Here is a 57,671-nt window from a genome sequence, read left to right as displayed (position 1 = left end):
GCTTCAATGCCCGCAACTTTGCAATCATCGGCGCATCGGACGATTCGCTTGATGTCGACACCGGCGCCATCGTCAACCTCGACACCGTGATCGCAGTGCAGCGTTCGACCACCGGCGACCGTGCCATCGAACTCGATTCGCCCAACGTTGCTGACCGGACGCCTTCCAACGCGATTCCGCAGACCCGCTTCCAGGTGAACAACTTCACCTTCGTGATGCGCGACGGTGCGCCGCAGGTTGTCCAAGCCCGCGGTGGTGCGGCACTCGGCCTCACCAATGGTGTGATCAACGCCGGAACGAACCACTGCTTCCAGATCGATGAGCCAACCACGCTTGCAGCAATCATCGGTGTGGATTCGGTTGTTGGCGATTGTCCCGCAGTTGATCCGATCCGCGGCGGCGGCGGCAATTCGAACGCTGACGTGGCAGCCCGCATCAATGCCGGCACAAACAACAACCTGGCCTTCACCATCACGCTGACCAACAATGTGGTCAACGGCGCTGGCGAAACCGGCCGGACCGCGTTCAATGCCAACACCCGTTCGACCTTCTTCCCGACCCGCACTTACATCGGTGCGATCGAGAGCAGCGCGGCGCTGACCACCATCTTCGGCAACTGGACCTGCAACTCGTCGATCCAGAACTTCGGCAGCACCACCGGTGCCTGCACGTCGCTGCCGGTCTACCCGGTCTAAGCGGCGCTACGGATACCGAGGGGGCAAGGCCGCATTCCGGTGCTGCCCTGCCCCCTCTTTCACTTACTGGCAGGCTGCGCGGCAGCCTGCGACCAACAAGACAGGCCTATTCATGAGGGGGTCCTCACCTATGTCGACCGGCACGCGCCTGGCAGGGCTGCTGCTTCTGACCACGTCGCTCACTTTGCCTTCCGCCCTGTACGCACAGGACGCCGAGCAGGGCGAGGAATTGGCGCAAGATGCGCTGACCCAAGAGGTAGAGGGTGATCCCTCGGCCGAACAGCTTGAGGAAACCGATATTTCGGTGCCGGGTGGCGATATTATTGTCACCGGTCGCCGCAACCGCGACCCGGCCCGCAATTCGGGGCAGGTACTTAGTATTCTGAGCGAAGCCGACATCGCGCGCACCGGCGAAGGCGACATTGCCGGTGCCTTGTCCCGTGTCAGCGGTCTTTCGCTGGTCGGAAGCGGCCGCGTGTTTGTACGCGGCCTTGGTGATCGTTACTCGCTCGCGCTGCTCAATGGTCTGCCGCTGCCCAGCCCCGAACCGCTCAGCCGTGTGGTGCCGCTTGATATTTTCCCCACCAGTGTGATTTCGTCATCCCTGGTACAGAAGACCTATTCGGCCAACTTCCCCGGCGAATTTGGCGGCGGCGTAATCAACCTGACCACCAAAGCGATCCCGACCGAGGATTTCCTGACCATCGGCGGATCTTTCAGTGGTGATACTGAAACAACCTTCCAGAACGGTCTGACCTATTTCGGCAGTCGCTGGGATACCTTCGGTTTCGATAACGGCAGCCGTGATTTTCCCACAGCCTTGCAGGGCCTGATCGCTAGCGGAACCCGCATCAACGACGCGCCGGTTGACGTTCAGCGTCAACTTGCCGGGCAGATCATGCCGCTCAACCTTGTCACCTTGCAAAAGAATGACGAGCTTCCTGCCAACTTCAGCGCCAACATCACTGGCGGCGCTTCGTTTGAAGTGGGTGACGGTAACTATCTTGGCTTGATCGCCACAGCAGGGATCACGAATACCTGGCGCAATCGCAACGTGACAAGTCAGCAGTTTGGCGATGCGGAGAGCGGCCAGATCCTGTTCGATTCGCAGAACTTCATTACCGACAACAAGGTGCTGGTGAACGGTTTGATCGGCCTCGGCCTCGACATTGGCGAGCACACCATCCGTTGGACCAATCTGTATATCCGTGACACACTCAAGACTGCGCGTCTTGCAACGGGTACGGACAGCTTCACCGATGTCGCGCGGCCGTTTGATTTTCAGACGCAGCAGACCGGCTGGTTTGAACGTCAGCTGATGGATTCGCAGATCGTAGCCGAATTCGATTTCGATGCTTTCGATCTTGATCTGCGCGGCGGCTATGCCCGCACCGATCGCGAAGCACCATACAATGCCATCGTACCCTACATCCGCACTAACATCCCGGGCGATCCGTTCGGCGATCGGTTTGTGGTCGACGTGGGCGCCCAGATTGGCGGTACCGAGCGTATCCAAGTCGGATTTGAAGACCTGACCGAAGAATTGTGGTTTGGCGGCGCAGACGTTACCTTTGATGTGACCGACAGCCTCTCCTTGACCGCAGGGTATGCCTATTCGGATACCACCCGCCGCTCGTTGTCCTTCATCATCCGTCCGTTGCTCGGATCCTCTTCGGAACTCAACACCGCGCTCCGTGCTCTGGGTCTGCGGCTTCCGGGCGATATCATCAATGGCGCGGTGCTGGCGACGGATGCCAACGGGCTTACAGTGTTCGATGTCACGGTTTCCGACCCGACACCGTTCCCGGTCTTTGATGCGGCGCTGACGGTTCATGCCGGCTATGGCCTTGCCCGTTTCCGGCCGACCGATCGCCTCAGCTTCGAGGCCGGCGTTCGGTATGAAGATGGGCTCCAGGTGGCCGCACCCGACCTGACCTTCGGAGGCGGCAATCTTGCCAACCCGACACGGATCGCGAACGATTACTTCCTGCCGTCCGCAACTGTGACATGGGAAGTGATCGACGATCTGCAGCTGCGTTTTGCGGCATCGCAGACCATCGCCCGCCCCCAGTTCCGCGAACTGGTCGAGCAGACCTATTTCGATCCGGAAAGCAACCGCCGTTTCCGCGGGAACCCGTTCCTTCAGGACAGCGAACTGATCAACGTCGAAGCGCGCGCCGAATATTATCTCGGGGGCCCGAAAAAGGTCAGCTTGGCCGGCTTCTTCAAGAAGATCGACAATCCAATCGAAAACTTCCTGATCACTGCGCCCGGTATCATCGAAACCAGCTACGCCAACGCGCCATCAGCCGAACTGTACGGGGCAGAACTTGATTTGTCCTACGGTATCGATCTTGCCGATTGGGGCGGGTTCTTTGAAACCAAGCAGTTCCTCGTGATTGCCAACTACACCTACACCCAGTCGAATATCGCAGTGGGAGCAGACGATCTTGCTCCCATTCCGGGCGCGCAGGGTCAGTTAGCCAGCCAGCTGTTTGACGATGGGTCGCCGCTGGTGGGTCAGTCCGATCACGTTGCTAACCTTTCGTTGGGCATAGAGGATCTCGACAAGGTACAGCAGTTTACTGTGCTGCTGAATTACGCCAGCGAACGAGTCACCTTGCGCGGCGGGGCGCTGCCTGATGTGGTCGAAGATCCGGGTCTGACGGTCGACGTCGTCGCTCGATCCGAAGTCAAGCTTGGCAATCTGCCGCTGGAATTGAGCCTTGAAGCCCGCAACATTTTCGGGCGAGACAATTTCGAGTTTCAGGAAATCAACGGCAACCGTGCAGAAATCAATACGTTCGATGTTGGCACCAGCTTCTCGATCGGATTGAAAGCAGAATTCTAAGCGTCTTACGCTTTGGAAAGAAAAGGCCGCCCCTCAACGGGCGGCCTTTTTTGTGCTTTAGCGGCGATGGTATCGGCCAAAAGCGCGATGGGCGCGCTCTTCATCCCAGATCGAAGACATAGCCCAGCGACCTTACCGTGCGCAGCGGATTGCCGCCGCCGGCGGTCTTGATCGCGCGCCGCAACCGTCCGATCCACACGTCTACCGTGCGCTCATCAATGGGACGTTCGCGCTTGCCCAGACCATTGATGAGATCTTCCCGAGTCAGCACCCTGTTGGGATTTTCAGCCAGAAACCTCAGCAATCGGTATTCATTCGGGCGCAGCACGATCGGTTCGCCTGCCCAACGCGCTTGCAATGCCGCCATGTCGATTGTCAAAGCGCCAAGTTCAAACCGCTGCGTGGCATGACGTTCCACACCGCGCGATTGCAGCGCCAGCACACGGTCAAGCACGGCATTGCGTGTCAACGGGCCGATCACGTAATCATCCGCCCCTGCCCTCAAGGCGCGACGCCGATCTTCGGCGTCATCTTCTTCGAGAACCATGGTGACGTGCGCTTCGGTGGTACGAGGATCGGCGCGCAGGCGGCGGCACAGTTCGAGCCCCGCAAGATCCGGCATCACCCAATCGATAAAAGCCCACATCGGGCCCTCTACCAGGCGCCGCGGGCCTTCTGCACCCAGCTTGTCGAAGGTGAAACGGCGCTGATCATGGACAAAATCATCCAGGCTTTCGCCCAGTTCGCCAGTCAGAAAGATATTGACGACATCCATGTTGAGCCTGCCCCAGTTTCGCGCCGGATTGGAGCAGGCTTGTGACGCGATTGTGACGGAATTGCAGTGCCATGTAACAAAGGCTGCAATGGGTCAGGCCAACGTCAACCCCCCGTCCACCACCAGTGTGTGGCCGGTGATGTAAGCGCTCAGCGGCGACGCCAAAAACAGTGCCGGCCCCGCCATATCGGCCGGCGTTCCAACGCGCCGCAGCGGGATCGCCTTGATCGTCGATTCAAGACGTTCAGGGTGGCCGGTGGTGATGATGGTCATTTTGGTCGGCACCAGTCCCGGCGCAATGCCGTTGACCCTGATGCCGTCGCGCGCCCAGGCTTCGCCCAGCGTCTTGGTAAGGCTGGCAGCGCCAGCTTTCGATGCCGCATAAGCCGGCGTGCCAATGGTCGATTTGAAGGCAGCAACGCTGGATACAATGATAATGGCACCTTTGGCTGCGGCCAGCGCAGGATGAAACGCACGGCTGACGTCCATCACCGAATTGAGGTTGATGTCGATGACCGCGTCCCATCCTTCGCGAGCGAACTCCTGACGGCTGTAGCGCACAGCACCTTGCGACAGGACGAGCACGTTAACCAGACCAAAGTTTTCAGCGAGGCGCGCAGCCGCTTCCCTGTCCGTAAGGTCGAGTTGGTGATATTCGATCCCGGTAAAGTCAGCGTCTTCCGCTTCGAGATAGTCACCTAAGTCAGGCCGCGTGCCAGTGACCGAGACGCTTGCCCCGCGCGCGCGAAATCCGTGCGCGATGCCGTTTCCGATCCCGCCAGACCCGCCAATGACAAGAACGCGCTTGCCCACGAAATCGAGCGGATCGTCGAAGCTGGCGGTCATCTTCAAATGCTCCGCGAGATCACTTCCTTCATGATCTCGTTCGTGCCCCCGAAGATGCGGGTGACGCGCGCGTCGCGCCACAGCCGCGCGATAGCGTATTCGTTCATGTAGCCCGCTCCGCCGTGGAGTTGCAGCGCGGTGTCGCAGCATTCCCATTGCAGGTCGGTATGCCACAGCTTGGCTGCGCTCGCTTCATCGGTGGTGAGGTCGCCTGCGAGGTGCTTTTTGATCGCCCAGTCGAGATGCGCCCACCCGACTTGCAGCTTGGCTTTAAGGTCAGCGAGCGTGAATTTGGTGTTCTGAAACTCGAAAACCGTCTTGCCGAAGGCCTTACGGTCCTTGGTGAAGGCCACCGCCTCGTCGAACGCGCGCTGCGCTGCCGCCTGCGCGCCCACCGCGATGCTCAGGCGCTCTTGTGGCAGTTCTTCCATCAGGTGCACAAAGCCCATGCCTTCTGCGCCGAGGATATTGGTCATCGGCACGCGGCAATCGTTGAAGAACAGCTCCGATGTGTCGGCCGAATGCTGGCCGATCTTGTCGAGGTTGCGCCCGCGGGCAAATCCGGGGGTGTCGGCATCGACCAAGACAAGGCTGATCCCCTTGGCCCCCAGTTCGGGATCGGTCTTGGCGACCACGATCACGCAATCGGCGTTCTGGCCGTTGGTGATGTAGGTTTTCGATCCATTGATGACGAGGTGGTTGCCGTCCTTCTTGGCGGTGGTGCGGATGCCCTGAAGATCGCTGCCTGCCCCCGGTTCGGTCATCGCGATCGCAGTGATAATGTCGCCGCTGACCATGCCGGGCAAGTATTTCGCGCGCTGTTCAGGGGTGCCGAGGCGCTCGAAATAGCTGGCGGTGATGTCGTTCTGGAGCGTGAAGCCGGCGGAGGAACCGAGGTAGGACAGTTCCTCGGTCAGCACGCAATTGAAGCCGAAATCGAGGCCGAGGCCGCCGTTTTCCTCCTTCACCGTCATGCACAGCATTCCGGCATCGCCTACCGATTTCCACACTTCGCGTGGGACAATGCCGTCCAACTCATGCGCGTCCATGTGCGGGGTCAGGGCTTCCGCAAACACCTTCCGCACGGTATCGCGGAAGGCCTCGTGGTCTTCGTTATAGGCGGTGCGATAGGATGATGCGAGCATGACGAGTTCTCTCCGCGACAAAACAGTTTTGTTTTGCCACGATTGAACAGCGCCTGTGCGCAGCGGTCAAGCGTCAAAAATGCAAGCTGAAGCGGCGCGTCAACCCACAAACGCGCGCTCGATGACGAATTGCCCCGGCTTGTTGTTCGCGCCCTCTTCAAAACCGCGGCGTTCCAGATCGGCTGCGTGATCCTTGATCATCGCCATCGAGCCGCACAGCATCACGCGGTCTTCGTCCGGCACGAAGCGCTGCGGACCCTTTGATTGCTCAAACAGCCGCCCATCGTCGATCAGCGCCTGAATGCGACCCTGCGTCCGGAACGGTTCGCGGGTTACTGTGGGGACGTAAATCATCTTGGCGCGATCCTCGTCATCGAGCAGCGGGTCGCCTTCGAGCTTGCTTTCCAGCAAGTCGTGATAGGCCAGTTCGCCGACACTGCGCACAGAGTGAACCACGATCACTTCTTCGAACATCTGATAGACATCAGGGTCGCGCACAAGGCTCATGAACGGCGCCAACCCTGTGCCGGTTGAAAGCATGAACAACCGCTTGCCCGGCAGCAGAGCGTCAGTGACCAGCGTTCCGGTCGGCTTCTTGCCCAGATAGATCGGATCACCCGGCAACACATGCTGCAACCGCGACGTCAGCGGGCCATCCTGCACCTTGATTGACAGGAACTCGAGCTCTTCGTCGTAGGAAGGCGAAGCGACCGAATAGGCGCGCAGCAGCGGCTTGCCGTTGTCGCCGGGCAGTCCGATCATAACGAACTCCCCCGACCGGAAACGGAAGGACGCCGGACGCGTCATCTTCAACGTAAACAGACCATCGGTCCAGTGGTGGACGTAGGTGACGGTTTCGACAGAGAGCGCCGCGCTTTCAGTGAACTGGTCGCGGTCGGTGATGGGCTGGTTCAAAACGGGCCTCGAATTCGAAGGTCAGGGCTGTCATGCTGGCAGCCGGAATGGGCGGCAAATGGACTAACGGCGCGACCCCTTCAAGACAGTTTCGCGTTAAGGCCTGAAAGCGTGCCTTGATCCGGCAACCGTTGCTGCGATTGGCGTGCGATGCATCAGTTCCAGCGCGCGGCGTTGAAAAGTTCGACCGCCCTTGCCTGATTGCGTCCGATTTCAGCCGCACGCAGCGGGTCCGGCCGGAAGCGTCCCAGCGCCTGAACCGCCGACGTTGGCGCAACCCCGTTGGCCGCTGGATATTCGTTGTTCCCATTGGCAAGGAACCCCTGTGCCTTGTCCGATGTCAGGTATTCGAGAAACCGCACCGCATTCTCCCTGTTCGGAGCATTCGCCACAACGCCCGCGCCGCTCAGATTGACATGCGTGCCCGTGGTGCCCTGATTGGGGAAAATGACGCCGATCTTGTCCAGAATTGCGCGCTTTTCAGGCGTATCGAACCTTGCAAGGTAGTAGGTATTGACCAGCGAGACATCACATTCGCCTGCCGCAACAGCTTCGATGTTCGACATGTCGTTACCCTGCGGCGCACGGGCGAAATTGGCGGTGACGCCTTTCGCCCAAGCGGCCGCCATATCCGACCCTTCATGTGCAATGATGCTGGCAAGCAAGGCCACATTGTAAACACTGGATGACGACCGCATGCAGACCCGGCCCCTAAGCGCAGGGTCCGCCAGATCGGCGTAGGTATCCAGCCCTTCCGGTGCGCCTTTTGCCTTGTTGTAGATAATGATGCGGGCACGCGTGGTCAGTCCGAACCAGCGATTTTCGGGATCGCGCAGGTTGGCGGGGATACGTTCTGCAAGCACCTGCGAATCGACCGGCGCGAGTATCCCCGCCTCCTCGGCGCGCCACAGGCGGCCAGCATCGACCGTGATGAACAGGTCCGCCGGACTGAATTCACCCTCTGCCGCGATCCGTTCGATCAAGGCATCCGCATCGGCTTCGATGCGATTGACCTTGATCCCGGTTTCCCGCGTGAAATCCTCATAAAGTGCCAGATCAGTGTCATAGTGACGTGAGGTATAGATGTTGACTTCGCCAGTGGCTGGCGCTGCGGGGTTCGCGCTTTCCTCAGCGCAAGCGGACAGGGTGCCTGCACCGACGAGTGCGAGGGCAGAAAGAGCGAAATTCTTCATGCGGTATATGACTTTCCATGACTATTTGCGAATGATTTGCAATATAATCATGCTACACGCAAGGATTAACTGCGCGCAAAGGCTCTGACGCTTCCGGCGTCGGGAACGACGCTGTAGGTTTTATCGGAATCGATCGGGATGGCAGTCTCCACGGTTATCGTTGCGCCATTTTCCCCTTCCAGCAAGACGCGGCTGCGCGGGCCCATGGGATGCACATCGCGCACTGTGCATCCGCGCAGATCGGCAACCGGCACCAGCCTGTCCGCTTGCACAAGTAGGTCGAATGCCGATGCGACCGGTAATTCACCGATAAGGCTTGCAGATGGCCAAAGTCCGAAAGGCGTATCCAATCCCCCCGCCCCGTTGGCCCCTGCAATCACTTGCGCGCCGCTGAAAATTGCGCCGACCGAAGCGGTGGCCGGCGCATGGTGCAGGTCCTGCGGCGTACCGAACTGGATAATCCGCCCATATTCCATCACCGCAATCCGGTCCCCGATATCAATAGCCTCTGCCGGATCGTGTGTCACCAGCACCACGGTCGCTCCTGCTTCGCGCAGAAGGATGCGACATTCACGCCGAAGTTTGCGGCGCAGAACGATGTCCACACTGGCAAAGGGTTCATCCATCAGCAGAACCCGAGGCCGCGGCGCCATCGCCCGCGCCAAAGCCGCGCGCTGTTGTTGCCCACCCGAAAGTTCATGCGGATAGCGCGCGCCCATCCCTTCAAGCCCAACCTTCGCAAGCCAATTATCGGCCTCTCCGCGGCGGGCTCTGGGCAGACCGAACGCGACATTCTTCCGCAAGGTCATGTGGGGAAACAACGCGCCATCCTGAAACACAAGGCCCACGGGGCGCGCTTCGGGCGGCGGACTTGACCTTGCATCGGCCAATGGCTGACCGCCCAGCGCAATCGCGCCCTGCTGCACCCTCAGCAGTCCTGCCGCAAGGCCAAGCAGTGTTGACTTCCCGCAACCCGACGCGCCAAGCAGGCAGGTGATCTCTCCCGCAGGCGCGGTAAAGCTGATATCCTCCAGCGCCCGCACCTCACCGTATGCATGGGCAATATGACGAAATTCGAGGCTCAATCCTTGATCCTGCGCTTGGGCTTCGGGGTTTCCCGATGAGCCGCCTTTGGCAATTTGCTGCCCTGCGTGCAAGCGATGCTGCAATTACGAGCCAGCGCGTAAAACCGTATCGGCTTGGCCGATGGACCGTTGCGGCATTGGTGCTGGCTGCGCTTGCGAGCCTTCCGATCGTAGCGATCGTGTGGTCGTCGCTTGCCAGCTGGGGGCATGGGGCGAATGGCAGTGGAAGCGCGGCAATGGGAGATCTGGCACGCACTGTGCTGCCGACCTATGCGGCGAACACCGCTCTTTTGATGGCTTTGGCCGGCGGGATAGCGGGCGTGATCGGAACGGGTTGTGCATGGCTGATTGCAGCAACCCGCTTTCCCGGACAGCATGTATTGGGTTGGGCGCTGATACTGCCACTGGCATTGCCGGCCTACCTGGCTGCCTACATCTACGCTGACATGCTGGATTTCGCCGGGCCTGTGCAAAGCGCGATGCGCGCCGCCATGGGTTGGCAAGCGGGTGACTATCTATTTCCAGATATCCGCTCTTTGGGCGGGGGTGCCATCGTGCTTGGCCTTGTGCTCTACCCCTATGTCTATCTGCTGGCGCGCACGGCGTTTGCTACCCAAAGCCATAGTCAGTTTCGTGCCGCCCGCAGTCTTGGCGCCTCGCCAGGCCGCGCCTTCTGGCGTGTCGCTTTGCCCGCTGCGCGCCCATCACTTGCAGGCGGTCTGGCGTTGGTCGCGATGGAAGTGCTAGCCGATTTCGGGGTGGCGGAATATTTCGCAATTCCCACCTTTTCAACCGGGGTCTTCCGCAGCTGGCTGGCCATGGGAGACAAACCCACTGCTCTCAAACTGGCAGCGTTCATGCTGCTTTTCGTAATCGCATTGGTCGCATGGGAAGCGCAAAGCCGTCGCGGTCGCACTGACAGCCGCGATGGCCTTGCACAACGAGCGGACCAGGAACCGCTGGTGGTTCTTACGCCAGCAGGCAAGGCGATGGCTCTGGCAGCTTGCCTGGCGCCTGTGTTGGCCGGGTTTGTTGTACCTGCCCTTTATCTAGCCAATATGGGGATGAGTGACGCTGCGCAGGCCGCTGCAGGAGATCTTGCAACCTATATCGAGGGCAGCCTTTGGCTCGGAATTGGGGCAGCAACGCTGTGCCTTGCCGCGGCACTGGTTCTGGTGTTTGCGCGAACGCGTTCCGATTCACGCACCACGGCTATCGCGATCCGGTTGGCAACATTGGGCTATGCTCTGCCGGGCGCATTGCTTGCGGTAGGTCTGCTCGCACCGCTCGGAACTTTCGATCAGGGTCTGACGCGATTTGCGCGCGACAGTTTAGGCTGGACTGGGGGATTGCTTCTGACAGGTACAAGCGCGGTGCTGGTTTATGCCTTGTCGGTGCGTTTTCTTACCGTCTCGTACAACAGCGTTAGTGGAGGTGTGGCGCGAATTCCCCCTCGGCTCGACGCCGCAGCGCGCAGTCTTGGTGCCGGGCCCTCGCGCGTGCTTCTACGCATCTATACCCCGCTTCTGGCGCCCAGCCTTGCAGGCGCGGCGGCTCTGGTCTTTATCGATACCTTGCGTGAGCTGCCTGCCACGCTGATCCTTCGGCCGTTCAACCTCGAAACGCTTGCTACTCGCACCTATCGCCTGGCGAGCGATGAGCGGTTGGTGGAAGCGTCGATTCCGGGATTGATATTGTTGGCAGCCGGTCTGGTACCGGTGCTGGTGCTAAGCCGTTTGGGGAAACGCTGAAAGAAAGTGTCCAGCCGCCTTGTCACATGACTTGTCCAATCTGTCCGGACAGTTCAAAAGGATAATCACATGGCACGCTTTCCCTTCTCCGCAATCGTCGGTCAGGACGAAATGAAACTGGCGCTGTTGATTGCAGCGGTCGATCCCAGCATTGGCGGGGTTATGGTCTTTGGCGATCGTGGCACTGGCAAATCCACCGCCGCGCGTGCTTTGGCCGGATTGCTGCCGCCGATCATGGCGGCGGAAGGCTGCGCGTATGGCTGCTCCAAGGGCGATCAGGCGCGCTACCCTGATATTTGCGGCACCGGCAAGATGATCAAACGCGCAGTGCCCTTTGTGGATATGCCGCTGGGGGCGACGGAAGATCGGGTGATCGGCAGCCTTGATCTGGAAAAAGCACTGCGTTCGGGCGAAAAGGCTTTCGAACCCGGCCTGCTGGCAAAGGCGCATCGCGGGTTTCTCTATATCGACGAGATCAACCTGCTTGAAGATCATCTGGTCGATTTGCTGCTCGATGTGGCCGCGTCAGGCGAAAACGTGGTTGAGCGCGAAGGTCTATCGGTGCGCCACCCGGCCAAGTTTGTGCTGATCGGCAGTGGCAACCCTGAAGAGGGCGAATTGCGGCCGCAGCTGCTCGACCGTTTCGGGCTGTCTGTGGAGGTGCGCAGCCCCAAAGATATCGAAGTGCGCATTGCGATTATGCGCCTCGTCGCGGAAAACGAACGCGATCCGGAAAGTTTCGCGGCGAGCTGGGCAAATGAGGACGAGAAAATCCTCAAACGCATTGCCAAAGGGAAGAACCGCCTGCCAAAGCTGGCAACGGGCGATGATGTACTGCGTGACGCCGCTGAGCTGTGCCTAGCAGTGGGCGCTGATGGTTTGCGCGGAGAGCTGACGCTGATGCGCGCCGCCCGCGCGTTGGCAGCGCTCGAAGGCGCGAAAGGCGTGACCCGCAAGCATCTGATTGCGATGGCGCCCCTCGCTTTGCGGCATCGGCTGCGGCGCGATGTGCTCGATGAAACTGGTTCGACCGTGCGGATAACACGCGCGATCGGCGAGCTGTTCGGGTGACCCACCTTGCCGCCGATCCGCTGGATGATGCGGTGCTGGCGGCCCGTCTTTTCGCTTTGGCTCCCGCGACCTTCAAGGGCATGGTTTTGCGCGGCGCAAGCCCTGCGCGTGAAGTGCTGGTTGCAGCACTGGGCGGGTCTGTGGCGCTCAGGCGGATGCCCGGCCATATTGATGACGAGCGGTTGTTGGGTGGGATCGATCTTGCCGCCAGCCTTTCGGCAGGCCGTCCGATCCGCCAGACGGGGCTGATCGAGGAAGCGCGCGGGGGTGCGTTGCTTGCCGGAATGGCCGACCGCCTTGATGCCAGCATCGCCGGACGTCTTGCACAGGCGCTCGACGAAGGCACAAGCGCGCTGGTGCTGCTGGACGATGCATCCGACCCCGATGAATCCCCGCCAGCCAGCCTGACCGAACGGCTTGCCTTTGTCTGTGACCTTTCCGCCTCGCGGGGCTGGCACGGGGTGGAGTTACACCCCGCGGTTGGCCGGTTTGGCGAAGTCGCTGCACTTGGTGACGACGCCCTGCGCGCACTTGCCATCACGGCTGAAGCATTGGGGGTGGATAGCCTAAGGGCGCTGTTCTTCACTGGCGAGACCGCGCGCGGGCTCGCCGCGTTGGAGGGGCGCACCGAGGCGGAGCAGGTCGATCTGGTGGGTGCCGTGCGCCTGATTCTTGCCCCGCGCGCTACCCGTCTGCCGCCGCGGGAAGAGGAGGCGCGGTCGCTCGATGACGTCCCGCCCCCACCACCTGACGGACAGAGCGACTTTCCCGACGATACCGACCGCGAACGGCAGGAACCTGATCTGACCGAAATGCTGGTTGAAGCCGCCAAGGCTGCGATCCCGGTTAATCTGCTGGCTAATCTTGCCCAAGGCAAGGCGCCACGCCGTTCGTCGTCGAGCGGCACCGGGCAGAAACGCAAAGCGGCGACCAGAGGTAAGCCCTTGGGCGCACGTCCCGGGATGCCGCGCGGCGGGGCAAAGCTGGCACTGATCGACAGCTTGCGCGCTGCTGTTCCGTGGCAGGCGGTACGACGGCGTGAAGCGGGCATAGATGGTCACTCCGCAATCCTCATGCGCAAGGAAGATTTGCGTATCCGCCGGTTCGAGGAACGCAGCGCCCGCGTCACAATCTTCGCGGTTGACGCGTCCGGCTCGGCCGCGGCGGCGCGGTTAGCCGAAGCAAAGGGCGCGGTCGAACTGATGCTGGGGCAAGCCTACGTCACCCGCTCGGAGGTAGCGCTTGTCGCCTTTCGTGGCACTTCGGCCGAACTGATCCTGCCGCCCACCCGTTCGCTTACGCGCGCCCGGCGCACCCTGGCCGAACTGCCCGGCGGCGGGGGCACGCCGCTGGCGCTGGGTCTCGACGTGGCGCGCGAAGTCGCCGAAACCGTCATCGCACGCGGGCGCAGCGCGGCGCTAGTGATCCTGACTGATGGGCGCGCCAACATTACTGCCGATGGCACACCCGGACGCGCACAGGCGAAAACTGATGCCGAGGCGGCCGCCAAGGTTATTCATGCCCGCGGGATCGATGCGCTGGTGGTCGACATCTCTGCCCGACCGGGCCCCGAAGGCGCCGCATTGGCGCAGGCGCTGGGGGGCCGTTTCCTCGCCTTACCCCGCGCCGATGCACGTATGATCCAGTCCGCTATCAATGCGGTTCAACCGATCGGCAAAGCGGCATGAGCGCGCTCGACTGGGATCGCGAAGGTTTGATCTGGCCGCACCGCGAAGCGAGCAGTTTTGTTACTGTTGGGCGCGCCCGCTGGCATGTGCAGCGTATGGGCTCTGGTCCGCCGTTGTTGCTCCTCCATGGGACGGGCGCATCGGTTCACTCATGGCGCGGGCTAATGCCCCTGCTCGCCCAGAATCATACCGTGATTGCTCCGGATCTTCCGCGACATGCTTTCACCACTGGCCATGATGCCTACGCGATGAGCCTGCCTGCGATGGGGCGAGAGATCGCAGGTCTTCTTTCGGAACTCTGTATTCAGCCCAAGGCGATCATCGGCCATTCGGCAGGCGCAGCAATTGCGTTGCAAATGGCGCTGGACCACGGATTTGCTGGTCCCGTCATCGGGCTCAATTCCGCGCTGCGCCCCTTCCCAGGTCCCTTTGCCCAGATCTTTCCTGCGGTGGCCAAGGCGCTGTTTATCAACCCGCTGGTGCCGCGTATCTTCACCGGAAGCATCGACCTTGTCGGCGGAACAGAGCGATTCCTGTGGCGTTCAACCCATTCTCGGATCGATGCTGAGGGGCTTGCTTGTTACCGCACTTTGCTCAAGCATCCCGGTCATGCGGGCGGCGCACTTGCCATGATGGCAAACTGGGATCTGCCTGGCCTTCGTTCGCGGATGGGCACGGTGCGTAACCCCGTATTGCTGGTCCATGGTACGAAGGATCCTGCCATACCATTGGAATGGGCAAAGGATGCGGCGCGCTGGCTGGCGGATGCGCGATTGGACGAACTGGCAGGTCTTGGCCATCTGGCACACGAAGAAGCGCCGGAAAAGGTTGCCCGATTGATTGCCGACTATCTCGCTGAACACAAATAGGAGCCCAGCTATGAGCGGCGCTACCTTTGGATGGATCGAACTGGTGTTTTTTTATGGCATCGCGATCGGCGTGGGCGTGTGGCAGTGGGTCAAGATGGACCGAATGCTTAAGAAATCGCGAGCCGAAAAAGCAGCAAAGGAAGCCGCAGAACGAGATGCAATCGTATCCGGCATCACGTCAGAACCACAGGATCCACGTTAACGTTCGCTTTTCTGCTTTCGCCTAAAGCGGTCGCTCTGGGGCGCAAACGGGAGTCCCGCTTTCTGTGACTGGCCATACCAAATCCACGCCATATACCCACGCACCGGATCGTGTGGTAAGGTTTCATTGGTTGACGCCAAAAAGCTGGGCGTTTTCGGACGATCCCGATGTACTGATCGGCCAATATGCCGATCTGAAACGTCAGGTCCCGCTGCTCTATCTGCTGTTGATCATTATCGCGCTGGCCAGTCTGTATTTGATGATAGACAGCGTACCGCTGATGCTTGTCGGCGGGGTTTCGGCGACTTTGGCCATCATCGGCACCATTCGCATGATTTGGTGGGTGTGGTTCCTACCCGATCCTGATCGCATCAGTGTGGATGAGGCACGCAATCTGCTGCGACGCACGACATTGGCGGTTTTGCCTATCTGCCTGTCCTTTCTTGCGTACTCTTTCCTGCTCGATGCGTTCGGCGACCCGGCACAGCGAGCAGGCGTAGCGATCTGTCTGGTCATGACAGCGATCGGCTGCATCTTCTGTTTGATGCATCTTCCGCAGGCCGCGGTTTTGGTGAATCTGACCACCATGGTGCCCTATGCGCTGTATCAGCTCGTGATCGGTAACCAGACTTTTCTTTTGGTCGCGCTCATCGCAGGGATGGTGACCACATTGATGATCCGCGTATCGCTTAATGCTCACGGCGCTTTCGTTGAGCTTATCACATCGCGGGCCGAACTCGTGGCGCGCCGTCACGAGGCTGAGCGACTTGCGCAGGAGAACGCAAGCCTGGCCATGACAGATGCGCTCACTGGTTTGCCCAACCGGCGACTGTTTTTCGCTCAACTGGAAGAACAGGTGCAACGGTCTGCCGTGTCCGGCAATACGTTCATCGTCGGTGTCATCGATCTGGATCGCTTTAAACCCGTCAATGACATTCACGGTCATGCAATGGGGGATCAGTTGCTGGCAGAAGTCGGTAAACGTCTGCAATCAGTTAGCGATGGCATTGTCTTAGTCGCACGGCTTGGCGGCGACGAATTCGGATTGTTGGTTGATGGTGACGATGCAGCCGCGCAAGCCGTGGGGGAGGCAGTGATCGCGGTTCTCCATCAGCCATTCCAGATCGACGGACACCGCCTATCATTGGGGTGCTCGATCGGCTTTGCCGCCTACCCCTACGCCGGCACGACAGCAATTTCGGTCTTCGATCGCGCCGATTATGCGCTGTACGATGCAAAAGCTGATCGCCGCGGGACATACGCCTTTTTCACGTCCGAACTGGAAGTTCGCCTGCGCCGCGAAAGCGAACTGGAAGCTGCGTTGTTGTCCTCCGATCTTGCCAGCGAACTTGAGGTTGTCTTGCAGCCTATCATTTGTCTCGTCACTGGCAGGATGTACAGTGTCGAGGCTCTGGCACGCTGGAACAGCGCGCAAATCGGCGAAATTGAGCCAGCCCGGTTTATTGATGCGGCCGAAAGGCTGAACCTGATGGGCAGCATCACAACAACGCTGTTTGCAAAAACACTGGCCAGCATGGCGGTTCTGCCAGAGAGCATTGGTTTGTCGTTCAACCTTTCAACCTGCGATATTGTGACGTCGAGTACGATCGACATGTTGATCGAAACCATCGAAGAATGCCGTATCGAGCCGGCCCGCGTGACGTTTGAAATCACGGAAACGGCGCTGATGAAGGATTATGACAGGGCGATCACGCAAATATCGCGTCTTCGCGACATGGGAGTTTCGATTGCTCTGGACGACTTTGGAACCGGATTTTCCAGTCTGAGCTATTTGAGCCGCTTGCCGATCGACACGATCAAGATCGACCGCAGTTTCGTATCCAGTCTGGCAGAACTTGGGGTCCGCAAAATCGTGACCGCGATTCTGAGCATGTGCGAGACACTTCGCGTGGGCTGTATCGCAGAGGGCGTGGAAACTATAGAAGACTGCCTCATCCTCAGAAGCATGGGTTGCAACATGGCGCAGGGCCATGTCTTTGCAAAACCGATGGCGCTAGCAACGCTGCAGACCTGGCTGGAAGTGGAAAGCCTGCGACCTGGCGCTGCGCACCTTCAGACAGGCCTATTAAGTCTTCCAGCCTTCGCAGAATTGCAAAAGCGCTTCCCCAAGCACGCCAATGCCCGCTGAATGCACGATGATGCCATTCATGCCGGCGTAACCGGAATGCAGCTGCGACTACGCTATCGGGAACGAGAGATTGGCACGCAAACCACCTTCGCTGCGATTGGACAGCGAGAGTTTGCCGCCATGCGCACGGACTATGGCACCGACGATTGCCAAGCCAAGTCCGTATCCGCCGGTAACACGATTACGCGAAGTTTCGATCCGGACAAATGCCTCTGTCGCTGCGGTCAATAAAGCGTCGGGAATCCCCGGCCCATCATCCTCGACAACGATCGTTGCAATTTCGCCATGCTTCTCCAAGCGGATACGCGCAGCTCCGCCATAACGGACAGCATTGTCGATCAGATTGGCCATCGCTCGCCGGATTGCAGCCGCATCAACCGATGCGATCAGCGCCGGTCCCGGTCGGACTTCGGCCTTCTCGCCTTTAGCCTTGAAATCGGCCACCAAAGCTTGCGCAATAGCAGTGAGATCGCTTGGCGCTCGTTCGATAATCGTCGAACTCCGCGCCAGCGACAATATATTCTCCAAGTCGTCAGAAAGGCGGTCAATTTCCTCGATCATGCCGATGCGCTGATCGTCGTCGTTGATCAATTCGACCTGGATCCTTAGCGAGGTCAAAGGCGTGCGCAGATCGTGCCCGATCGCCCCCAGCATGACGTCCTTTTCGCGTAGCATCTGCGTGATTCGCGCTTTCATGTCATCGACTGCGGTAATCAGATCGCGCACGTCACGCGGCCCTGATTTCCTGTTTGTTCGCACCGGCTCGTCCGTGTTCCAACCTTCCGCGACCCAGTTTTCCGCATCATGCGTAAGCGAAGCAAGTGGGCGCGTGACGCTTCGCACCAGTAGCAATAGTGGCACAAGAATCGCGGCAAGAATGACCAACGTCTGCACCGCCAACATCGCAATCGCTGGCCCGATCGGGGCTGGGCCGCGTGAACGTGCCGTCAACCATTGCCCAGAATCTAGTTGCACGGAGACGACCACATTCCGGTTACCACGCGGGCCCGGCATCATGGCGGCGCGCACATCGCGCACCATTCGTCTTGTTCCGGGCATCATGCGAGCGACCACCCGCTCTTCGACGTTCTCCAGGCGTATAGCATCCGGCCCAATCGGACTGTTCGCACTTACCCGCACGCGTGTACGCCGGAATTTGCGCGGATCGATCGGCGCGCCCCAATCAACAGCTTCCAGATTGTCGATGAGCCGCGAGATGGCGGGCACTGCGGCATTTTCGAGCCTGAACGCCTGCCGTTCCCGTAGTAATAGGCCAAAGTTCAACGCTTGGGCGAGGATCAGTCCAGCTGCGACAATCAGCATCACCTGCTGGGCAAGCGAAAAACGTGACAGCGCTTTCATAGCTGCTTGACGGTCGCTGCAAGCACGTAGCCGGCCGAATGCACCGTTTTGATGTATTCTGGCGATTTCGGATCAGGTTCGATCTTTCGGCGCAGACGGCTGACCGCATTGTCGATCGCGCGGTCGAACGGAACAGCTTCGCGTCCTTTTGTAAGATCAAGCAACTGATCACGTGAAAGTGGGACATTGGGCCGTTGAACCAGTGCTTCAAGCAACAGGAACTCGCCTGTGGTCAGCGGCACCTCCTCCCCGTCGTCACGGATTAAACGGCGTTGGGTAGCGTGCAATATCCACGGCCCGAACTGATAGGCGTGCTGAGCGTCGTCCGACGCGATGTGGCGCTGGCTGCGCCGCAAAATAGCGTTGATGCGCGCAGTGAGTTCGCGAGGGTTGAACGGTTTGGCAAGGTAATCGTCCGCGCCCATCTCCAGACCGATGATGCGATCAATCTCCTCAGCTCGCGCGGTTAGCAATATGATGGGAAGATCACCATTGGCGCGGATAAAACGTGCCAAGCTGAGCCCATCTTCGCCGGGCATCATGATATCGAGGATCGCCAGATCGAACGATGCGACTTGCAACTGCGCACGTGCCTCGCTGGCATTGGCAGCAGTGGTCACACGATACCCTGCATTACCAAGCACTGTCGCAAGCGGTTTGCGGATCGATGTTTCATCGTCCACCAAGAGCAGATGCGGTCGATCGGCTGTCATCTCAGAGTTTTCCGTAGCCTGGGTGCCATGCTCATGACTTAGCACACCTGCGGCAAATGCGCGTCAAGGCAGGGACCGATTGCAATCAGTCCCTGCCCATTTTTACATAATGTTCGAGACTACCCGCGGCGGGCCTTGCGGGCTTCTCTCATGGCGGCCCGTTCGTCTTGGGTGACGACACCATCGTCGTTGGTATCTGCCCGGTCAAATATCTTCAGCGCACGGACGCCGAATTCGTCACGGCTGATTACACCATCCCCATTGGCATCAATCGGAGCACGCTTACCGGCACGCCGCATTCCCCGTTCCTCGCCTGAACGCGGAGCGGTTGCGTCACCCGACCGAGCTTCGCGGCGTTCGGCCCGTCTGGCCTGTCGCTCTTGCTTGGCGGCCTGCATTTCCGCCGTTTCGATCTGGCCGTTGCCGTTTGTATCAATCGTAGCGAAGCGCTGATCGAGATGTGCGGTTAGCTCGGTTTTGGTCAGTTGCCCATTCTTGTCGAGATCAGCACCAATGCCCATTGGGCCAGCCATTGCAGTTCCAGCAATGGCCAAAGAAATAAGTCCGCCAGCAAATGTGGTCATACGCATGATATGTTTCCTTTTTACAGGAAGCGACCGAAAGATCACCTCTGGAAACGGTTATGATCCTTTCGTGTCGCAGGCACTTGTCAACAGCGCGCGAAGTTGTCGCATTTTGTATCAGCCAATCATGACACGTCTCATCGGGCTTGGGATACAGATCGCTTCAAGCCCTCCTGCCAATGGCAGGTTATCGCAAATGCCGGATGTCAAATTGATCGGCGCGGCATCCGATAGGGTAGCATGAACTGGACCAAAGGTGACGAGAAGCGGCGCATGTCCAGACTTTCTTGCACCGTAACCACGTCTTCTCCAAGAAAACGCGAAGCGAGTTCGGACCGAGCGTAAAAAGGGGTATCTTCCCATGTTTTGCGCACTTCGGCCACGCCGATATCGGATCGGGTTCGACGATCCACGCGCCATTTGCTACGCGGCAGGCGCGCGATAGGCGGAAGATCGACGGGTTCAGGCACGCCTTGGGCATCGAAACGCAAGGCGCTGGCAAACAGCGATCCGTCCCCCCGTTCGCCTTCGTAGCACACCAAGGCTCCGTTCCTCAAATGCGCGCGCGACCAATGCCAAGTGTTGAAGCCTGTCTCCAACGGTTCAGCCCCGCGATTGTGGTCAAGATACGCCCTACCGGTCCATCTGACGCTGGGAGAATCCATCTCCACTTCGATCCGGGCACACGGCGCAAGGCAATGCCAGATATGATTTTCCCGTGAATCCAGCGCAAAGGCAACGCGGTTCAGCGCCTCGGGAAACACCCGCACGCGGCCCAAAACCTTGCGCTGCCACGGATTGAACAACCGTTTGTCGCTTTCATCGATGTCGATGGTGAGCGCTTCCCCGTCCCATCGCATCGCACTGGGACCGATAATGAGATTGCTGGTATCGCGCTCCACCGCACCGCGCCCTCGTTCTGTCATCGCCCAACGCGCATTGGGCCCATAAAGCGCCACGTTCAGCGCACAATGCGCCAGCGGTTCGTTGCGACCAGAGCGTTTGTAATACGGTGAAAACACGCTGCCCAAAAAAGCGATGATCGTCAGCCCGTGCTGCCCGTCGTCGCTGATTGCGTCGACATACCACCAGCTATAGCCGCCGGACGGGATAGCTTCATCGAAGCGAGGTCCTTCGCGATAACCCGTGCTGCCAACTGCCCGGACAAGGCTGCCATGGGCACCCCAGCTGCTGGATGGGTCGCCCCGCCCGTGCAATAAAGACCGGGCAACCGGGTCTTCGGCCCCTGCCGCTGGAAGGATGCCGCCCAGCCGTGCGACGCTCGCCCATAAAGGGCGCCGCCCGTGGCCGGGAACAGGGCTTCCCAGTCCTGAGGCGTCATGAGTTGATGCGGCAGCGGGTCCTCCAGCTGCAGTCCGCAGCGTTTGAGCGTGGCCATCATGGCGTGCGTGCATCGGTCTCTCTCCTCGGTCGTATAATGCTGAACGTCTCCATTGGCGGGGGCGTTGACAATGATTTGCAGGCGTTCACGTGCCCCGCGTGAGGGCGTGGAATGGTCGCTGGCGCCGCGGTCCATGGCACAAACGTAGACCGTGGGTTCGGAAGGAGTGCGGCCTTCACCGATCTCGTGAAACTCGCGGGCGTAATCGCGCGAGAAAAAGACATTGTGGTGCGAAAGGTCGAAGCCTTGCGTTTTTGCATGGGCGTACCAAACCAGCGCCGACAAGGAGCGTTTGGCAGGCGGAATCGAGGGCACAGCGCGTCGCGCTGCTTCGCCCAGCCGCCCGCTTGCCAGCGCGCCCGGATCGCCGTTGCAGATGACGACATCGGCGGCGATCACCTCGCCTGACGCCAGCCGCACCCCGCTTGCACGCCCATCCGCCGTGAGCACCTCGGCCACGGCCGCGTCCGTTCGCACGCGTGCGCCATGCCGTTCCGCCAGTCCGGCGATAGCCGTGGCAAGCGCATGGATGCCGCCTTTAATCAGCCACACGCCTCGTGCTTCGACATGGGCGATCAGCATCAGGGTTGCGGGCGCGCTAAAGGGTGACGATCCGCAATATGTGGCATAGCGGCCGAACAATTGCTGCAGGCGTCGATCCTTGAAATGCTGACCCAGCGCTTTCCACATGCCGTCAAAAGGGCGCATCGCCAATGCGTCACCGATACGCCACAGCCCCATTCGCCATATCATCGGCAGCGGCGTGCTGGCCTTGTCACCCCGCAAGAAAGGCTTCTCCAGCACATCGAAGATCCGCTTCGCCTCTCGGGTGAAGCGACGATAGCCCTGCGCCGCATCACGGCCGGCAAAATCTGCCACGGCATCAATGCTGCGATCGCGATTGGCATAAAGATCAAGGTGGGCACCATCGTCCCATGCATGGCGCGCAATGACGTCCGCACGCGTCACTTTGACATGATCTTCAAGACTTGCGCCGCAGGCGGCAAAGACTTCGTCGAAGATTTCGCGGTAGGTAAAAACCGTCGGGCCGCCATCGATCTCGGCTCCGTCAACCACGACCCGGCGGGCTTTACCGCCCACCCATGCTTCCTTTTCGAGCACCGTTACATCGTCGCCCCTCGCGGCAAGCAACGCAGCACTTGTAAGCCCGCCGATACCAGCCCCAATCACGACGACTCGCGCACCCACGTCAGCCAGCTCCCGTCAATCCGGCGATTATCATTGACCTTACGACTCTATATGTCCAATTATTTAGACATATGGGCAATGAAACAGAACGAAGATGAGCGTTTGGACCGATTTCAAGATCGGATATGTCACCCGTCGCAATCGTCTGTTTGGTTCGACCCGCTTTCAACATTGGGCGGCGCGCCTCCCCATGATCAGATGGATCGCACGCAGCCGCGCTGATGCAGCGTTCGACCTGCTAGCCGGATTTGCCTACTCACAAATACTTCGGGCTTATGTGGAAAGCCGATTGCTTGATGTGCTGATGGACGGCCCGCTAAGCGTTAGCGACGTATCGGCTCGCATCTATCTTTCGCACGAGGCAACCCTGACCTTGCTTCGCGCGGGTCGCCCCCTGAAACTATCAGAAGAACCTGCTGCAAATCTGTGGATGCTCGGTGAGCAGGGCGCGGTATTCGCGACCAATCCCGGTGTCCAGGCGATGGTTCGCCATCACCGTCTGCTTTATAACGATCTTGCCGACCCTCTCGCTCTGCTCAAAGCTGATCGGAACGGCCCCACCACTCTGTCGCGTTTCTGGACCTACGCAGGTGCCCTTCATGGCGCCAGCGAGCGTGGAGCCGACACCGCCGAATATTCGGCCCTCATGGCTGCCTCGCAACACTTCGTCGCAGATGAGGTGCTCGCCTCGTTCTCGTTTCGTGACGTTGACCGCTTGCTGGATATCGGCGGCGGCCACGGTGCATTCCTGCGTCAGATCGGCAGCGCTTGGCCGCATTTGAAACTGGGACTGTTCGACCTGCCGGAAGTCGCCGCAGAGGGAACTGCCATACTAGCAGACGCTATTGGGGCGCACCGAATTACAACGCATAAAGGCAATTTCTTCAAGGATTCCATACCGGAAGGTTATGACGTGGTGTCGCTAGTGCGCATTTTGCACGATCATGATGATGACGCTGCACAAGCACTTTTGGCCAACATTCATGCAAGTTTGATCCGTGGAAGCCGCCTGCTGATTGCCGAACCTATGGCGCGGATCACTGGCGCCGAACCTATGGGGGAGGCGTTCTTCGGTATGTATCTGTGGGCCATGGGATCAGGCCGCCCGCGCAGCCCCTCTGAAATCATCGCTATGCTCAAAAACGCGGGTTTCGCATCTGCTCGGCCCGTCGCAACGGCGCAACCGGTCAACGCAAGCATCGTCCTCGCCCTCGCTTGAGCATAAATTGTCCAGATTGTTTGACAGTTAAATATGTAAGGCGTAGCAAACATGTGAGAGAATGTTTGTTCCGGATTTCGAGTCGGTCCGTTCGCCCGCCAATCCGAAAGATGAAAGCAAAACAATGCACACCTTGGCCGTCATTCTTGAAGCACCGGAGCGCCTCGCGCTTCAGTCGCTCGGAATGAAGCCGGCGGAAGCTGCCGATGTGCTTGTCGACGTGACCTACAGCGGCATCAGCACCGGCACCGAAAAGCTGTTGTGGAGCGGCCAGATGCCACCCTTCCCGGGGCTCGGCTATCCTCTGGTGCCGGGATATGAATCCGTGGGGCGCATCGTCGGAGCAGGCCCGGATGCGCAAGGCCGTATTGGCGATTGGGTCTTCGTACCCGGCGCCAATTGCTACACCGATGCGCGCGGCTTATTCGGTGGCACGGCCAAGCGTCTGATTGTTCCTTCGGCTCGCGCTATGCCAATCCCCGAAAATCTCGGGGACGCCGGGGTGCTGTTCGCTCTTGCAGCGACAGCGCTTCATGCGATCAAAGGCGGAACTGGCAGCAACCATGTGTTGCCGGATCTTATTATCGGCCACGGCGTATTGGGCCGATTGCTGGCCCGCCTGACGCTGGCAATGGGCGGCGCCGCTCCAATGGTGTGGGAAACCAGCCCGTCGCGCCGCTGTGGTGCTGCTGGCTACACCGTGATCAGCCCTGCCGCAGATGAGCGCCGCGATTATCACGCCATCTATGATGCCAGCGGCGATGCTGGGCTGACTGACGAGTTGGTTACGCGCCTCGCCAAGGGCGGAGAAATCGTACTGGCTGGGTTCTATTCGGAACGCGTGAACTTCGCTTTCCCCGCTGCTTTCATGCGCGAGGCGCGGTTCCGCGTCGCTGCCGAATGGCAACCCGCAGATCTGGCAGAGACCCGCACTTTGATTGAAACCGGCAAACTTGATCTGACCGGCCTCGTTAGCGATCGCCGGCCTGCCGAAGAGGCGCTCGACGCCTACCCCCAAGCCTTCAGCGATCCCGATTGCCTGAAGATGGTTCTCGATTGGAGCGAATGCTGATGTCCATGCTCGACACCCAGATGGCTAGTCTGCGCGAAGAGGCGAGCCATGAGCCCGATCCAGTGCACACGGGCGAAGTGAAAAGCGAAACGCAGGTCATCGCGATTTATGGAAAGGGCGGCAGCGGCAAGAGCTTCGCGCTCTCCAACCTCAGCTACATGATGGCCCAGCAGGGCAAGCGCGTGCTGCTGATCGGTTGCGATCCCAAGAGCGACACCACCAGCCTGTTGTTCGGCGGCAAGTCCTGTCCGACGATTATCGAAACCTCCAGCCGCAAGAAACTGGCCGGGGAAGAGGTCAAGATCGAGGACGTTTGCTTCCAGCGCGACGGCGTGTTCGCAATGGAACTCGGCGGCCCCGAAGTCGGCCGCGGCTGCGGCGGTCGCGGCATTATCCACGGCTTCGAATTGCTCGAAAAGCTGGGCTTCCACGACTGGGGCTTCGATTACGTGCTGCTGGATTTCCTCGGCGACGTGGTGTGCGGCGGCTTCGGCCTGCCGATCGCCCGCGACATGTGCCAGAAGGTGATCGTGGTCGGATCGAACGACCTGCAATCGCTCTACGTCGCCAACAACGTGTGCCAGGCGGTCGAATATTTCCGCAAGATGGGCGGCAATGTCGGCGTGGCGGGCATGATCATCAACAAGGATGACGGCACCGGCGAAGCGCATGCCTTCGCCGAAGCGGTCGGCATCCCGGTCCTGACCGCGATCCCGGCGAACGAGGACATCCGCCGCAAGAGTGCGAATTACCAGATCATCGGCATCCCCGGCGGCGAATGGGCGAGCCTGTTCGAAGACCTCGCCGTCAACGTCGCTGAAGCGCCCCCGGTGCGCCCCACGCCGCTGACGCAGGACGGGCTGCTGAACCTGTTCAGTGCGGACGTGACCGGCGCCAATGTCGAACTCATCCCCGCCACACAGGCCGATATGCGCGGCGGTGTGTTCGAAACCCGTCCGAGCCTCGAAGTGATCTACGACGAGGCCTGATGCAATGAGCGATGCTTTCCCCCCCAGCGGCAACCGCGCCCCCGACCGGATCGATCTTGATGCCGGCGCCGTGAATGCGGGTGGCGCGTGTTCGTCGAAGGACACGATGCGCGATGCCGCGCGCGATGCGGGAAAGAGCGACATTCTCGATCAGTATGCCGCCGATTATCCGGTCGACCCGCAAGCGGGCCCGCATGATCAGCCGCAATCGATGTGCCCTGCCTTCGGGTCGCTCCGGGTGGGTCTCAGAATGCGGCGCACCGCCACGGTGCTGTCGGGCTCGGCCTGCTGCGTCTATGGCCTGACCTTCACGTCGCACTTCTACGGCGCGCGCCGCACGGTCGGCTACGTCCCCTTCTCCAGCGAGACGCTGGTCACCGGCAAGCTGTTCGAAGACATCAAGGAAGCGGTGGAGGGCCTCGCCGATCCTGAGAATTACGACGCGATCATCGTCACCAACCTGTGCGTGCCCACGGCGAGCGGCGTGCCGCTGCGGCTGCTCGGCAAGCAGGTCAACGGCGTGCGGATAATCGGGATCGACGTGCCGGGCTTCGGCATCCCGACCCACGCCGAAGCCAAGGACGTACTGGCGGGCGCGATGCTGAACTATGCGCGCGAGGAAGTCGCCGCCGGCCCGGTGGCCGCCCCGCGCGAACGCTCCGACCTGCCAACCGTCACCTTGCTGGGCGAGATGTTCCCGGCCGATCCGGTGGTGATCGGGCAGATGCTCGCACCGCTGGGCCTCGCTGCCGGCCCGGTCGTGCCGACCCGCGAATGGCGTGAGCTTTACGCGGCACTGGATTGCGCGGTCGTCGCCGCGATCCACCCCTTCTACACCGCCAGCATCCGCGAATTCGAAGCCGCGGGACGCCCGATCATCGGGTCGGCCCCGGTCGGCGCGGATGGCACGGCGGCCTGGCTGCAATCCATTGGCGATACGCTGGGCCTTCCGCAGGACAAGGTCGACGCGGTCAAGAACACCATGATCGCCGCCTGTAAGGGCGCACTATCCAATATGCCGATCAAAGGCCGGATCACAGTTTCGGGCTATGAAGGCTCGGAATTGCTGGTCGCTCGCCTGCTAGTCGAAAGCGGCGCGGATGTGCCCTATGTTGGCACCGCGACCCCGAAAACACCCTGGTCGGATGCCGACCGCGAATGGCTCGAGGCGCGCGGTGTGCACGTGCAGTTCCGCGCTAGCCTTGAGCAAGATATCGCCGCGGTCGAAGAACACCGCCCGGATCTGGCGATCGGAACTACGCCGGTCGTGCAATATGCCAAATCCCGCGCAATCCCGTCACTTTACTTTACCAACCTTATCTCGGCCCGGCCTCTGATGGGTCCGGCAGGTGCTGGTAGCCTTGCAACCGTGATCAATGCGGCGATGGCCAACAAGGCGCGCTTCGATGCGATGCGCGATTTCTTTGAAGGCGTCGGGACTGAGCATGCTGCGGGCGTGTGGGAAGATATCCCCGTCGACCGGCCCAAGTTCCGGAAAAAATACGCCGCCCTTAACGAAGCAGCGCGCAAAGCGTCAGAGGCGGTGGGATCATGACCCTCATCCTCGATCACGACAGGGCCGGCGGCTACTGGGGTGCGACCTACGTCTTCACCGCGGTGAAGGGCCTGCAGGTCATCATCGATGGCCCGGTCGGCTGCGAAAACCTGCCCGTCACCAGCGTGTTGCACTACACCGACGCGCTGCCCCCACATGAACTTCCCATCGTCGTCACCGGCCTCGGCGAAGAGGAGCTGGGCAAGACCGGCACCGAAGGCGCGATGAAGCGCGCCTGGAAGGCGCTGGATACCGAGCTTCCCGCCGTGGTCGTCACCGGCTCGATCGCCGAGATGATCGGCGGCGGCGTGACGCCCGAAGGCACCAACATTAAGCGCTTCCTGCCGCGCACCATCGATGAAGACCAATGGCAGTCCGCCGACCGCGCGCTGACTTGGCTGTGGACCGAATTCGGCCCCAAGAAGATGCCGGAGAAGCGCGTCCGCAAGGACAGTGAAAAGCCTCGCGTCAATATTGTCGGGCCCAGCTACGGCATGTTCAATATGCCGAGCGACCTGGCTGAAATCCGCCGTCTGATTGAAGGTATTGGCGCAGAGGTGGGCGTGGTTTTCCCGCTTGGCAGCCACTTGGCCGATATCCGCGAGTTGGCAACGTCTGATGCAAATGTCTGCATGTACCGCGAATTCGGGCGCAACCTGTGCGAAACGCTCGAACGGCCCTATTTCCAGGCGCCGATCGGCTTGACCCAGACCACCAAGTTCCTGCGCGCGCTGGCCGCGGAACTGGGCCTCGATCCCGAACCCTTCATCGAGCGAGAAAAGCACACCACGATCAAGCCGCTGTGGGATCTGTGGCGTTCGGTCACGCAGGATTTCTTCGGTACGGCCAGCTTCGGGATTGTCGCAAACGATACCTACGCGCGCGGGATCCGCCAGTTCCTAGAGGGGGACATGGGCTTGCCCTGCACGATCTCAGCTTCGCGCTGTGCTGGCGCGAAAACTGATAACAATGCCGTTCGCGCATCGCTGCACAGCAATCCCCCGCTGGTGATGTTCGGTAGCTACAACGAGCGGATGTATCTGGCGGAAACGACCGGCACAGGCCACGGCCCAAGCACGCAGTTCATCCCTGCCAGCTTCCCTGGCGCAGCCATCCGCCGCCATACCGGTACGCCGTTCATGGGCTATTCGGGCGCAACTTATTTGGTGCAGGAAGTTTGCAACGCATTGTTTGATGCACTCTTCCATATCCTTCCGCTTGGCACCGAGCTCGACAAGGTAGAGCCCACGCCCGCACGCGGCGAAGCCCAGTTGACCTGGGATGACGATGCCAAAGCCCGGCTCGACCAGCTTGTTGAGGCAAAGCCAGTGCTTGTTCGGATTTCGGCTGCCAAAAACCTGCGTGACAGCGCAGAACGCACCGCCCGGGGGCGCGGCGTCACAACAGTTACAGCGGACTGCCTAGAGGCTCCGCTGCTTGAGGGAGCGCCCGCATGATTGCCGCGCGCGCGCGCCTCAATTCTTTGTCACTGATGCCGATCGCGTCAGTGCAATCCCATGCCCCCTTCCAAGGGGCTCTCCAATCCACGTGGGGGATCACGCGGGGATGCCGACGGAGGCCTTCGGGCTTCCAATCACACCCAACTGAACGGAGACGACCCGATGAACGAACGTATCGGAACTCACCTGACGCCTGAAGAGGCACAGGAAATCCACAAGGGCTTCATGGGCACCTTCACCCTTTACGTGGTGATCGCGCTCGTAGCTCATGCTTTGATGTGGGCTTACAAGCCCTGGATCGGCGCTGGTTTCGGCCAATAAGCGTCCCGCGGCCGGCGCCTGCCGGTATGTCGTGACATGCAATCCCATTTAACGAAGGAATTTCCCATGTGGAGAGTCTGGTTCTATTTTGACATCCGCCGCGCCCTCGTTGCGCTGCATGTTGGTCTCGCCGTCTTGGCGTTCACCATCCATTTCATCCTGCTCAGCACGGATCGTTACAACTGGCTCGAACGCGCACCTGGCGTGGCCGCACCGGTTCAGGCTGCTATTGAATCGTCGGAAGCTCCGGCGGCAGGATAGCACCTGGTCGAATGTGAGGGGGCAGGTTCGCCTGCCTGCCTCCTAACACTTGTCGAACAATCTTAGCGCCCGCCCATGTGGCGGGGAGGATGGACCTATGGCGCTCCTTAGTTTCGAGCGGAAATACCGCGTCCGCGGTGGCACATTGATCGGCGGCGACCTTTTCGACTTCTGGGTCGGCCCGTTTTATGTCGGATTCTTCGGAGTGACGACGGCAATCAGCGCGTTGCTTGGCACCGCCCTGATTTTTGCCGCAGCCACACAAGGGCCGACCCTCAATCCTTGGCTGATCTCGATCAACCCACCACCGGTTGAATACGGCCTGTCGTTGGCTCCGCTCAAACTGGGCGGGTATTGGCAAATCATTACTTGTTGCGCTGTCGTGGCCTTCAGTTCCTGGGTGCTGCGACAGGCGGAAATCTCACGCAAACTTGGCATGGGCTACCATGTTCCAATCGCTTTTGCGGTTGCGGTGTTTGCTTATGTTTCGCTCAACGTCATTCGTCCCTTGTGGATGGGCGCGTGGGGCAACGGATTTCCTTACGGGATATGGACCCACCTCGAGTGGGTTTCGAACGTCGGCTACGCCTTCGGCAACTTCCACTACAACCCTGTGCACATGCTCGCGATCACGTTCTTCTTCACGAACTGTCTTGCGCTCGCGTTGCATGGCGGTCTGGTGCTGTCGGCAGTCAATCCAAGCGGCGGCACCGACGTCAAATCGCCGGAATACGAAGACACCTATTTCCGTGACTTTATCGGTTATTCCGTCGGCACGCTCGGCATTCACCGGGTGGGGCTTTTCCTGGCGCTGAGCGCTGGGTTCTGGAGCGCCATCTGCATCGTCATTTCCGGCACTCTGTATGTCGGCAGCTGGATCGAATTCTGGGACTTCTGGAAGAAGATTCCGATCTGGTCGTAAGGAGCACCTGACCCATGGCGACGTATCAAAACATCTTTACGCAGGTTCAGGTCAAAGGTCCCCCTGAAATGGGGATCGACCTGCCACCTTCGGAAGACATCCGCATTCCGTTCACCGGGCACACCTATTGGCTCGGAAAAATCGGACAGGCACAATTCGGTCCGATCTATCTGGGCACCCTGGGTGTCATCAGTCTGGCCTTCGGCACGCTGGCGATCATGATCATCGGCCTCAACTTCTGGGCGCAAGCCGGTTGGAGCCCGCAGGTTTTCATGCGTGAATTCTTCTGGCTGTATCTTGGCCCTCCCGGGCCGGAATATGGGTTTAGTCCGTTCGTTCCTTTGAATGAAGGCGGCTGGTTTATTCTCGCTGGCCTCAGCCTGACCATCTCGGTCATGGCGTGGTGGGCACGGACTTACCGGCGCGCCAAGGCGCTGGGAATGGGGATGCACATTCCCTGGGCCTTTGCTTCGGCTATCTGGTTGTTCCTGGTGCTGGGCTTCATCCGCCCGCTCTTGATGGGCAGCTGGTCGGAAGCGGTGCCCTACGGCGTCTTTGAACACCTCAATTGGACCAACAATTTCTCGCTGGTCTACGGCAACCTGTTCTACAATCCGTTCCACGCGCTCTCGATCGTGTTCCTTTACGGATCGGCTGTCCTGTTTGCGATGCACGGGGCGACGATCCTGGCGCTTGGCCGTTATGGCGGCGAACGCGAGATCGAACAGATTACCGATCGCGGCACGGCGGCCGAACGCGGTGCGCTGTTCTGGCGCTGGGTGATGGGTTTCAATGCTTCGTTTGAATCCATCCACCGCTGGGCGTGGTGGTTCGCAGTTCTGACGACGCTAACCGGCGGTATCGGCATCCTGTTGACCGGCACCGTGGTCGATAACTGGTATCTGTGGGCGCAGGAACATCACTATGCACCCGACACGATCAACTACGATCCTACCGGCGCTGCGCAGGCCTCAGCCGGAAACTGACAAAAGGCCGGGCGATAATCGCTCGGCTTTTTTGATGCATCTTGATAACGAAAACCCGGTGCGAACCGTCTAAGTCGCGCCGGGTTTTGTTTTTGCATGCATGCATTCGTGAGTGAATGGCTCAATTTGGTGGCACCGCCTGCAGACGTGTACGCAAATCGATCAGGTGGATCGGCAAAGACATGGCCAACGGCAAGGCGATCCACCACCAGTCAGTCCCGACCATTGCCGCTCGAAGTCCGAGGACTAGGAACGCCGCAGGGCCGAGAAGCGCAGCGATTTCCAGGTAATTCCAGCGTCGCCCATGGCGAAGCCATGCTGCTTCAATCGCTAAGACGCACAAAATAAAATCGGCCGCGTGGCCGCTTTGAAACAGGATGTCGACTATTCCCGCGCCTGGCATCTTGGCCCCTTCACACTTACCGAACGCCTCATCCTAGCCGAACGGCCCATTGAGCTGCACGACAGCCCAATTCAGGGTGCCCGCAAAAGTTACCCAGCCGAGATAAGGCGCCAGCAGTACTGCAGCGATGCGTGAAAACCTCCCGCAATAGACTATCAAAGCGAGGATGGAGACCCATAGCAAAACCAGCTCATAGAAAGCCCAGTCTGGTCGCTGCAGGCGGAAGAAGATCAGGCTCCAGCTGATGTTGAGAAAGCCGTTCAGGGCGAAGAGCCCGAGTACCCATTCAGCGGCCGCCGGCGTGGGCGCTGCACGCCAAGCCGTGATCCCGGCGACAGTGATTAGTGCGTAAATGATCGTCCAGCCCATGGGAAAGACGATGTCGGGCGGGTTCCAGTCAGGCTTCGCCAGCGCTTGATACCACGGGCCCAGGTCTGTCACTGTCGCGCCGAGCGCGGCGACACATAGCGCCGCACCCGTCGCAACGGTCACGGGAATGATCATCATCCGGTTCATATCGGCAAGCCTAGAACCGCGTCTGGAAACCTGCAATGGCAAGCACTACAGAGCCTTCAGGTGGCAGGGCGCAGTCCGAGCAGGTGCGCGGTATCCTTGAGAAAGATCTTGATGTGAGCCAAGGGCCGAGCGCGCACAAGTTTCTTGTGCATGTAGGCCTGCCAGGTCAGCTCCTGCACGTCCTTGTCGTCACACATCGTGACAAATCGTTCGCGTCGCTTGTCTGACGAATACCAGAAATACTGCATCATCCCGAGCACCCAGAACACCTTGCCGTGTTCCTTCATGAAACGTTTGCGGGCGAGGCGCAGATGTTTGGCATCGCCTGTCTTGAGAAAAGCTGCTGCGGCCTCGCCCACGAACCGGCCGCCTACCATCGCGTAATAGATACCTTCTCCCGATGCCGGCGCAACAACCCCTGCCGCGTCACCCGCAACGATTACGTCCGCCCCGTTGTCCCAACGTTTCAACGGCTTCAGCGGAATAGGCGCACCTTCACGGCGTATTGTCTCGCAGCGTTCCAGCCCAAGATCATCACGCATCGTGGCAATCGCACCGCGCAGGGAAAATCCCTTGTTTGCGCTGCCAACGCCAATGCTGGCCGTGTCACCATGCGGAAACACCCATGCATAGAAATCGGGTGACAGCCTTCCTTGATAGAATACATCGCAGCGCGAGGCGTCGAATTGTTCGGTGTTGCGTTGCGGTGCCTTGATGATTTCGTGATAGGCAAATACGCAAGGGATGCGTTCTGCGCCAACCAGGCATTGTTTGGCCACGGCCGAGCGCGCGCCATCGGCGCCGATCACGACGCGGGCGCGCACGCTCTCGATCGGGCCGCCGCGGTTGCGCCGAAAGGTGACAATAGGATGCGCATTATCATCCCGCTCGATCTTTTCGAACGTCGCGGTGAGACGCTCAGCGCCTGAATGATGCGCCCTTTCGCGCAGCGCTTCGTCGAATTCCTCGCGATCTACCATGCCGACATAGCCGATTTCGCCCACCGGCATGTCGACAGCGCGGCCCGACGGGGCAATCATCCGGGCCGATCGCGCTTTGGCGACCAACAGGCTTTGGGGCACATCAAAATCTGCAAGTAGTCGGGGCGGAACGGCGCCGCCACAGGGTTTGATCCGGCCACCCCGCTCAATCAACAGAACCGAATGGCCCGCCAATGCCAGATCGGTTGCCGCCGTGGAACCGGACGGCCCGCCGCCGATAACGACGGCATCGTAGATTGTCTGGTTCATGCGTAAATCTCCCTCGTTTCGTATGCAGCGCCGGCTTTCATGGCTGTGCCGCCCGTGGCCCTCACCGCCAGAATGGCAGCGAGAACGAAGGCCGCAGCTTCAATGCTGAAGATAAGCTGGAACGCCTGGCCTTGGTCGCCCAGCACGCGCAAAGCGGCATCCCGTCCCGCTGCGCCGGCAAGACCGCCAAGCCCAAAGGCAATGGCCTGAGATGCACCCCATACGCCCATGCGTACGCCTTCGCGGGTCTTTTCACCCGCGCCCGCCAACCGCATCATCGCGCCGATGGCTGCGACAGCGAAAACACCATTCCCGAAGCCAAGAACGAAAACATTCGGACCCAATGGCCAAGGCGGCCCACTGACAGCCGCCAGCGCCAGCGCGCCCAGCCCCACGGCCGAAAGCAGACAACCGCACACCACCCAGATACGCAGACTATCGGGCCGATTGCCGCTGAACGCGCTACCGCCGATGCCGGTAACAATCATGCCGAACAAGATGCCGCCCTGATGCTGGCCTCCAAGCTGGGTCGACTCTCCGGGTGACAGGCCGAAAACCAGTCCCGCGAAGGGTTCGAGGATCAGATCCTGCATTGAGAATGCGATCATCGAAATGAAGATGAATACGCTGAAACGCCGTGCGGCCGGCTCATTCCATATTTCGGTCAGCGCGGCGCGCAGGTCGGGTGCGGCACCGCCCCTTGCAGCGTCACCGAATTGTCCCGCCTGCCGCTCTAGCCGGTATGTTGCCAGCACTGTCAACGTGATCGTCGTCAAAGCCAGTCCGCTGGCCACCCACATCAAACGTTCGGCGGAAAAAGGCTTCAGCAGCGCACCGACGGTTATCGCTGATACCACTATTCCCGCGACCATCATGATCCATGTTACTGCTGCAGCTGCGGCACGCCGATCAGGCGCGACGCCCGATGCCAACAAGGCCAGCGCAGACGTGCCGCCTGCGCCCACGCCCATCCCGATCAAGGCAAAGGCGAATACGGACAGCGCAAAAGCGGGGACATAGGCCGTCGCCATCAGTAAGGTCGCCTGCGTCGCCAATAGTCCACCGGCAGCGAGCACTATGACTCCACCAATGATCCAGCGCGTGCGGCTGCCGCCCTTGTCCGAAGCATGGCCCCACAAGGGACGCGCCAGCTGCACGGCATAATGCCAGGCCACAAGGCCGGCAGGGATTGCAGCGGCAAGTTCCAGTTCGACCACCATGACCCGATTGAGTACGGTTGTCGCCAGCATGACCAGCGCTCCGATCGATGCCTGCACCAAACCGATCCGAACAATCGCGAGCCAACCGAAGCCCACTTTTGTCACATCAATGCGGGCGCTCGGCGCTTGCATCAGATATATCCGCCCAGACCGAGCGCCGCGGCCAGCATCCCCAAGACATAGAGCGTGACGCCGACGCCGTTATACCATGGCGCATGTCTGGCAGGATCGCGCAGCAACCGTGGCATCGCGGCAATCTGTGCGCCCAGCGCCAAAGTGACAATCAGCGCAGAAAGCCCGAGGCCCCAAATGGCCAGCAAGGCAATTACCACTATCTGCATTGATGCCATCGTAACGCAGGCGAGCCTGGCCGCAGCGCCAATGCCCATGACGACGGGCAAGGATGTCAAACCAGCCTGCCGATCGCCCTCCACCGCTTTAAAATCGTTGAGCACCATGATCCCGTGCGCACCCAGAGAATACATGACGAGCACGATCATCACCTCAACCGAAGGCATCGTCCCGATCATGACTGCTGCACCGGTAAACCAGCTTAGCCCTTCATAAGTCAGCCCGCATACAAGCGGACCAACCCATCCGTTTGCCTTAAACCGCAGAGGCGGGGCCGAGTAAGCCCAGGCAAAAGCCAGACCAATCAGCCCGGCGACAAATACAATCGGGCCAAGCAACCATGCGATCGCAGCAGAAACACATGTGGCGATGATTGCGATGTATAGCCCCCATCGGCCCGGTATTCGGCCGGAGGGGATCGGACGGTGGGGTTCGTTGATGGCGTCGACGTGCCGGTCGAACCAGTCGTTGACGGCTTGCGACGTCCCGCAGACCAGCGGTCCGGCAAGCAGGATACCGCCTGCAACAAACCACAGACGTCCATCCAACCCGGCACCAGAAGATATGGCCCCGCACATGAACGCCCACATGGGGGGAAACCAAGTGATAGGTTTGAGCAATTCGAGCACGTCACGCGGTCGAGGCGCCTTCCGGCTGCGCACGGGCGGCGTAAGCGCCGAGTTGGGCACGGTCCGAGTCGAAGTTACCGATTGCTCCATTGGTCAAGCCTATGCCTGACAGTCATAAGCGTCAAATTATTTTGACACTCGTTTAGCAGTGACGTTCAAACTCCTGTTCAGAATCTTGCAGCGTATCACGCTGTGTCCAATTTAACTGGAACAGAAGTGTGCGAGGTGCTCGACAGTTTTGCCGCGTAAGGTTGGTATCAACCTTCACCCTTATGGTAGGGCGGATAGGACGGTCGGCAATCTTTTACTCGCCGTCACCCGCCAGATTTCCAAGACCATAGCGGTGAAGCTTGGAGTAGAGGCTCTGGCGCGAAAGGCCGAGGATTTCAGCGGCCGACGCACGATTGTCGGAGGTGTAAGACAACGCTGCTTCGATACACAGACGCTCGATCAGATCGGTGCTTTCGCGCACGATGTCTTTCAAAGACATGCGCCCAACTAGCTCGGTCAACTGTTCGACCGAACGCGGCAAATCCTGCGATCCCGGCGGTAAATCGCGCAAGCGGCGCCCGATCGGTCGGATCACAAACGCATAATAGCCATCTTCCCCCGACGTGCGTACGGCCGACAGTTCGACGGGCTCGCCTTCGATGTCATGTCCCACCCGTAAAACGGTGGTCACGTTGCGCGCGGCACCATGCTGATCAATCTGCCCCTCGATCAGATCAAGGTCAATTCCTGGCCGCCCTATCGATTCCGACAAGTGACGTCCACGCAGTTGATCAACGCTAGCTGCTTGAAGCATTTCGACAAAAGCAGCGTTTGCTGTGACGATTTCAAGGTTGCTGTCTGCAACCACGAAAGCATCGGGCATCTGGTCCACCAGAGCCAGAACGGGCGAGGCTTCGGGCATAGGACGGTCGGTCGCGGGTATCAGCCGCACGAGCAAAAATTGTCCGCGGTCCTGTGTGAAGCCATTGATTGACGCCAACACTTCTCGCGCGCCGCGTGCAATGCGGATGCGCCCTGGGCTAACAGTATCGGAAACCAGCCCTGCGCCTACCAGAGCCTGTACGGCATCATGGGAGTTTTTATCGATGAAGGTGAGCAGCTTCTTACCGGAAAGACCGCCGATCCGGGCACCCACAAGAGCATGCGCGGCCGGGTTAGCCTCTCTAATCCGTAAAGTCCCTGCTTCTACGATAAGGACGGGTTCGGTCGACCGTTCGAACAGCATGCGGTAGCGCGACTCTAGCTGCCGCATCCGCAGGTAATCGCGCTCAAGCGATTGCTGCACCTGCAGCAGCCGCTGCTGAAGTTTGCCAGCGTCCCTGAGATCGCGCCCGAACGCAATCCGGTTTTCGCCGCCATTGACGCTAAGCACAGCATAGCGGATCGGCACATCGCCATCTTGGGATGGATGGTTGACCTGCCGCCAATGCTGTACCTCACCGCGCCGCGCAGCTGCAAGCATCTCCATGATTTTCGGACGACTTTCGACTGTTACGGTCTCAATCCAATTGGTCCCCACCCAATCGGAAAAGACCGGAAATTCGCGCGGATCAAAAGCCGCATCAAGGATCGTGCCGGTGTCATCAAGCACCAACGTCACGTCACCCGCCACCATAGCGAGTTTCATCGCTGCGTCAGCGTCCAAGGTATTGAACAGCTCGGCAGCCTTCCCAAACGGGTGCTTGCCTTCAATGCTGTGTTTGCGGGTGAGCATTGCTGGCCGGATCTACAAAGGGTTCATGTGGCGGGCGGACACAGCTTCAATCAACGCATTGGCCGCGTCCAGCGCAGCCAGAGCGTCTGCTCCGGTCCCGTCGGCACCAACCTCTGTCACTATGCTTGGGTTAGCGTTGATCATCCGTCCACCGACAAGCACAATAATACGGGGGTTAGCCGAGACATTGCGTACGGCCGTGATTAGATTTGCGAGCGCCGCGCTAGGGCAGTCGCGACTGAGCGTCAATCCGACAAGATCAAAGGGCTGACGCGCAACCCGGTCGAGCAGTTCACGCCGCTCAGGCTTAATCAACGCCTCGCTGCGCCAACCAGCGCGAGCAAACACCTCTTCGATCATAAGAGTGCCAAAACTGTGCTGATCGCCCGGCATCGGCGAAAACAATGCCGAATGCGGCAGGCTCATGTTACCGAGCACTGAAGGCGAACGCGCTGCTACTTCGCGCATCACCTCCTGTAGGCGCCACAATCCCATTGTAACATCGAGAAAATCACATTCGTCATACTCCCACATCTCGCCAAGTTTGCGCGCGGCGGGGGCGAGGAGGTCGAGACATATGGTTTCGACGCTGGCGCCTTTCGTGATGAACCCATCGACTTCTTCAAGCAGGCTCGCTGCTTCCAGCCGTAGCGGAAGCAAGGCAAATCGCGACGCCTCGTCCGCCGATATTGACCGCGACCGACGGGGCTTGCTCTGCGCGCTTGCGCCTGAATAGGCCATCAACAGCCGCGGAATAATTTCGCTTTCGATGATGACATTGACGGAGTCCGGCTGGCCTGGACTAGCCCCGGCGCTGCGACGCCTGACCGCATCCAACGGCGCAGAGATGACGCCCCGCAACACCGCCGACCCTGCACCGAACATGCTCGAAGCCTTCGACTCTCCCATTCTCAGACCCTCCCAGGTCGTGCGGACAAACCTTCCGCAGGAGGTAGTGACCGGTTTTTTTAGCGCGCCGGGTTTGGCCCTGATCCCACAACAAAGCCCACGACTCTAAACTACGCCTTTTTGGAACGTGGCACAAATGACCTTACCGGGGAATACCCGATCGTCAACAAAACTAAACGTCCAATCTAGTTGACACTCAAAATGGAAAGCGTAAATTCCGAGTCTGAGAGAGAAGGCTGACGCAAACATGACACGGATGGATCATGCATCCCCGGTCGAACCCGAAACCACGGTGACGCGGGCGGGCCAGGCAAAGGGCACTACCGGCGCGCTTTACACCGCCGAAGAACGGCAGCGCCGCGATCAGTCGGCCTGGACGATCGTTCAAGGCGTGCTCGCCCCGGTTCAATTTCTCGTTTTTCTTATCAGTCTGGCGCTTGTTGTTCGCACGCTTGTGACCGGTGAAGGCGCCTTTGCGGCCGATGCGTCGATCGTGCTGAAGACGCTGGTGCTTTACACCATCATGATAACCGGTTCGATCTGGGAGAAGGTGGTCTTCGGCAAGTGGCTGTTTGCCCCCGCGTTCTTCTGGGAAGACGCCTTCTCGATGCTCGTGCTTGCGTTGCACACGCTGTATCTGGTGCTGCTGTTTGGCGGCCTCGGCACGCTGGAGCAGCGCATGATGGTCGCGCTGGCGGGTTATGGTGCTTATGTCATCAACGCCGGTCAGTTCATCTGGAAACTGCGCATGGCGCGTTTGCAAGGCGCACATGCAGCGCAGGCGGTCATGGCATGAGCGCTGCAGGCATTCTTGATGGCTGCGCGGTCGAAATTTCCCGCGATGTGAACCCAGCTATCGCGCCCGTCCGCCCGATCCTGCGCGAGCGCGGCCAGCGCGAAGTTTTCTGCGGCCTGACCGGCATTATCTGGCTGCACCGCAAGATGCAGGATGCCTTTTTCCTCGTGGTCGGCTCGCGCACCTGCGCGCACCTGCTGCAATCGGCGGCGGGCGTGATGATTTTTGCCGAACCGCGTTTTGCAACGGCAATCATGGAAGAGCGCGATCTGGCCGGGATGGTCGATGCGCAGGACGAGCTTGACCGCGTGGTCAACCGCCTGCTCGAACGCCGCCCCGATATCAAGACGCTTTTTCTTGTGGGTTCGTGCCCGTCGGAAGTCATCAAACTCGATCTGGCAAAGGCCGCACAGCGTCTTGGCGCTGTCCACATGCCGCGCGTGCGCATCCTCAACTATTCGGGCAGCGGGATCGAGACGACGTTTACGCAGGGCGAAGACGCTTGCCTGGCATCGTTGGTGCCCGTGATGCCGGCCCTTCCCGCCGATGCCCCGGCGGAACTGCTGATTGTTGGAAGCCTGCCTGACATCGTCGAAGACCAGTTCCTGCGGCTGTTTGCGGACATGGGCATCGCCAAGGTCGGCTGTCTGCCTGCGCGCAATGCCCGCGATCTTCCGGCATTGGGCCCGAACACCCGCTACCTTCTCGCCCAGCCTTTCCTTGCCGAAACCGCAATGGCGCTCGAAGGGCGCGGCGCGCAGCGGATCGATGCGCTGTTCCCGTTTGGCATCGAAGGCACGTCCGATTGGATGCGCGCTGCCGCCCGCGCTTTCGGCGTCGATCCTGCGCTGACCGAACAGGTACTGGCACCGGGTCGTGAACGTGCGCGTATCGCGCTCTCCAAGCTACGCCCGCAGCTTGAAGGCAAGCGCATCACTTTCCTGCCAGATTCGCAGCTGGAAGTGCCGCTCGCCCGTTACTTGCAGGACGAGCTCGGCATGGAACTGGTCGAAGTCGGCACGCCCTACCTCCACCGCGCGCACCTTGCCCGCGAGCTGGAAAGCTTCGGTCCGGGCGTGCGCCTGTCGGAAGGCCAGCATGTCGAGCGCCAGATGGATCGCGTGCGCGCCGATAGGCCCGATATTACCGTTTGCGGCCTTGGCCTTGCCAACCCGCTCGAAGGCGAGGGGCTCACCACCAAGTGGGCGATCGAACTTGTCTTCTCACCGATCCACGGCTTCGATCAAGCCGCCGATCTCGCCGAACTCTTCGCCCGGCCACTTCGCCGCCGCGACATGCTGGAGATCTAGGCGATGCAACTGGCAGTCTGGACATATGAAGGCCCCCCGCACGTCGGCGCGATGCGCGTCGCCACCGCGATGGAAAAGCTCCACTACGTGCTGCACGCACCGCAGGGCGACACCTACGCCGACCTGCTGTTCACGATGATCGAGCGGCGCTCCAAGCGCCCGCCCGTCACCTACACCACCTTCGAAGCGCGCGATCTGGGCAAGGACACCGCGCAGATCTTCCAGGATGCCGCGCGCGAGGCTGTGGCCCGCTTCAATCCGCAGGCGATCATCGTCGGCGCGTCGTGCACGGCCGAGCTGATCCAGGACGATCCGGCCGGCCTGTCCGAGGCGATGGGGCTGCCCTGCCCGGTCATTCCGCTCGAACTGCCTAGCTATCAGCGCAAAGAAAACTGGGGCGCGGCCGAGACGTTCTACCAGATCGTGCGCCAGCTCGCAGACAAGTCGGTGGTCCGCGCACCCCGTGAAGGCCGCCCGGCACGCGCCAATATCCTTGGCCCCACGGCCCTCGGCTTCCGTCACCGCGATGATCTCGTCGAGATCCGCAAGATCCTTGCCCTGCTGGATGTCGAGATCAATCTCGTCGCCCCGCTGGGCGCCACCCCGGAAGACATCGCGAGGATCGGCGCGGCCGACTTCAACATCGTCCTCTACCCTGAAATCGCAGATGAGGCCGCCCGCTGGCTCGAAAAGACTTTCGATCAGCCCGCCGTGCGGACCATCCCTATCGGCGTGGGAGCAACCCGCTCCTTCATTGCCGACGTCGCCGAGCTGGCAGGTGCAGATCCCACGCCTGCCCTCGGCGACACCTCTTCCCGGATGCCTTGGTGGTCACGGTCGGTCAATTCGACCTATCTGACCTCCAAGCGCGTTTTTATCTTCGGCGATGCCACCCACGCCGTCGCCGCCGCCCGGATCGCGCGTGAGGAACTGGGCTTCGAGGTCTGCGGCCTCGGCTGCTATTCCCGCGAATTCGCCCGCGAAGTCCGCGCCGAAGCAGCGCGCTGCGGGATCGAGGCTTTGATCACCGACGATCACCTTGCTGTTGAAGATGCCATCGCTGCCGCCGCGCCCGAACTGGTGCTGGGCACGCAGATGGAACGCCACATCGCCAAGCGTTTCGGCATTCCATGCGCAGTCATCAGCGCGCCCGTTCACGTGCAGGATTTTCCTGCGCGCCATTCCCCCCAGATGGGTTTTGAGGGCGCTAACGTGATCTTCGACACTTGGGTTCATCCGCTGGTGATGGGTCTGGAAGAACACCTCCTGACCATGTTCCGCGAGGATTTCGAATTCTCGGACGAAGCCGGAGCATCGCATCACGCGGCCCATTCACCGCGCAAGGCACAAGTCGATAGCGTCTCTGAAGCCTCCGTCGCAGACATCCCTGCGCCCGTGCTGACCGATGAGCCCGGCAATCTCTGGACCGCCGAGGCCGAGCGCGAATTGAAGAAAATCCCCTTCTTCGTTCGCGGGAAAGCCCGCCGCAACACCGAAAATTTCGCCGCCGCAGACGGTCGCAGACAAATCGATCTCGAAACGCTGTATGACGCGAAAGCGCATTATGCACGGTAGTGTTGCCTCGGCCTCCTCCGTCGATCCGCGGGCACCCGTACGGGTCGTGATTGTCACGCTCGACAACCATCTCAAAGGGGCTGTCGACCGGGCTGAGGAAGCCTTGGCCGCCGAAGGTATCGAGCTCAGCCTTCATGCTGCGTCGGAATGCGGCAGCAACGCTGACGATCTCGACATCGTCACATCCGCTATCGCTGAAGCCGACATCGTCATCGCTACGATGCTGTTCCTCGACGATCATATTCGCATGGTCCTGCCCAGCCTTGAAGCGCGGCGCGAGGAATGTGACGCGATGGTCTGCCTGATGAGCGCAGGGGAAGTGGTCAAGCTGACCAAAATGGGCGCTTACCGCATGGACGCTCCCGCCAAGGGGCCGTTAGCATTGCTCAAGAAATTGCGCGGCAATGCGGGCAAGGATGGCAAGCCCAGTTCTGGCGCCGGCCAGATGAAGATGCTGCGCCGCCTGCCCAAGATCCTGCGCTTTATCCCCGGCACGGCCCAGGACGTGCGCGCCTATTTTCTCACGCTGCAATATTGGCTGGCGGGTTCTGACGAGAACGTGATCGCGATGGTGCGTGCACTGATCGATCGATATGCAGCGGGCGAGCGCATGTATCGCCGCGGCATCACCAAAGCCGAAGCCCCGCTCGAATACCCGGAAACCGGGGTTTATCATCCGCGCACGCAGCAGCGCATCTCCGAAAGCCTGCGCCTGCTTCCGCCTGAGACCGGGCGCAATGGCACGGTTGGGCTGATCTTGCTGCGTTCCTATCTTCTGGGACGTGACTGCGCGCATTACGATGGCGCGATCGCCGCGTTCGAGGCCGCAGGTCTCAACGTTGTTCCGGTCTTTGCTGCCGGGCTGGACGCAAGGCCTGCGATCGAACAGTTCTTCCTTGCATCCGATGGCACACCAACCGTGGATGCGATCGTCAACCTGACCGGCTTTTCGTTGGTTGGCGGACCCGCGTATAGCGATGCACAGGCCGCGCGTGACGTGCTGGGACGGCTCGATCTGCCCTATCTTGCAGCCCACGCGATTGAATTCCAAACTATCGAGGAATGGGCTCACCGCCCGCAAGGTTTGCTGCCGCTTGAATCGACCATGATGGTCGCGATGCCCGAACTTGATGGTTCAACCGTGCCAAGCGTGTTTGGCGGACGCGCCGGAAACTCCGCCAAGGGATGCGGCGGGTGTGATCGCAAATGCGCTCGCCCCACTTCGCACAAGGCTCGCCCGATGCAGGCCTGCCCTGAGCGCGCCGAAGCGTTGGCCGCGCGCACTGCCCGACTGATCCAGCTTCGCAAGAGCGACCGAGCGCAGCGCAAGCTCGCCATCGTAGTGTTCAACTTCCCGCCCAATGCCGGCGCGACCGGAACTGCCGCGTTCATGGGCGTGCACGAATCGCTTTATCTCACGCTCCAGCGGCTTCGGGTCGAAGGTTACCAGGTCAATGTTCCCGAAAGCCTGGATGCGATGCGCGACATGCTGCTCAAGGGCAACGCGGACCGTTTCGGCAGCGATGCCAACGTTGCCCACCGCATCCCTGCTGACGACCATGTTCGGCGCGAACCCCATCTGGCCGAGATCGAAACCGCCTGGGGCCCTGCGCCCGGCAAACAGCTTTCCGATGGCGGACATATTCTGGTTCAGGGCGTACAGTTCGGGAACGTTTTTGTCGGGATCCAGCCAGGTTTCGGTTACGAAGGCGATCCGATGCGGCTCCTGTTCGAAGGCAGCTTTGCTCCCACTCATGCCTTCAGTGCGTTTTACCGGTATATTCGTGAAGACTTCGGTGCGCACGCTATCCTTCATTTCGGCACGCACGGTGCGCTGGAATTCATGCCGGGTAAGCAGGCCGGGATGTCGGGCAAGTGCTGGCCTGATCGTCTGATCGGCCATACGCCCAATTTCTACCTCTATGCCGCCAACAATCCGTCCGAAGGTATGCTGGCAAAACGCCGTTCGGGTGCAACGCTGATAAGCTACCTCACCCCGGCGCTGACACAGGCGGGCCTTTACAAGGGTCTGTCGGAGCTGAGGGCCAGCGTGGAACGGTGGCGCGCAACGATCGACGATGCCGATCATGCCGATGAACGCGCTGATTTGGCATTGTTGATTGCCGACCAGTGCGACACGCTGGATATTCCCTACGCCGATATTGGCGAGCTTCCAGCGCGCCTTTACGAGATCGAGCAGTATCTCATCCCTTACGGTCTTCATGTCTTTGGCCGCAATCCGGCCGGGGCCGAACGCGAAGACATGCTCGATGCAATGGTGGAAGCCGGCAGCCATGACGGCGCGACGCCGGACCGCGCACATCTGGGTTCGCTGCTCGATTCCTCGGATGAAATGGCAGCGTTGATCCATGCGCTTGACGGAGGCTATGTCCAGCCGGCGCCGGGCGGTGATGTCGTGGTAAACACCGATGTGCTGCCCACCGGCCGCAACATCTACGGCTTTGATCCCTTTCTGCTTCCATCAGCCTACGCATGCCGGATCGGCAGCGAACAGGCCGAACAATTGATCGCGAGACACGTCAACAGCGGGCAACCGTTCCCCGAAAGCATCGCCATGGTGCTGTGGGGCACGGACAACATGAAGTCCGAAGGCGTACAGATTTCTCAGGCCATGACCTTGATGGGCGCCCGCCCGCGCAGGGATTCGTATGGCCGGCTGTCTGGCGCCGAACTGATCCCGCTCGAACAGCTTGGCCGTCCGCGCATTGATGTGGTGATGACGCTGTCGGGCATCTTCCGCGATCTTTTGCCGTTGCAGACCCGAATGCTGGCCGAAGCTGCTTTGCTTGCCAGCGCCGCTGACGAGCCAGAGGAAGCCAATTTTGTGCGCAAGCACACGTTGGCGCATCAGGCCAAGCACGGGTGCGATTTCGACAGCGCAGCCCTTCGCGTGTTTTCCAATGCCGAAGGTGCTTACGGCGCGAACGTGAATCAGATGATCGAAGGCGGCGTGTGGGCCGACCCCGATGAGCTAGCCAACGCCTTCGAAATCAACAAGGGCTTTGCCTATGGCGTGTCGGGAAAGCCGGTTCAGCACCGCGCTCTGTTGCAAAGCGCGCTCGGAACGGTCGATTTCACCTATCAGAACCTGGAAAGCATCGAGCTCGGGATCAACGATGTCGACCAATATGTCGATGGGTTGGGCGGCGTCACCCGGTCGGTTGCGCGGGCCAAGGGTGTAGAATCGCCAGTCTATATCCTTGATGCAACCCGCGGCAGCACCAAGGTGCGCACGCTGTCCGAACAGATCGACCTCGAAGCCCGCACTCGCACGCTGAACCCGAAGTGGTTCGAAGGGCTGCTGGAACACGGTTACGAAGGCGTGCGCCAGATCGAAGGCCATGTCACCAGCACGCTGGGTTGGTCGGCCACCACGGGGCAGGTTGCACCATGGGTGTACCAGAAAATCTCGGAAACCTTCGTGCTCGACGCCGATATGCGGCGGCGATTGTCGGATCTCAATCCGAAAAGCGCAGGCCGCGTCGCCAATCGTCTTCTGGAAGCATGTGATCGCCACTTGTGGGAGCCCGACGAAGCCACGCTTGCCGCCTTGCGCGAAGCCAATGACGAGCTGGAGGACCGCCTTGAAGGCGTGTTCCCGGCCGAATGATATCAAGGGATAGATCATCATGAACCTTCACACCTCCTCATCCGCTTTCAGCCCATCAGACGGTGACGGATCGGTACAGGTTCAGCTTGACCCGGCCGACAAGATCAAGGGGGCCAAGGTCTTCGCCGTCTATGGCAAGGGCGGGATCGGCAAATCAACCACGTCCTCCAACCTTTCGGCGGCGTTTTCGAAACTCGGCCACCGTGTCCTGCAGATCGGCTGCGATCCCAAGCACGACAGCACATTTACGCTGACCAAGAAGCTGATGCCGACCGTGATCGACGTCCTCGAAACGGTCGAGTTCCACGCTGAGGAACTCAGGCCCGAAGACTACATGTTCGAAGGCTACAACGGGGTCATGTGCGTCGAGGCGGGCGGCCCGCCAGCAGGTACGGGCTGCGGCGGCTATGTGGTCGGGCAGACGGTCAAGCTGCTCAAACAGCACCACCTGCTCGAAGAAACCGACGTCGTGATTTTCGATGTGCTCGGGGATGTGGTGTGCGGCGGCTTTGCAGCTCCGCTTCAACATGCCGAACGCGCTTTGGTGGTCGCGGCCAATGATTTTGACAGCATCTTCGCGATGAACCGCATCGTTGCGGCCATTGCCGCAAAATCGAAGAACTACGACGTCCGTCTGGCCGGCGTGGTCGCCAATCGCAGTAAGGACACCGACGAGATTGACCGGTTCTGCGACAAGGTCGGGATGCCTCGACTGGCGCATTTCCGCGATGTCGATGCGATCCGCCGTTCGCGCCTGAAAAAATGCACCCTGTTCGAAATGGGTGACGATCCTGAAGTGATCGCGGCGCAGGACGAATATCTGCGCCTTGCTGCGATGCTGTGGGCCGGAGTCGACCCGTCCACGGCGCAGCCGATGAAAGATCGCGATATTTTCGACTTTTTGGGGTTTGAATAATGGCGAGCCGCAACTTCTCCGAATATGATACCCGGCGCGAGGCGCTGGCGACCTATTTCGACAGCACGGCCCGCCAGGCCTGGATCGACCTGACGTCCGATGCGAAGGTCAGCGGCATCCGTGCGACTGTGCGCGCTGGACGCGATGCGATGCGGGCCACTCTGCTGGACTGGCTGCCGACAGACTTGCGGCGCACCAAGATTCTCGACGCCGGCTGCGGCACTGGATCGCTCGCGGTGGCGGCCGCTTGCCGGGGCGCGGAAGTCACCGGGATCGACGTTGCCGCAGGGCTGGTCGAAGTCGCCCGCGAACGCACGCCATCCTTTATTGGTCATGGCCGCATTCACTGGCGCAGCGGCGATATGCTCGACCCTGCGCTCGGCACGTTCAGCCATGTGGTCGCGATGGATTCGCTGATCCATTATGAGCCCGAAGACCTCGTCGATGCGCTCAGCCAGTTGGCGACCCGTACGACGGGTTCGATCCTGTTCACCTTTGCACCGCGCACCCGCCTGCTAAGCGCCATGCATGAAGTGGGCAAATTCTTCCCCAAGTCCGACCGTTCGCCCGCAATTGTGCCAACCGCTGAGGGCGATCTGCGCGAGCGGCTTTCACGCCTTCAGGGCTGGAGCATCGGCCGAACCCGGCGCATCAGCAGCGGGTTCTACACCTCGCAGGCGCTTGAACTGGTGCGCCGCAGATGACACGCCCCGCCCGCCCTCCCAAACCGCACTGGACAGCACTGGTATTCCAGCTGTTGCCGTTCGCGGACGCGGCGAGCGTGGACCTTCCCTTGCCACGGCTGCTGCGTCTTGCGCTGTTCCAGTTCAGTGTCGGCATGGCGATGGTACTGCTGAATGGCACCTTGAACCGCGTGATGGTGGTCGAACTTGGCACCCCGACATGGCTGGTCGCGCTGCTGATTGCAGTGCCACTGCTGGCTGCGCCGTTTCGCGCGCTGATCGGACACAAGTCCGATACGCATCGTTCCGTTCTGGGTTGGCGCCGGGTCCCCTATATCTGGTTTGGCACGATGATGCAGTTTGGCGGTCTTGCGATCATGCCCTTTGCGTTGCTGCTGCTAGGCGTCGAAAACCGGTTCGAACTCGGGCTTGTTGCGGCAACCGCGGCCTTCCTTCTGACCGGCATCGGCTTTCATGTGACCCAAACTGCTGGCCTTGCCCTGGCGACTGACCTTGCGCCCGAGGACAAGCGTCCGCGCGCAGTCGCGTTGCTTTATGTGATGCTATTGGTGGGCATGATGTTTTCCGCCTTCGTGATCGGCGGCGTGCTGGCTGATTATTCGGCGACAAAGCTGGTTCAGGTGATCCAGGGCTGCGCACTGCTGACAATTATCCTGAACGTCATCGCATTGTGGAAGCAGGAAGCGCGAAATCCCGCTGTCACTGCACCGCAGCGCGAAACAGCCAGTTTCAGCGAGATCTGGCAAGCCTTCGTCACCGATGGCCGCAACACGCGGCTGCTGATCGCGATCGGCATCGGTGCAGCGGGCTTTGCAATGCAGGATGCCTTGCTTGAACCCTATGGCGGCGAAATTCTGGGCCTTTCTGTTGGCGCAACCACGGGGCTGACGGGTGCCTGGGCGCTTGGATCGCTGTGTGGGTTCATGCTCTCCGGCCGCGCACTGTCGCGCGGATGGGATCCGCTCAGACTTGCAGGGGCGGGTCTGGTGGTGGGCATCAACGCCTTCCTGCTGGTGCTGTTTGCCGGACCCTTCAATGCGCCGCTGATGCTGTATGCCGGGGCGCTGATCATTGGATTGGGGCTCGGCCTTTTCTCTGTCGGAACACTGATGGAAGCCATGAGCCTCGCGCGTACCCAGACCGCCGGCCTTGCTCTGGGCGCATGGGGCGCTGTGCAGGCTACCTGCGCAGGTCTTGGCATCGCTGTGGGCGGGCTGCTGCGTGACGGCGTTGCTGCGGTGCTGCAAAGCGGCGATCCCGCCGCCAGTCTTGCAATGCGCGCTACGGGATACGGCACCGTTTACATTCTCGAAATTGCGCTGCTGCTGATCGGCCTTGCTGCCATTGGTCCGTTGGTTGGTCATCAGAGCCGCCAGCGCGACACGGATGAAGATCCGCTTGGCCAGCCCTTCGGGCTTACGGAATTTCCGACATGATTATCTGTGACCGCCTGTCCCGACCTTTGCCCGGCTTCGCCGCTGCCGGTTGCTCCACGAGAGGAATGTGAAATGAACGCTGCCTATATCGTCGGCACTTTCGATGTTGCCGAACTCGCCTTCCTGCTTTTCTTCGGATTTTTCATCGCTCTTGTGGTCTACCTCAACCGAGAAAGCCGGCGCGAGGGCTATCCGCTTGAGGACGAGGAAACGGGCCGCGTGCATTCGATCAAGCTGACAGATGGCGACAAGAAGGTGTTCCAGCTGCCCAATGGCCGCGGCACTTACATTCCTGAAGACGTGCCCCGTGATGACATCAATGTTCCGGGTGTTCCCGCCTTCCGTTCGGCCGGTGCGCCCCTGGTTCCCACTGGCGACCCGATGATGCAAGGCATGGGGCCTGCTGCGTGGGCCAACCGGGCCAAATATCCCGATCTGACCTTCGATGGCCGCCCGCGCATCATTCCTATCGCCCAAAGCCACGATCTGGTCGTCGCTTCGAACGATCCGAAGCTGATTGGCTGGACTGTGATCGGCGCTGACAAGCAGGTGGTAGGCAAGGTCAGCGATATCTGGGTGGACCAGGCTGAACACCTGATCCGATACCTCGAAGTCGAGACTGTAACGGGCAAGAAGGTGCTGGCACCGATGATGGTGGCCACGGTTCACGGCGCCGGCCTGCTCGATGCGGTGCTGCCCTTCGTCGAAGACAAGCCGCAATTTGTCGAGATCGATGCGATCACAGCAGGACAATTCGAAACCGCGCCCGCGCTTGAAACCGCAGGGATCGTCACCCGCTACGAAGAAGACCGCATCCAGGCCTATTTCGGCGGCGGCTACATGTATGCAACACCCGAAAGGTCGGAAGCATGGATCTGACCGACACCAGAACCGTCGCAGAAGATGGGGCCATGCTGCACGCCGGTCTTAATCACGATTCGCTGGAGCAGGACGGACCCAAAGCGTTCGGTGACAGGATGGGCACCCCCGCCGCGCGCGAAACGGTGTTGTGGAAAGGGCGGCCGTCATTGGGCCTGCTGGCTCGCACCGCGTTCCACACCCGAACGCTCGGCATTTACATGGCCGGGCTGTGTGCGGTTGCCGTCATCATGGGCAACATCACGGCCGCGCTGGTAGCCGGAGGGCTTGGCCTTGCTTTGATCGGATTGCTTTACGCTCTGGCCTGGGCAAGTGCGCGCAGCACGCTTTATATTCTGACCGATGAACGTCTGATCATGCGGATCGGCATGGCGATCGAAACGCGGGTGAATATCCCGCTCAAGCAGATCAAGGCTGCCAACCTGCGCCCGCGGCCCCAGGATCACGGCGATATTGCGTTTGAACTCAACGGCGAACGGCTGCTGACCACGTTGCTGCTGTGGCCGCATGTTCGCCCGTTCCACTACGCCATGCCGCAACCGATGCTGCGCGCCGTGCCTGAAGCGTCGCAGGTGGCCCAAATGATCGCCGAAGCCCGTGCGCAGTTTGGTGCGATCGAACGCAATCTGACCGAAATCAAAGACACGGGGCCGGTCAGCGTGCAGCCAGCATTGCAAGGCGCTGTTGCTGCTGTCCGTCCTGCCCCGACGCTGCGCCGCCCGGGCCATGATTTCGAAGGAGCGCCGGCATGATCGTTCGTGAGTATGAGAAGGACGAAATCACCGTCAACAAGGTCCCCCTGTTGCTGATGGGCGGTATCGTGGTGATTTCTCTTGCGCTGACGGCATCGGTCAGCCTCGGCATCTTTGAGCGTCAGTCCGTGCCGGCCGAAGCCCGCGCGGCAGCCGGTATAAAACCCGCAGCAGAGCGCACCTTGCGGTTCTTTGACGAGCCCGACGGCACCGTGCGCGTGGAAGATGGTGCAAGCGCGCAGGTTTTGGCCCGCTTCGCAACCGGCGAAGGCGGATTCATCCGCGCGACCGTACGCAGCCTTGTCCACCAGCGCCGAATCCGCAACGAAGGTCCGCAAGTGCCATTCAATCTGACCCGCTGGGAGAATGACACGCTGACGTTGTCCGACCCGGTCACGGGTCGCAGCGTCGAGGTCAGCTCGTTCGGACCCGACAATCGCGCCGTATACGCCAACCTCCTTCCTGTATCGGCAAAGGCACGCTGATGCCCCTTCCCTTCTTCACGGCCAGTTCGTTCGACACGCCCTGCACCATCACGGTCGAGCAGAGCCCGGAGCATTTTCACGCCCATGTCGAACTGGCTGATGAGATCGATATCCAGCCGGGCGACAAGGTGCGTGTGCATGGCGCGCCAATCCAGATCCCCTTTGGCACGCGGCAGGTGTACGAACGCCGCGCTACCGTGACCCGCGCCAGCCCGCTTGCTCGCGGCCTTACCCGCTTGGCCGCATATTTCGACCTCGCCGAACTGTATGAAGTCAGCTTCAATGCTGGGAGGATCAAATGAACGCGTACAAACCCATGACCAGCGACGAAGCGATGGCCATTGCCACGCAGGACACGATGCTGACGCCGCGGTTCTACACCACCGATTACGATGCGCTGGACGCGATCGATGTGGGCCCTGTGCGCAAGGAATGGGACCAGCTGATCGCCGATATGGTGGGCGATCCCAACAAGTTGCACTTTAAACATTCGGACCGGTTCAAGGGCGTGATCGAAGGGCTGGAGCCGGCGTTGCGCAAGGAATTCACCGATTTTCTCGTCAGTTCGATGACCAGTGAATTTTCGGGCTGTGTGCTCTATGCTGAAATTGCCAGGCGCACCAAGAACCCCGATGTGAAGCAATTGTTCAAGTTGCTGGCACGCGATGAAAGCCGCCATGCCGGTTTCATAAATGAAAGCCTGAAGGATGCCGGGATCGGCGTTGACCTGGGCTATCTGACCAAGACCAAGAAATACACATACTTCAAACCGAAGTTCATCTTCTACGCGGTCTATCTGTCCGAGAAGATCGGCTACGCCCGCTACATCACGATCTTCCGCCATTTGGCTCAGAACCCGCAATACAAGTTCCACCCGATCTTCGACTGGTTCGAGGAATGGTGCAACGACGAGTTCCGCCATGGTGAGGCGTTTGCGATGCTGCTGCGCGCTGATCCCAAGCTGCTTCAGGGGGCCAACAAATTGTGGGTGCGGTTCTTCCTGCTGTCGGTCTATGCCACGATGTACGTGCGCGATCACAACCGGCCGCTGTTCCATGCCGCATTGGGTGTCGATCCGACCGATTATGACTACAAGGTGTTTCATATCACCAACCAGATCGCCCGGCAGGTCTTCCCCGTCGAACTCGACATCGATACCCCTGCCTTCCGCACCCAGATGGAAAGGCTTCGTCTTGCAGCGACACGCATTGAAGAAGGCAAGGCACGCGGCGGGGTCGGGGGTTTGATGCAGCGCGTATCGGGCATGGCGGGCGCAGGTCTGGCCTTTGTCCGCATGTATCTGCAAAAGCCCAAATCCCACGCTCTTCCCGCTTCAATCCGGCTTCAGCCCGCGTGGTAAGCTGGAGCGGCCATATTGTGCCGTTCATCGTGACGGTGGCGATCTGGTTTGTCGCGACCGGGCTGATTGCCTGGGCGGACAATCGCGAACGCGCCACCTTTTCGCGCAGTCTGGCTGTCGGCAGCCTGGCCGGAATTGCCGGGCTGGTGGTGATCCTCATCGCCTCCTTGTCCGCCGAAGTATGGGCTGTGTACGCATCCTTCATCGGTGCCTTGATGGTGTGGGGATGGCACGAACTTTCGTTCCTGACCGGGGCATCCGCCGGACCGCGACGGGGCAATGCAGATCCGGCATTGACGGGCGCTGCGCGTTTCCGGCAGGCCGCAGCCACGGTGATGCACCACGAAGTCGCGCTGGCCTTGACTGCGCTGTTGCTGATCTCGCTGTCTTGGAATGTCCCCAACCAGATCGGGGCCACCGTGTTTGTGCTCATGTTTGCCATGCGCCTGATTTCCAAGATCAACCTGTTTGCAGGTGTACCCAATTCCACGTCGGACATGCTTCCGGACCAATTGGCTTATCTGAAGACCTATTTCGGCCCCAACCGGCTGACAGTGCTGCTGGCAGTTTCGATCGCCGCCATCGCGGGCGCCACAGCGTGGTTCGCCGCGCTTGCGCTGGCAGCGCCGCTGGGCAGCGCTGAAATGGTGGGCGCAAGCCTGCTGACCACGCTCGCGTTGTTGGGCGTACTGGAACATCTTTTTCTTGCCCTGCCGTTCCGTGACGGGATGCTGTGGGGCTGGGCTTTGCCGCAGCGGAAGGCTGCAGCGCAGACACATGCAGATTGAAAGCAGGATGATGACGACAGAGGGAACCCGCATGGACTTTGAAGCCTATTTCGCCGGTGAACTGGACACAGTGCGCGCAGACGGTCGTTACCGGGTTTTCACCGACATCAAGCGCCATCGCGGCCGCTTCCCGCACGCAACACGCTTTGTCGAAGGCGAAACGCAGGCCGTGACGGTGTGGTGTTCGAACGACTATCTCGGCATGGGTCAGCACCCGGCGGTGCTGGATGCCATGCACGAATGTCTTGATGAATGCGGAGCGGGCGCGGGCGGTACGCGCAATATCTCGGGCACCAACCACCATCATGTCTTGCTCGAACAGGAACTGGCCGACCTTCACAACAAGGAAGCCGCGCTGCTGTTCACCAGCGGATATGTTTCGAACTGGGCGGGTCTTGGCACCCTGGCATCGAAAATCCCGGGCTGCGTCGTGTTCTCGGATGCTTTGAACCATGCATCGATGATCGAAGGTATCCGCCACAGCCGCGCGCCTTACAAGATCTGGCACCACAACGATGCAGCGCATCTTGACGAGTTGCTTGGCATGTATGGACCAGAGGTTCCCAAACTGGTGGCTTTTGAAAGCGTCTATTCGATGGATGGTGACATCGCCCCCATCGCCGCGATCCTTGATGTGTGCGAAAAGCACGGCGCGATGAGCTACATCGATGAAGTCCACGCCGTCGGCCTTTATGGCCCGCGCGGCGGCGGGATTGCCGAACGCGAAGGGCTGATGGACCGCATCACCGTGATCGAAGGCACGCTGGGCAAGGCTTATGGCGTGATGGGCGGATACATTGCCGCCTCGGCCAACCTCGTCGATTTCGTGCGGTCCTTCGCCAGCGGCTTCATCTTTTCGACCGCCCTGCCTCCTGCCATCGCGGCGGGCGCTGCGGCGAGCATCCGCCACCTCAAGACTTCGAGCGCCGAGCGTGAGCTTCAGCAGAAGCGCGTTGCGCAAGTGCGCCGCGCGCTCGACATCATGGGTATCCCGCACCTCGACAATCCGAGCCACATCATCCCGGTGATGGTTGGTGATGCCAAGAAGTGCAAGATGATCAGCGACTGGCTGATGGACAACCACGGCATCTATGTGCAGCCGATCAACTACCCGACCGTGCCCGTGGGCACCGAACGCCTGCGCGTCACGCCCTCGCCCGTGCATACCGATGGCGATATCGACCGGCTGATCAAGGCATTGAGCGAGATCTGGTCGCATTGCGAACTTGCCCGGATGGAACAGGCTGCCTGACAGCCCCCTTGCGCCTCCAAGACGTGTTGGAGACACATGAGACACTGTCCAGGGAACGAAAATCCTGCTCCATTTGCCCTGCGACTGACAAGGTCGGGAGAGGACGGTGGCGGCGTTCATACCCCGAGGCTTGTCACGCCGCCTGCCAGTAGGAAAATCGCTAAGATCTTGCCGGTTCTCCCTTTGACGGGAGCGGAGGGGGGATGCCTTGGGGGAGGCGTCCGCCCTCTTCCAATTCCGCCGCCGCCGGGACGCCGCACCGGTACGGGCCGCACCTACCGTTACAACTCCGACTTGACCAGCCACCTAACGATGATGGCAGCCGCGACCACGTCAACGACAATCGAAGTTGCTCCGATCGCGAACGGCAGATTGCGCCAATAATCTTCTACGATATCAAGGTATGCCAATACCAACGAGGCCGTAAGGGACAGGATGAAGACGACTGCGGCAATGCGGCTGCGCAGGCGCGACACGGCGAGCGCCAATAGCAGCGATAGGACTGGCGATACGAAAAGCTTCATCAGACTGATTGCCCAGCCATTTACCTCCAGGGATGGCATGATCTGCAAGGCACCTTGAAGCACGGCAAAGCCAAAGCTTATCCACACAAGGCGCTCAAACGTCGCGCCCAGCGGCGGCAGCGTTGTTCCATTCTGCGCTTTGATCACTTGGTCCCCCGTCATTTAAATGGCCCTTACTTGCGCTTCTTGCCGGATGTTTTGAGATCGGGCTTGGGCGGCGGCTTCCAGCCCGGCGGGGGCACGGGCCGTTGCCGACTTGTGCCAAGCCCCATGGCGCCTGGCTGCTGACGAACCAGACCCGACGTATCGGCCCGAGCGGCCTCTGCAGCATCCGCTCCGCCCCGCATCAGATTGATCCGGTCACGAATTCGGCGAGCCTCCTCAAAATCGAGAGCCGCTGCGGCCGCTTCCATGTCCTGTTGCAGATCCGCAATCGTTTTGCTCATGACCACCCCATCCGCGCAAGCGACCCCGGGCATCATTGCGCCGGAGCGACGTGGACGCAGCATGCATCGCTATGGCGGGCAAGCGCAATGAGATAGCACGCTGAACGGCGCCTTTTGTCCGCCAATCCGCGCCCTTTGCCGCCGCGCCGGCGGGGCAGGTTCATCCCGCCGGGATGAACCGCACCGCCACACCGCCTGACGATGCAAGGCGCACATCGAAGGTATCACCGCCGGTGACGACCGTTTCCTCGATCACCATGGCATAGGGGTTGGTGTCCCAATGCGCATCCGCGCCGTCGCGGTACACCTGCGCGCGGTATTGCTTGCCCTTTTCGAGGAAAGTCAGCGACAGCGAAAGGTCGCGCGGCTCTTCATCCGTTACCGCGCCAAGGAACCATTCCTGCGACTTCCTCCCCTGCCGCGCAAAGGCGACATATTCGCCCACTTCGCCCGCCAGCGCGATCGACTGTTCCCAGTCCGCCTCGACGTCCTTGATGAACTGGAAGGCTTCGGGACGGGCTTCGTAATTCTCGGGCAGATCGGCCGCCATCTGGAGCGGGGAATAAAGAACCACATACAGCGCAAGCTGCTTGGCCAGCGTCGTCTGCGGGCGGTTCGATGGATCACCGCGCGGTACGTCGGCGCGCACCGGGGCGCGTTCGTTGGGTTTCAGATCGAAGATGCCGGGGGTGAAGTCCATCGGCCCGGCCAGCATCCGGGTGAAGGCCAGCATCGGCTCGTGCGAAGGCGGATTGGGCGGCGTGCCCCAGGCATTGAACTCCATCCCGCGTGCGCCTTCGCGGGCCATCCAGTTGGGATAGGTGCGGCGTAGGCCCGTATCCTTGACAGGCTCGTGCGCGTTGATCGCAATCTTCCGTTTGGCCGCCGCTTCGACCACGCGCAGATGGTGGCCTACCATGAACTGGCTGTCGTGCCATTCGTAGCGGCGCACACCGTCCTGATCCAGTCGCACCGCATCGCCTGCATCAGCGACGTAGCCAGTCTTGACCTGCCGCACGCCGACCTTTTCATACAGATCGAAGGCGGCTTCCATCTGGCTTTCATAATTGGCGATATTGGCCGAGGTTTCGTGGTGCCCGATCAGACGGACGCCCTTGGACTGCGCATAGCGGCCCAGTTCCGCAAGGTCGAAATCGGGCATGGGTTCAGTAAAACGGAACAGTTCGCCGTTGTTGAACCAGTCGCCATCCCAGCCGATGTTCCAGCCTTCCACCAGCACGCCCGAAAACCCATGTTCGGCGGCAAAGTCGATGTAGCGTTTGGTTTCCGCCGTAGTCGCGCCGTGGATCGGGCCGCTGCCCCACGTCTTTTCATTGATGTGCATCGCCCACCAGATGCCGACATATTTGCCCGGTTCCACCCAGGATACATCGCCCAGTTTGTTGGGTTCGTTGAGGTTCAGGATGATGTCGGAATTGATGAGGCCCACCGCTTCGCGTGCAACCTGAATGGTGCGCCACGGGCTTTTGAACGGCGCTGTGGTCTTGACCTTGGGCCCACCCGACCAGTTGCGCAGCTTCGCTTCGAAATTGCCCGCCCGCAGCGCGCCCAGCGACATCGATGAATAATCGACCAATGCCGCTTCGTGGATCGAGAAGTGGATGCCGCTTTCCTTGCGGAAGGTTGCGGGCGTGTGCGCGCTGGTCACTTCGCCTGCAGGCGCGGTACGGGTGACGTATTCGTAGCGGTTGAATTCGTCCGACGGGGTGTACCACATCGTCGTTTTGTCACCGACGCCGAACTGGGTCAGTTCATCCACGATGGCAATATCACCCTGCAGCGCCGCCTGTTCGGGAAGTTCGTAACGGAAGCCCACACCCGTATCGAAGGCGCGGAACCGCACGGTCATCTGCCGCGCCGGGCCTTGTTTTGCGCCAAAGGTGACGGCAAGTTCATTGTGCTGATCGCGCACCAGCCGTCGCTCGCCCCAAGGCTGTTCCCACGTGGTGTCGTTGCTCGCCCGGGTCGCCCCTGCGATCGCAAGCCCGCGTTCAAAGCCGGGATGTTCGGCGAAGATCAGGCCCAGCTTTGACGGGGCGATGACCTCTTCGCCTTCAAAGCTTACCGCATAGGTGGCCTGTCCGCCATCGTCCTTCACCGTGACGGTGATCTTGCCATCGGGCGAAGTGACTTGCAGCGTCTCTGCATGGGCAGATGCTGCCGCCCACGCTACCACCGCAGCGGCGATCATCGGGGTCCAAATCTTCGTCATGCTTTCTCTCCCGCGCCGTGCCCGGCGCCTTACTCTGTCTCTTGGAAAATGCGGAAACCCCAGGGCGCGAGCGCCATCGTCTCGCCGCCGCTGAAGCTGGCGTCCGCGCCGGTCAGCGCGTCGGTGTAGCGGCCGTGGTGGCGCGCCTGCTGGAATGTGACCTGCTGCGGCCGGGGGCTGAGGTTGAAGACCGCAAACACCCGCGCACCCGCCTGCCCCCGCGTGAAGGCATAGACATCCGCCATCGCATCGCTCGGCACTTCGACCATCGGCGCGCCAAAGCGGCCATT

General features: G+C 60.4%; 53 protein-coding genes (2 of these 53 running past the window's edge). 31 read left to right on the top strand and 22 right to left on the bottom strand.

The window, feature by feature from the left end:
• Nucleotides 1-695, top strand: partial view of a hypothetical protein gene (locus SJY33_RS01070; protein WP_379920652.1) — the 3' portion only. 847 nt of this gene lie to the left of the window's left edge; 695 of the gene's 1,542 nt are visible here — the last part of the coding sequence; its start codon lies off the left edge, out of view; its stop codon occupies nucleotides 693-695.
• Nucleotides 696-825: 130 nt separating this feature from the next.
• Nucleotides 826-3,546 (top strand): TonB-dependent receptor domain-containing protein, encoded by a 2,721-nt coding sequence (locus tag SJY33_RS01065; RefSeq protein ID WP_379920651.1) that lies wholly within the window; start codon nucleotides 826-828, stop codon nucleotides 3,544-3,546.
• 100 nt (nucleotides 3,547-3,646) lie between these two features.
• Here SJY33_RS01065 and SJY33_RS01060 read toward each other — a convergent pair whose 3' ends face one another.
• The 6 genes from SJY33_RS01060 to SJY33_RS01035 all read right to left on the bottom strand — a co-directional run bounded on the left by SJY33_RS01060 (nucleotide 3,647) and on the right by SJY33_RS01035 (nucleotide 9,505).
• Nucleotides 3,647-4,321 (bottom strand): response regulator transcription factor, encoded by a 675-nt coding sequence (locus SJY33_RS01060; RefSeq protein WP_379920650.1) that lies wholly within the window; start codon nucleotides 4,319-4,321, stop codon nucleotides 3,647-3,649.
• Between the two features lie 93 nt (nucleotides 4,322-4,414).
• A complete protein-coding gene (locus SJY33_RS01055) occupies nucleotides 4,415-5,167 on the bottom strand; it encodes an SDR family NAD(P)-dependent oxidoreductase (RefSeq protein ID WP_379920649.1) in 753 nt (250 codons plus the stop codon).
• A gap of 2 nt (nucleotides 5,168-5,169) precedes the next feature.
• Nucleotides 5,170-6,312 carry an acyl-CoA dehydrogenase family protein gene (locus tag SJY33_RS01050; protein WP_379920648.1) on the bottom strand — a complete coding sequence of 381 codons (1,143 nt, stop codon included), beginning with the start codon at nucleotides 6,310-6,312 and terminating at the stop codon, nucleotides 5,170-5,172.
• A gap of 99 nt (nucleotides 6,313-6,411) precedes the next feature.
• Nucleotides 6,412-7,227 carry a ferredoxin--NADP reductase gene (locus SJY33_RS01045; protein WP_379920646.1) on the bottom strand — a complete coding sequence of 272 codons (816 nt, stop codon included), beginning with the start codon at nucleotides 7,225-7,227 and terminating at the stop codon, nucleotides 6,412-6,414.
• Between the two features lie 155 nt (nucleotides 7,228-7,382).
• Complete coding sequence (locus SJY33_RS01040) at nucleotides 7,383-8,420, bottom strand: Fe(3+) ABC transporter substrate-binding protein (protein ID WP_379920645.1); 1,038 nt, start codon at nucleotides 8,418-8,420, stop codon at nucleotides 7,383-7,385.
• Between the two features lie 65 nt (nucleotides 8,421-8,485).
• Nucleotides 8,486-9,505: an ABC transporter ATP-binding protein gene (locus tag SJY33_RS01035; RefSeq protein ID WP_379920644.1), complete on the bottom strand. Its 1,020-nt coding sequence runs from the start codon at nucleotides 9,503-9,505 to the stop codon at nucleotides 8,486-8,488.
• 35 nt (nucleotides 9,506-9,540) lie between these two features.
• On the opposite strand from SJY33_RS01035, the gene SJY33_RS01030 reads away from it, so the two are divergent.
• The 6 genes from SJY33_RS01030 (at nucleotide 9,541) to SJY33_RS01005 (ending at nucleotide 17,235) form a co-directional block, all read left to right on the top strand.
• Nucleotides 9,541-11,256: an ABC transporter permease gene (locus SJY33_RS01030; RefSeq protein ID WP_379920643.1), complete on the top strand. Its 1,716-nt coding sequence runs from the start codon at nucleotides 9,541-9,543 to the stop codon at nucleotides 11,254-11,256.
• Nucleotides 11,257-11,325: 69 nt separating this feature from the next.
• On the top strand, nucleotides 11,326-12,327 hold the full coding sequence (gene bchI / locus SJY33_RS01025) for a magnesium chelatase ATPase subunit I (protein WP_379920642.1): 1,002 nt from the start codon (nucleotides 11,326-11,328) through the stop codon (nucleotides 12,325-12,327).
• A complete protein-coding gene (locus SJY33_RS01020) occupies nucleotides 12,324-14,015 on the top strand; it encodes a magnesium chelatase subunit D (protein ID WP_379920641.1) in 1,692 nt (563 codons plus the stop codon). Before bchI ends, SJY33_RS01020 begins: the two co-directional genes overlap by 4 nt.
• Nucleotides 14,012-14,884: an alpha/beta fold hydrolase BchO gene (gene bchO, locus SJY33_RS01015; RefSeq protein WP_379920640.1), complete on the top strand. Its 873-nt coding sequence runs from the start codon at nucleotides 14,012-14,014 to the stop codon at nucleotides 14,882-14,884. Before SJY33_RS01020 ends, bchO begins: the two co-directional genes overlap by 4 nt.
• Before the next feature lie 10 nt (nucleotides 14,885-14,894).
• On the top strand, nucleotides 14,895-15,086 hold the full coding sequence (locus SJY33_RS01010) for a hypothetical protein (protein WP_379920638.1): 192 nt from the start codon (nucleotides 14,895-14,897) through the stop codon (nucleotides 15,084-15,086).
• A 130-nt stretch (nucleotides 15,087-15,216) separates the two neighbouring features.
• A complete protein-coding gene (locus SJY33_RS01005; protein ID WP_379920637.1) occupies nucleotides 15,217-17,235 on the top strand; it encodes a putative bifunctional diguanylate cyclase/phosphodiesterase in 2,019 nt (672 codons plus the stop codon).
• A 48-nt stretch (nucleotides 17,236-17,283) separates the two neighbouring features.
• Here SJY33_RS01005 and SJY33_RS01000 read toward each other — a convergent pair whose 3' ends face one another.
• The 5 genes from SJY33_RS01000 to crtD all read right to left on the bottom strand — a co-directional run bounded on the left by SJY33_RS01000 (nucleotide 17,284) and on the right by crtD (nucleotide 22,505).
• A complete protein-coding gene (locus SJY33_RS01000; protein WP_379920636.1) occupies nucleotides 17,284-18,597 on the bottom strand; it encodes a sensor histidine kinase in 1,314 nt (437 codons plus the stop codon).
• Nucleotides 18,594-19,310: a response regulator gene (locus SJY33_RS00995; RefSeq protein WP_379920635.1), complete on the bottom strand. Its 717-nt coding sequence runs from the start codon at nucleotides 19,308-19,310 to the stop codon at nucleotides 18,594-18,596. Before SJY33_RS00995 ends, SJY33_RS01000 begins: the two co-directional genes overlap by 4 nt.
• 119 nt (nucleotides 19,311-19,429) lie before the next feature.
• On the bottom strand, nucleotides 19,430-19,900 hold the full coding sequence (locus SJY33_RS00990; RefSeq protein WP_379920634.1) for an EF-hand domain-containing protein: 471 nt from the start codon (nucleotides 19,898-19,900) through the stop codon (nucleotides 19,430-19,432).
• 200 nt (nucleotides 19,901-20,100) lie between these two features.
• Complete coding sequence (locus tag SJY33_RS00985) at nucleotides 20,101-20,916, bottom strand: hydroxyneurosporene dehydrogenase (protein ID WP_379920633.1); 816 nt, start codon at nucleotides 20,914-20,916, stop codon at nucleotides 20,101-20,103.
• Nucleotides 20,917-20,939: 23 nt separating this feature from the next.
• Complete coding sequence (gene crtD / locus SJY33_RS00980; protein ID WP_379920632.1) at nucleotides 20,940-22,505, bottom strand: 1-hydroxycarotenoid 3,4-desaturase CrtD; 1,566 nt, start codon at nucleotides 22,503-22,505, stop codon at nucleotides 20,940-20,942.
• Between the two features lie 298 nt (nucleotides 22,506-22,803).
• Here crtD and SJY33_RS00975 point away from each other — a divergent pair, with 298 nt between their 5' ends.
• From SJY33_RS00975 to pufM, 9 genes are all read left to right on the top strand, one after another.
• Complete coding sequence (locus SJY33_RS00975; protein ID WP_379923492.1) at nucleotides 22,804-23,724, top strand: methyltransferase; 921 nt, start codon at nucleotides 22,804-22,806, stop codon at nucleotides 23,722-23,724.
• Nucleotides 23,725-23,848: 124 nt separating this feature from the next.
• The gene (gene bchC / locus SJY33_RS00970; RefSeq protein ID WP_379920631.1) at nucleotides 23,849-24,796 is read left to right on the top strand and encodes a chlorophyll synthesis pathway protein BchC; all 948 of its coding nucleotides are present in this window, start codon (nucleotides 23,849-23,851) and stop codon (nucleotides 24,794-24,796) included.
• Nucleotides 24,790-25,785 carry a chlorophyllide a reductase iron protein subunit X gene (locus SJY33_RS00965; RefSeq protein ID WP_379920630.1) on the top strand — a complete coding sequence of 332 codons (996 nt, stop codon included), beginning with the start codon at nucleotides 24,790-24,792 and terminating at the stop codon, nucleotides 25,783-25,785. Before bchC ends, SJY33_RS00965 begins: the two co-directional genes overlap by 7 nt.
• Before the next feature lie 4 nt (nucleotides 25,786-25,789).
• Nucleotides 25,790-27,340: a chlorophyllide a reductase subunit Y gene (gene bchY, locus SJY33_RS00960; RefSeq protein WP_379920629.1), complete on the top strand. Its 1,551-nt coding sequence runs from the start codon at nucleotides 25,790-25,792 to the stop codon at nucleotides 27,338-27,340.
• Nucleotides 27,337-28,797 (top strand): chlorophyllide a reductase subunit Z, encoded by a 1,461-nt coding sequence (gene bchZ / locus SJY33_RS00955; protein WP_379920628.1) that lies wholly within the window; start codon nucleotides 27,337-27,339, stop codon nucleotides 28,795-28,797. The genes bchY and bchZ overlap by 4 nt, the downstream gene beginning before the upstream one ends.
• 165 nt (nucleotides 28,798-28,962) lie before the next feature.
• A complete protein-coding gene (gene pufB / locus SJY33_RS00950; RefSeq protein WP_379920627.1) occupies nucleotides 28,963-29,121 on the top strand; it encodes a light-harvesting antenna LH1, beta subunit in 159 nt (52 codons plus the stop codon).
• Nucleotides 29,122-29,187: 66 nt separating this feature from the next.
• Nucleotides 29,188-29,382: a light-harvesting antenna LH1, alpha subunit gene (gene pufA, locus SJY33_RS00945; RefSeq protein WP_379920626.1), complete on the top strand. Its 195-nt coding sequence runs from the start codon at nucleotides 29,188-29,190 to the stop codon at nucleotides 29,380-29,382.
• Between the two features lie 97 nt (nucleotides 29,383-29,479).
• Complete coding sequence (gene pufL, locus SJY33_RS00940; RefSeq protein WP_379923491.1) at nucleotides 29,480-30,304, top strand: photosynthetic reaction center subunit L; 825 nt, start codon at nucleotides 29,480-29,482, stop codon at nucleotides 30,302-30,304.
• Between the two features lie 14 nt (nucleotides 30,305-30,318).
• Complete coding sequence (pufM, locus tag SJY33_RS00935; RefSeq protein ID WP_379920625.1) at nucleotides 30,319-31,290, top strand: photosynthetic reaction center subunit M; 972 nt, start codon at nucleotides 30,319-30,321, stop codon at nucleotides 31,288-31,290.
• Nucleotides 31,291-31,411: 121 nt separating this feature from the next.
• Here pufM and SJY33_RS00930 read toward each other — a convergent pair whose 3' ends face one another.
• From SJY33_RS00930 to SJY33_RS00900, 7 genes are all read right to left on the bottom strand, one after another.
• A complete protein-coding gene (locus SJY33_RS00930) occupies nucleotides 31,412-31,693 on the bottom strand; it encodes a hypothetical protein (protein WP_379920624.1) in 282 nt (93 codons plus the stop codon).
• 33 nt (nucleotides 31,694-31,726) lie between these two features.
• Nucleotides 31,727-32,209, bottom strand: a complete 483-nt coding sequence (locus tag SJY33_RS00925; RefSeq protein ID WP_379920623.1) for a TspO/MBR family protein — start codon at nucleotides 32,207-32,209, stop codon at nucleotides 31,727-31,729.
• A gap of 56 nt (nucleotides 32,210-32,265) precedes the next feature.
• Nucleotides 32,266-33,459: a geranylgeranyl diphosphate reductase gene (locus SJY33_RS00920; protein ID WP_379920622.1), complete on the bottom strand. Its 1,194-nt coding sequence runs from the start codon at nucleotides 33,457-33,459 to the stop codon at nucleotides 32,266-32,268.
• The gene (locus SJY33_RS00915; RefSeq protein ID WP_379920621.1) at nucleotides 33,456-34,811 is read right to left on the bottom strand and encodes a BCD family MFS transporter; all 1,356 of its coding nucleotides are present in this window, start codon (nucleotides 34,809-34,811) and stop codon (nucleotides 33,456-33,458) included. The genes SJY33_RS00920 and SJY33_RS00915 overlap by 4 nt, the downstream gene beginning before the upstream one ends.
• Nucleotides 34,811-35,749 carry a chlorophyll synthase ChlG gene (gene chlG, locus SJY33_RS00910; protein WP_379920620.1) on the bottom strand — a complete coding sequence of 313 codons (939 nt, stop codon included), beginning with the start codon at nucleotides 35,747-35,749 and terminating at the stop codon, nucleotides 34,811-34,813. The genes SJY33_RS00915 and chlG overlap by 1 nt, the downstream gene beginning before the upstream one ends.
• Nucleotides 35,750-35,963: 214 nt before the next feature.
• On the bottom strand, nucleotides 35,964-37,385 hold the full coding sequence (gene ppsR / locus SJY33_RS00905) for a transcriptional regulator PpsR (RefSeq protein WP_379920619.1): 1,422 nt from the start codon (nucleotides 37,383-37,385) through the stop codon (nucleotides 35,964-35,966).
• A gap of 12 nt (nucleotides 37,386-37,397) precedes the next feature.
• Complete coding sequence (locus SJY33_RS00900) at nucleotides 37,398-38,294, bottom strand: B12-binding domain-containing protein (protein WP_379920618.1); 897 nt, start codon at nucleotides 38,292-38,294, stop codon at nucleotides 37,398-37,400.
• 247 nt (nucleotides 38,295-38,541) lie between these two features.
• On the opposite strand from SJY33_RS00900, the gene bchF reads away from it, so the two are divergent.
• The 14 genes from bchF (at nucleotide 38,542) to hemA (ending at nucleotide 54,178) form a co-directional block, all read left to right on the top strand.
• Nucleotides 38,542-39,090 carry a 2-vinyl bacteriochlorophyllide hydratase gene (bchF, locus tag SJY33_RS00895; RefSeq protein ID WP_379920617.1) on the top strand — a complete coding sequence of 183 codons (549 nt, stop codon included), beginning with the start codon at nucleotides 38,542-38,544 and terminating at the stop codon, nucleotides 39,088-39,090.
• Nucleotides 39,087-40,400, top strand: a complete 1,314-nt coding sequence (locus SJY33_RS00890; RefSeq protein ID WP_379920616.1) for a ferredoxin:protochlorophyllide reductase (ATP-dependent) subunit N — start codon at nucleotides 39,087-39,089, stop codon at nucleotides 40,398-40,400. The genes bchF and SJY33_RS00890 overlap by 4 nt, the downstream gene beginning before the upstream one ends.
• Nucleotides 40,401-40,403: 3 nt before the next feature.
• Nucleotides 40,404-41,975 carry a ferredoxin:protochlorophyllide reductase (ATP-dependent) subunit B gene (gene bchB / locus SJY33_RS00885; protein WP_379920615.1) on the top strand — a complete coding sequence of 524 codons (1,572 nt, stop codon included), beginning with the start codon at nucleotides 40,404-40,406 and terminating at the stop codon, nucleotides 41,973-41,975.
• Nucleotides 41,965-45,606 carry a magnesium chelatase subunit H gene (locus SJY33_RS00880; RefSeq protein ID WP_379923490.1) on the top strand — a complete coding sequence of 1,214 codons (3,642 nt, stop codon included), beginning with the start codon at nucleotides 41,965-41,967 and terminating at the stop codon, nucleotides 45,604-45,606. Before bchB ends, SJY33_RS00880 begins: the two co-directional genes overlap by 11 nt.
• Nucleotides 45,607-45,625: 19 nt before the next feature.
• Nucleotides 45,626-46,522: a ferredoxin:protochlorophyllide reductase (ATP-dependent) iron-sulfur ATP-binding protein gene (gene bchL / locus SJY33_RS00875; RefSeq protein WP_379920614.1), complete on the top strand. Its 897-nt coding sequence runs from the start codon at nucleotides 45,626-45,628 to the stop codon at nucleotides 46,520-46,522.
• The gene (bchM, locus tag SJY33_RS00870; RefSeq protein ID WP_379920613.1) at nucleotides 46,522-47,226 is read left to right on the top strand and encodes a magnesium protoporphyrin IX methyltransferase; all 705 of its coding nucleotides are present in this window, start codon (nucleotides 46,522-46,524) and stop codon (nucleotides 47,224-47,226) included. The genes bchL and bchM overlap by 1 nt, the downstream gene beginning before the upstream one ends.
• Nucleotides 47,223-48,662, top strand: coding sequence for a BCD family MFS transporter (locus SJY33_RS00865; protein ID WP_379920612.1), 1,440 nt, complete (start codon nucleotides 47,223-47,225; stop codon nucleotides 48,660-48,662). Before bchM ends, SJY33_RS00865 begins: the two co-directional genes overlap by 4 nt.
• A gap of 72 nt (nucleotides 48,663-48,734) precedes the next feature.
• Complete coding sequence (gene puhA / locus SJY33_RS00860) at nucleotides 48,735-49,541, top strand: photosynthetic reaction center subunit H (RefSeq protein WP_379920611.1); 807 nt, start codon at nucleotides 48,735-48,737, stop codon at nucleotides 49,539-49,541.
• Nucleotides 49,532-50,293, top strand: coding sequence for a photosynthetic complex putative assembly protein PuhB (gene puhB / locus SJY33_RS00855; protein WP_379920609.1), 762 nt, complete (start codon nucleotides 49,532-49,534; stop codon nucleotides 50,291-50,293). The genes puhA and puhB overlap by 10 nt, the downstream gene beginning before the upstream one ends.
• Entirely contained in the window at nucleotides 50,290-50,778 is a 489-nt protein-coding gene (puhC, locus tag SJY33_RS00850) for a photosynthetic complex assembly protein PuhC (protein ID WP_379920608.1), read from the top strand. Before puhB ends, puhC begins: the two co-directional genes overlap by 4 nt.
• Nucleotides 50,778-51,080, top strand: coding sequence for a hypothetical protein (locus SJY33_RS00845; protein WP_379920607.1), 303 nt, complete (start codon nucleotides 50,778-50,780; stop codon nucleotides 51,078-51,080). Before puhC ends, SJY33_RS00845 begins: the two co-directional genes overlap by 1 nt.
• Nucleotides 51,077-52,138, top strand: a complete 1,062-nt coding sequence (acsF, locus tag SJY33_RS00840) for a magnesium-protoporphyrin IX monomethyl ester (oxidative) cyclase (protein ID WP_379920606.1) — start codon at nucleotides 51,077-51,079, stop codon at nucleotides 52,136-52,138. Before SJY33_RS00845 ends, acsF begins: the two co-directional genes overlap by 4 nt.
• Complete coding sequence (gene puhE, locus SJY33_RS00835; RefSeq protein ID WP_379920604.1) at nucleotides 52,132-52,926, top strand: putative photosynthetic complex assembly protein PuhE; 795 nt, start codon at nucleotides 52,132-52,134, stop codon at nucleotides 52,924-52,926. The genes acsF and puhE overlap by 7 nt, the downstream gene beginning before the upstream one ends.
• A 31-nt stretch (nucleotides 52,927-52,957) precedes the next feature.
• Nucleotides 52,958-54,178, top strand: coding sequence for a 5-aminolevulinate synthase (hemA, locus tag SJY33_RS00830; protein ID WP_379920603.1), 1,221 nt, complete (start codon nucleotides 52,958-52,960; stop codon nucleotides 54,176-54,178).
• A gap of 281 nt (nucleotides 54,179-54,459) precedes the next feature.
• On the opposite strand, the gene SJY33_RS00825 is transcribed toward hemA, so the two are convergent.
• The 4 genes from SJY33_RS00825 to SJY33_RS00810 all read right to left on the bottom strand — a co-directional run.
• Nucleotides 54,460-54,864 (bottom strand): hypothetical protein, encoded by a 405-nt coding sequence (locus SJY33_RS00825; protein ID WP_379920602.1) that lies wholly within the window; start codon nucleotides 54,862-54,864, stop codon nucleotides 54,460-54,462.
• 11 nt (nucleotides 54,865-54,875) lie between these two features.
• Entirely contained in the window at nucleotides 54,876-55,148 is a 273-nt protein-coding gene (locus tag SJY33_RS00820; RefSeq protein ID WP_379920601.1) for a UvrB/UvrC motif-containing protein, read from the bottom strand.
• A gap of 160 nt (nucleotides 55,149-55,308) precedes the next feature.
• A complete protein-coding gene (locus SJY33_RS00815) occupies nucleotides 55,309-57,381 on the bottom strand; it encodes a glycoside hydrolase family 97 protein (protein WP_379920600.1) in 2,073 nt (690 codons plus the stop codon).
• A gap of 29 nt (nucleotides 57,382-57,410) precedes the next feature.
• Nucleotides 57,411-57,671 carry the 3' portion of an alpha-amylase family glycosyl hydrolase gene (locus tag SJY33_RS00810; protein WP_379920599.1) on the bottom strand. Its footprint extends 1,122 nt past the window's final position, so the window shows 261 of its 1,383 coding nt (coding positions 1,123-1,383); its start codon lies off the right edge, out of view — the gene reads right to left on this strand; its stop codon occupies nucleotides 57,411-57,413.

It is taken from the genome of Erythrobacter sp. R86502, assembly GCF_042466465.1.
Taxonomy (GTDB): domain Bacteria; phylum Pseudomonadota; class Alphaproteobacteria; order Sphingomonadales; family Sphingomonadaceae; genus Erythrobacter.
The sequence above is the reverse complement of the archived record's forward strand: the minus strand, read 5'-3'. Positions and strand labels throughout refer to the sequence as shown.

Bases quoted from the DNA above. Each gene is read 5' to 3' on its own strand.
- SJY33_RS01065 (WP_379920651.1), top strand. From the start codon at position 826: ATGTCGACCGGCACGCGCCTGGCAGGGCTGCTGCTTCTGACCACGTCG.
- SJY33_RS01060 (WP_379920650.1), bottom strand. From the start codon at position 4,321: ATGGATGTCGTCAATATCTTTCTGACTGGCGAACTGGGCGAAAGCCTG.
- SJY33_RS01055 (WP_379920649.1), bottom strand. From the start codon at position 5,167: ATGACCGCCAGCTTCGACGATCCGCTCGATTTCGTGGGCAAGCGCGTT.
- SJY33_RS01050 (WP_379920648.1), bottom strand. From the start codon at position 6,312: ATGCTCGCATCATCCTATCGCACCGCCTATAACGAAGACCACGAGGCC.
- SJY33_RS01040 (WP_379920645.1), bottom strand. From the start codon at position 8,420: ATGAAGAATTTCGCTCTTTCTGCCCTCGCACTCGTCGGTGCAGGCACC.
- SJY33_RS01030 (WP_379920643.1), top strand. From the start codon at position 9,541: ATGAGCCGCCTTTGGCAATTTGCTGCCCTGCGTGCAAGCGATGCTGCA.
- bchI (WP_379920642.1), top strand. From the start codon at position 11,326: ATGGCACGCTTTCCCTTCTCCGCAATCGTCGGTCAGGACGAAATGAAA.
- bchO (WP_379920640.1), top strand. From the start codon at position 14,012: ATGAGCGCGCTCGACTGGGATCGCGAAGGTTTGATCTGGCCGCACCGC.
- SJY33_RS01010 (WP_379920638.1), top strand. From the start codon at position 14,895: ATGAGCGGCGCTACCTTTGGATGGATCGAACTGGTGTTTTTTTATGGC.
- SJY33_RS01000 (WP_379920636.1), bottom strand. From the start codon at position 18,597: ATGAAAGCGCTGTCACGTTTTTCGCTTGCCCAGCAGGTGATGCTGATT.
- SJY33_RS00995 (WP_379920635.1), bottom strand. From the start codon at position 19,310: ATGACAGCCGATCGACCGCATCTGCTCTTGGTGGACGATGAAACATCG.
- SJY33_RS00990 (WP_379920634.1), bottom strand. From the start codon at position 19,900: ATGCGTATGACCACATTTGCTGGCGGACTTATTTCTTTGGCCATTGCT.
- bchC (WP_379920631.1), top strand. From the start codon at position 23,849: ATGCACACCTTGGCCGTCATTCTTGAAGCACCGGAGCGCCTCGCGCTT.
- SJY33_RS00965 (WP_379920630.1), top strand. From the start codon at position 24,790: ATGCTGATGTCCATGCTCGACACCCAGATGGCTAGTCTGCGCGAAGAG.
- bchY (WP_379920629.1), top strand. From the start codon at position 25,790: ATGAGCGATGCTTTCCCCCCCAGCGGCAACCGCGCCCCCGACCGGATC.
- bchZ (WP_379920628.1), top strand. From the start codon at position 27,337: ATGACCCTCATCCTCGATCACGACAGGGCCGGCGGCTACTGGGGTGCG.
- pufB (WP_379920627.1), top strand. From the start codon at position 28,963: ATGAACGAACGTATCGGAACTCACCTGACGCCTGAAGAGGCACAGGAA.
- pufA (WP_379920626.1), top strand. From the start codon at position 29,188: ATGTGGAGAGTCTGGTTCTATTTTGACATCCGCCGCGCCCTCGTTGCG.
- pufL (WP_379923491.1), top strand. From the start codon at position 29,480: ATGGCGCTCCTTAGTTTCGAGCGGAAATACCGCGTCCGCGGTGGCACA.
- pufM (WP_379920625.1), top strand. From the start codon at position 30,319: ATGGCGACGTATCAAAACATCTTTACGCAGGTTCAGGTCAAAGGTCCC.
- SJY33_RS00930 (WP_379920624.1), bottom strand. From the start codon at position 31,693: ATGCCAGGCGCGGGAATAGTCGACATCCTGTTTCAAAGCGGCCACGCG.
- SJY33_RS00925 (WP_379920623.1), bottom strand. From the start codon at position 32,209: ATGAACCGGATGATGATCATTCCCGTGACCGTTGCGACGGGTGCGGCG.
- SJY33_RS00920 (WP_379920622.1), bottom strand. From the start codon at position 33,459: ATGAACCAGACAATCTACGATGCCGTCGTTATCGGCGGCGGGCCGTCC.
- SJY33_RS00915 (WP_379920621.1), bottom strand. From the start codon at position 34,811: ATGCAAGCGCCGAGCGCCCGCATTGATGTGACAAAAGTGGGCTTCGGT.
- chlG (WP_379920620.1), bottom strand. From the start codon at position 35,749: ATGGAGCAATCGGTAACTTCGACTCGGACCGTGCCCAACTCGGCGCTT.
- ppsR (WP_379920619.1), bottom strand. From the start codon at position 37,385: ATGCTCACCCGCAAACACAGCATTGAAGGCAAGCACCCGTTTGGGAAG.
- SJY33_RS00900 (WP_379920618.1), bottom strand. From the start codon at position 38,294: ATGGGAGAGTCGAAGGCTTCGAGCATGTTCGGTGCAGGGTCGGCGGTG.
- bchF (WP_379920617.1), top strand. From the start codon at position 38,542: ATGACACGGATGGATCATGCATCCCCGGTCGAACCCGAAACCACGGTG.
- SJY33_RS00890 (WP_379920616.1), top strand. From the start codon at position 39,087: ATGAGCGCTGCAGGCATTCTTGATGGCTGCGCGGTCGAAATTTCCCGC.
- bchB (WP_379920615.1), top strand. From the start codon at position 40,404: ATGCAACTGGCAGTCTGGACATATGAAGGCCCCCCGCACGTCGGCGCG.
- SJY33_RS00880 (WP_379923490.1), top strand. From the start codon at position 41,965: ATGCACGGTAGTGTTGCCTCGGCCTCCTCCGTCGATCCGCGGGCACCC.
- bchL (WP_379920614.1), top strand. From the start codon at position 45,626: ATGAACCTTCACACCTCCTCATCCGCTTTCAGCCCATCAGACGGTGAC.
- bchM (WP_379920613.1), top strand. From the start codon at position 46,522: ATGGCGAGCCGCAACTTCTCCGAATATGATACCCGGCGCGAGGCGCTG.
- SJY33_RS00865 (WP_379920612.1), top strand. From the start codon at position 47,223: ATGACACGCCCCGCCCGCCCTCCCAAACCGCACTGGACAGCACTGGTA.
- puhA (WP_379920611.1), top strand. From the start codon at position 48,735: ATGAACGCTGCCTATATCGTCGGCACTTTCGATGTTGCCGAACTCGCC.
- puhB (WP_379920609.1), top strand. From the start codon at position 49,532: ATGGATCTGACCGACACCAGAACCGTCGCAGAAGATGGGGCCATGCTG.
- puhC (WP_379920608.1), top strand. From the start codon at position 50,290: ATGATCGTTCGTGAGTATGAGAAGGACGAAATCACCGTCAACAAGGTC.
- SJY33_RS00845 (WP_379920607.1), top strand. From the start codon at position 50,778: ATGCCCCTTCCCTTCTTCACGGCCAGTTCGTTCGACACGCCCTGCACC.
- acsF (WP_379920606.1), top strand. From the start codon at position 51,077: ATGAACGCGTACAAACCCATGACCAGCGACGAAGCGATGGCCATTGCC.
- hemA (WP_379920603.1), top strand. From the start codon at position 52,958: ATGGACTTTGAAGCCTATTTCGCCGGTGAACTGGACACAGTGCGCGCA.
- SJY33_RS00825 (WP_379920602.1), bottom strand. From the start codon at position 54,864: ATGACGGGGGACCAAGTGATCAAAGCGCAGAATGGAACAACGCTGCCG.
- SJY33_RS00820 (WP_379920601.1), bottom strand. From the start codon at position 55,148: ATGAGCAAAACGATTGCGGATCTGCAACAGGACATGGAAGCGGCCGCA.
- SJY33_RS00815 (WP_379920600.1), bottom strand. From the start codon at position 57,381: ATGACGAAGATTTGGACCCCGATGATCGCCGCTGCGGTGGTAGCGTGG.